This window comes from Mesorhizobium qingshengii, assembly GCF_900103325.1.
Classification (GTDB): domain Bacteria; phylum Pseudomonadota; class Alphaproteobacteria; order Rhizobiales; family Rhizobiaceae; genus Mesorhizobium; species Mesorhizobium qingshengii.
Genome location: NZ_FMXM01000019.1, coordinates 1 through 57,671 on the forward strand (window position 1 = coordinate 1; position 57,671 = coordinate 57,671).

Sequence of the window (57,671 nt, forward strand, 5' to 3'; positions counted from 1 at the left end):
TCGAGCCAGTCGTACATCACCATCCAGTTGCGCGTCGCTTCGACAACCGCATGCGAGTTCTCGCGATAGCGTTCCAGAAACCCGCCCAGCGACTGGCGGTCGTTCTTCACCCGACCGCAGCGCAACGTCTTGCCGCTACTGTCCTGCACCACCAGATGACTGTAGGAGTTGTGGTAGTCCACGCCGATATGGTAATCATAAGACGCAGTCATGCTTCCAACTCCCTTATTGAGATCTTGCGAACCCCAATAAGGTAAGCCGAAAGGCTGGAAGTGTGACTGTCCCTCGATCATCACCTGCATCTCAGTGATCCGTTCTCTCTGCGGGTGCGGCCCTCTTTCATGCCACCTCCTTTGAAATAGGTTGGTCGAGGTCCAAAGCGGTCCCTCGCTGTCGCAGAGCGCTCCAACCCTGCGTGATCAGTGGGCCCATATGATCCGAGGTTCATTTCTTGACGTCGCAGTTGGCAACGCCCCTGCCCGGCCCACAATGATGGGTGCAACCGGTTTCAGTGCGAGCGGAATCCCAAGCTCCTTCTTCACCGTCGTCTCGTTGAGCCAAGGCCGAGACAACCCGATCCAGCATGTTCCAAGACCCCTGGCATGAGCTGCCAGCATGAGATTCTGCTCGGCCAGGCAGCAATCCTCGTCGGACTGCCTTTCGTCATTCGTCGCGCAGATGATGATCAGCGCCGGCGCGCCGTGGAAGATCTCGAACGCCTTATCGGCAAGATGGCCAGCAAGCGGCGAGCCCTTGGGCAGGTTGCTGGCCGCAAAGTGCTTGGCCTCGTCCGATAACGCACGCAGGCGCGCGGAGCCGCTCACCACCACAAAGGACCATGGCTGCAGGTTCATGGCACTCGGCGCCAAGATGGCAGCATCGATCAACTCGTGGATCAGATCGTTGTCGATCTGCTCGTCGGTATAGGTACGGACCGCTCGCCGCGTCCGCAACGCTTCCATCAGTTCCATGGCGCACCTTCTGGAATGGTCGTTGGAAAAGGGGGCTTCAAGTCTCGTTGTCTTCTGGCATTCGTTCCCGTGGATCGCCTTGCCTGAATCAATTTGCCTCGGCATCGTCCAGGCTGACGCTCAATTCCGGGCACCCCGCACGGTGAACACCGTTTCACTCTTGACCGGGTTGAAGCATTTCCATCCGCCAGATACGGGACAGAACGAACGCCAGGCCCATAAGGGCGGCGCCCTCTGACACCGCCCTTCAGTCTCTCGTCAGGCCGGAACGGCCGCACGCTCAGATGCCGGCTTGCGAACGGGCTCGGAGAAATCAAGCACCATCCGTCCCTGAATCCTGCCTGCCTTGAGGTTTGCAAATATCGTGTTGATGTCCTCGAGGCGTCCCTTGGTGATTTCGGCCTTTACCTTGCCGTCAGCGGCAAAGGCGATGGCCTCGTCGAGATCGCGCCTGGTTCCGACGATCGACCCGCGCACAGTGATGCGCTTCAGCACGACGTCGAAGATCGGTGTCGGGAATTCCCCCGGCGGCAAGCCAACCAGACTGATCGTTCCCTTACGGCGAACCATATGCAGCGCCTGGCTGAAGGCCGGTGTCGAAACCGCGGTCACGAGAATGCCATGGGCACCGCCGCCGGTCCCCTTGATGACCTCGGCCACCACATCCGGCGAGCGCGCGTCGAATGCGAGATCGGCTCCGGCGGCCTTGGCCAGAGCAAGCTTTTCGGGTGCGACGTCCAGGGCTACAACCTTCAGTCCCATTGCCTTGGCGTACTGGATCGCCACGTGGCCGAGACCACCGACGCCGGATATAGCCACCCACTCGCCGGGCCGGGCCTCGGTTTCCTTCAGACCCTTGTATGTTGTCACGCCAGCGCAAAGGATCGGCGCCATCTGCGCGAAATCGACGCCGGCAGGCAGGCGCGCGGCAAAAGGTGCCGATGCGATGACATATTCAGCGAAGCCGCCGTCGCAGCTGTAACCGGTGTCATGCTGGTGCTCGCAAAGCGTCTCCCAGCCGGTTTCGCAGTATTCGCAACGCATGCAGGCATCGTGCAGCCAAGCGACGCCGACCGGATCGCCTTCCTTGAAGTCGGTCACGCCAGGGCCGAGCGCGGCGACCACGCCGGCAACCTCATGCCCGGGAATGAACGGCGGCACCGGCTTTACCGGCCAGTCTCCATCGGCGGCATGCAAATCGGTATGGCAAACGCCGCACGCAATCACCTTGACCAGGATTTCCCCCGGGCCCGGAATGGGAACCGGCACCTGTTCGATCGATAGTGGCCTGCCGAATTCATGGACCACGGCGGCCTTCATCATCTTCACCACAGCGCATTCTCCTTGTCTCTCGACTGCATTTCTGCCCTGGCGAACAATGGGCCGCGCCACGTCGTGTTTCATTGACCTAGCGCAATGAGGAAATCTTTCGCCGTTGACCGGGATCAATGTCCGGTCAGCCGAAAGGCGGGAGAGTTGCTCAAGCAGTCGAGGAAAAGAACGTTTCACGTCTCAGGATGGGATCGGTCAACCATGAACAGGCAATGGCACGCAGCGAACGCAATGCCCGCGAACGCGACCATGGACGATCGGATCGCGTGGCACCTGGAACACGCCGTCCATTGCGGATGCCGGGATATCCCCAAGGGCATCCAAAATGAGTTGGAACCGCGCGGAATATCCGTGAAGGCGCAATCTCCTCACAGCTTTGTCCAGAACGGCCGGCGTCAGGCCGAGCCGGCGGAAAGGACTGAAATCCATGCTCGCGCCAAATCCTGAAGCAACAAATCCCGAGATGGAAGAAATCCTGAAGATCGGCCCCAGTTCGGGCTGGTGGCCGCGCAAGCGTGCATCCTTGTTGTGGCTGGCACTGGTTGTCCTTGTCCTGGCAACCGGAGGCTGGTGGTGGTCCGCGCACCAGGCTGTGTCTTCGCTCCAGTACCAGACCGTGGCGGCCAAGCGCGGTGGCCTTACCGTATCGGTTTCGGCGACCGGTACAGTCGATCCGATCACGCAGGTCCAGGTTGGAAGCGAATTGTCGGGCAGGGTGAAATCGGTCCTGGTCGACTACAATGCCAAGGTGACCGCCGGACAGGTCCTCGCCGAGATCGACACCGACAAGCTGATTGCCGAAACCAATCATACGCGCGCGCAACTCGACGCAATGAAGGCCGACGTCGTGCAGAAACAGGCTGCCTTTACGCAGACCGAAAACGACCTCGCGCGCCTGCGTCCTCTCGTGCTTCACGACTTTGCGTCCAGGCAGGAGCTGGAAACGGCAGAGTCGGCACGCGACCAGGCCGAAGCTGTCCTCAACAGCGCCAGGGCGCAGGTAAAAGTCTCCGAAGCCGACCTTGCCGCCAATCAGACAGATCTCGACAAGGCAGTGATCCGCTCACCGATCGACGGCATCGTTCTCGATAGAAATGTCGATCCGGGCCAAACAGTCGCCGCCTCGCTTCAGGCTCCGGTCCTGTTCACGATCGCGGGCGATCTTAGCCAGATGCAACTGCTTGTCGACGTCGACGAAGCCGACGCCGGGAGCGTGAGGGAAGGACAGGACGCAACCTTCACCGTGGAAGCCTTTCCTGATCGCCACTTCGCCGCGAAAGTCGTCCAGCTTCGCTACGCGCCCGTGACCGTCAGTGGTGTCGTCACCTACAAATCGGTGCTGTCGGTCGACAACGCATCGCTGGCCTTGCGGCCGGGCATGACTGTCGCCGCCGAGATCATCACCCAGAGGGTCGAAGATACCTTGCTGATACCGAATGCGGCATTGCGCTACGCGCCGCCCAAGGCCGCCGACGCCACCGACAACCGCAACTGGCTCGTCAAGCTGATGCCCCGACCGCCCACGCAGGCACAGACGGAGCTGAGCGACAACCTTCCGCCAGGTCAAAAGCGCATCTGGGTTCTCAAGGACAACGCCGCCTCACCGCTCCTGATTACGCCCGGCGCCACCGACGGGAATTGGACGCAGGTGCTCGAGGGTGACCTGCAGGACGGCAACCTGGTGATAGTCGATTTAACCGGATCGGATTGAGACATGCCGTCCACCGGTCCCGTTCTGATAAAGCTGCAGGATCTCGCCCGGTCCTACGGGCAAGGCAGCGCGACGGTCAATGCGCTGCGCGGGGTCTCTCTCGATATCGCCGAGGGCGAATTTGTTGCCATCATGGGCCCTAGCGGCTCGGGCAAATCGACCTGCATGAATATCATGGGCTGCCTCGACACTCCGACAGGCGGCCATTTCTATTTCCGTGGCCTCGATGTCGGCGCGCTTTCGAACGACCAGCGTGCCTTGCTGAGACGACACTATATCGGCTTCGTGTTCCAGGGCTACAACCTGCTGCCGCGCACCTCCGCCATCGAGAATGTCGAACTGCCGCTTATCTACCGCCAGATGGGCGCCCGCGAGCGGCGCTCACTTGCGCTCAACGCCATGCGACAGGTCGGCCTTGCCGGGTGGGAGAACCATGCGCCGAACGAGCTCTCGGGCGGGCAGCAGCAACGCGTCGCCATCGCCCGCGCGATCGTGACCGCTCCCGCCCTTCTGCTCGCCGACGAGCCCACGGGCAATCTCGATACGGCGCGCAGCCTCGAGATCATGAATCTCCTGATCCGTCTCAACCGGAGCGAGGGCATAACCATAGTCATGGTGACCCATGAACCGGACATGGCCGCCTTCGCGCGGCGGATCGTTCGCTTCAAGGATGGAGAGATCGAAACCGACCAGTTGAACAGCAAGGCCGCCTGATGTTCCTTGAAACCATCCTGCTGGCCTTTCGCGCCATCCGCCGCAACACCCTGAGGTCCACGCTGACCGCGCTAGGCATCATCATCGGCGTGGCGGCCGTGACGGCGTTGGTGACCATCGGCAACGGAACCACGCAAAGCGTCGTCTCCGGCGTTTCGCGCCTGGGCAGCAACCTTCTTTCGGTCAGGCCGGGCGAACCGGGCGGCGCTCCCGGCAGCGCGCGCTCGACCGCCAGGCCGTTCAACGCCGCCGATGCCGCGGCGATCGCGGACCAGATCGGCGGGGTGAAGGCCGTTGCACCGATCGCTTCGGCGAAAGTCACGTCCGTGGTCGGAAACGAGAACTGGGAAACTTCGGTCGCCGGAACGCTGAATACCTATTTCGAAGCAGGGCAATGGACACTTGCTTCGGGCCGTCTGTTCACGGAAGGTGAATTGCACGCTGGCAATCCTGTCTGTGTCATAGGCGAAACTGTCCGCCGACATCTATTCGGCAAGTCCGATCCGATCGGCCAGGCTCTTCGCCTGCAGAGAATCCCCTGCACGGTCATCGGCCTTTTGGCTTCGAAGGGTGCTGGCGCGTTCGGCATGGACCAGGACGACATCGTCATCATTCCTCTGCGCGCCTTCCAGCGGCGGATTGCCGGCAACATCGACGTCGATTTCATCAACGTCGCGGCGCGTGCCGACACGGCGACGGCCAAGGTGAAGCGCGATATCGAGAACCTGCTGCGGGAACGGCGCAGGATCGGGACCGGCCAACGGGATGATTTTTCCGTCTTCGACATGACCGAGATCAGCAGCACGCTGTCCAACATCACGACCGTGCTGACCGGGCTATTGAGCGCCGTGGCAGCCGTAAGCCTGTTGGTCGGGGGCATCGGCATCATGAACATCATGCTGGTATCGGTGACCGAACGCACACGTGAGATCGGCATCCGGCTCGCCGTCGGAGCGCTGCGCCGCCAGGTTCTGGCGCAGTTCCTGGTCGAGGCCGTGGTGCTATCGCTTTTCGGCGGTTTGATCGGCGTGGCCATCGGCCTGAGCCTTGCGGCCGCCATGGCCGGCTGGCTGAACGTCCCTTTCGTCTTCGAACCGACGGTCGTGGTGGGATCGTTCATGTTCTCCGGCCTGGTCGGCGTGCTGTTCGGTTACTTCCCGGCGCGCCGCGCCGCCAATCTAAATCCGATCGATGCACTACGCCATGAATAGCCCCCAAGCCCGCGACGCAAGGGGCAAGGTGACGTGGCAGCAGCTCGGCAACGGTCGGCTTGAATCGTCTGCCGCTTCATCAACCTGCTACTCGAAGGAATAGGTGAAGCCCTCCTTGGAGGCGCCGACTGTCACCTTCGACATCTTTTCGCCCCCCAGCGACCGGTTCAGCACGCCGCGGCTCAATTCCGGCAGAAGCGTGTTGGTCAGGATGGCATCGATCATCCGCCCGCCGGATTCGATCTCGGTGCAGCGGGCCTTGACCAGATCCATGACACCGTCGCCGATTACCAATTCCGCATCGTTGGTTGCACGCAGCCGGCGAGCGATCTTGGCAAACTGGTGACGTGTGATCGCTTCGATCATCGAATCCGAGAGCGGGTAATAAGGGATGGTCACCACCCGACCGAGGAAGGCCGCCGGAAAGACCTTCAGCAGCGGGCTGCGCAACGCGGTGTCCAGATCGTCGAGCCCCGCCCGTAGCGTTCCATTCCTGGTCCGATCCATGATGACTTCGGAGCCGACATTCGACGTGAGAAGGATCAGCGTGTTCTTGAAGTCGATCCGCCGGCCCTCGCTGTCGTCCATCATCCCCTTGTCGAAGACCTGGAAGAAGATTTCGTGCACGTCAGGATGCGCCTTCTCGACCTCGTCGAGCAGGATCACCGAATAGGGCTTGCGGCGAACCGCCTCGGTCAGAATGCCGCCCTTGCCGTAGCCGACATATCCGGGCGGCGCACCCTTCAAGGTAGAGACCGTATGTGCCTCCTGGAACTCGGACATGTTGATCGAGATCAGGTTCTGTTCGCCGCCATAGAGCGTTTCGGCCAGCGCCAAGGCGGTTTCGGTCTTGCCGACGCCCGAGGGGCCGCAGAGCAGGAACACGCCCACCGGCTTTTCCGGCGCGCCGAGCCCGGCCCGGCTGGTCTGCACACGCTTGGCGATCATCTCCATGGCATGATCCTGGCCGACCACGCGTTCGGACAAAGTCGCGGCGAGCCGCAGCGCCTTTTCGGTCTGGCTCGACAGCATCCGTCCCGTCGGAATTCCCGTCCAGTCCTGAACGACCGCCGCCACGGCGTTGCGGTCGACCGACGGCAGGATCAGCGGCGTTTCGCCTTGCGCCTCGGCCAGTTCGGCCATCAGTTGGCGCAGCCGGGCAAGATCGGCGGCCGGATCGGGTGGAGGGGCATCGGCGGAAGCCGGTGTGTCCACTTCGGTCTTGGCAGTTTTGATTCTGGCCGTTTTGGTCTTGGGCACTTCAGTCTTAAGCGTTTCAGTCTTGGACGCCTGGGTCTCAACCGCGTCAGCGCCTGCTGTCTCGGTAGTGGTCTCCGGTGTCTCCACCGCATCGAGTGGCACACCCTCGCCGCGCAGCCTGGCGCGCAATTCGAGTATCTCGGCAACCAGCGCCTTTTCCCGATCCCAACGTTGCTGCGCGGCGGCCAGCGTGACCTCGCTTTCGGCAAGCCCGGTCTCGACACGTGCCTGCCGCTCAGCCACCTCGATGCCGATCGCGGCCTCGCGGCCGATGATGCCGCGCTCGACCTCCAGCGCCTGGCGGCGGCGCATGATATCCTCGACCTCGGCCGGCGTGGCGTGCTGCGATATGGCGACACGGGCGCAAGCGGTGTCGAGAAGGCTCACCGCCTTGTCCGGCAGTTGCCGAGCCGGGATGTAACGGTGCGACAGGCCGACCGCCGCCTCGATCGCCTCATCGAGTATCTGCACCTTGTGGTGCTGCTCGAGAACGCCGGCCACGCCGCGCAACATGAGAACGGCTACCGCCTCCGACGGCTCGTCGATCTTTACCACCTGAAAACGGCGGGTCAGCGCCGGGTCTTTCTCGATATGCTGTTTGTACTCGGCCCAGGTCGTTGCCGCGATCGTGCGAAGTTCACCGCGCGCCAGCGCCGGCTTCAGGAGATTGGCCGCGTCGCCGGTTCCAGCAGCGCCGCCCGCGCCGATCAAGGTGTGGGCTTCGTCGATGAACAGGATCACCGGCGTTTCGGAAGACTGCACCTCATCGATGACAGCCTTCAGCCGTTTTTCGAACTCGCCCTTCACGCTTGCCCCCGCCTGCATCAATCCGACGTCGAGCATGCGCACGCTGACGCCTTGCAGTGTGGGCGGCACATCGCCCTGGGCGATACGCAAGGCAAAGCCCTCGACGACCGCGGTCTTGCCGACCCCTGCCTCGCCGGTCAGGATCGGGTTGTTTTGCCGCCGCCGCATCAGGATATCGACGATCTGCCTGATCTCAGGATCGCGGCCGACGACCGGATCGATCTTGCCGTCGCGGGCACGCTGGGTCAGATCGGTCGCGTATTTCGCCAGCGCCGAATCCCCGCCGGGAGCCCGCCGCGGCGTCTCTGCGGCGGGCACGGTAGTCGAGGCGCCGGCTTCGAGTGAGCCCTCCATGACATCGGCGAACCGCGCGATGACCGCGTCGGCGTCGACCTTGTCAAACTCGCCGCTGATCTTCGACAGCAGGCCTTCCAGCACCGGCGTCTTCAGGCAAGCGAGAAGAATATGTGCGCTGCGAACTTCCTCCACGCCGAATTCCAGCGTTGCCAGGTTCCAGGCTTCCTGGATGGCATGAAAGATGTGGTCGGAGAATTCCTCGATCGACGTGGCGCCATAAGGCAGCTTGTCGACGGCGCGGGTCATATCGGCCGTGAGCCGGCTTGCATCCACCCCCGCGTCGGCGATTATCATTTGTACATCCGAGCGGTCGGAAAGCACCAGTTGCTCGATGAAGTGGACGAGTTCTACGTAGGGGTTGCCGCGCAGCTTGGCGGTGTCGGCTGCGGCCTTGAAGGCGCGCACCCCGACAGGATTGAGCTTGCCGACCAGTTCCTTGCGCTTGAAGGTCTGCGATGACCGGCGCTGTTCCATCGAACGTGCTCCTGCAATCTGCCAGTCGATAACCTGCCACATAAGCCGTCACTTGACAAAGCGCGTGATGGGCTCGGTCTCGATGCCCGGCTCGGCCGGCTGCTTCCAGTTGTGGAAAGTCCCGCACCACTGGCTGCAAATAACCACGAAATTGCACGCCTCCATGCGATGCATTTCACATACAGGGTTCGGCAATCTCGCCAAGGGTTTCGGCACCGAAGCCGCGGTCTGGTCAGCTTTCGTTAATTTTTTGAGCAGCGGTTGAATTGTGGTAAAGTGCAACGCTGTGATAACGTTGGGTCACATACGGTTTCAGGGCCGGTTGCTGGGGGGTCGGTGTGATTGATGTCGCACTATGGCTTAGTCCGCTCGACGGTGAAAATCCGTCGGGGGAGGATTTGCGCAACGACCCGGCTTTTCATGAGCTGGAGCGCCTGACGGAACCCCAGATCAAGGTCGTCCACGACGGCCGCAACAAGCCCACCTCGCAAAGCACCATTCCAGTCGACTGGCCCGCGGTTCTCGCAAAGGCGGAGGAATTGCGCGAGCATGGCCGGGACCTACGTCTGCTCGTCGTCGTCACGCGCGCGCTGGCCAATGAAGAACGACTGGCCGGGCTCGCGCGGGGTCTGACCCTCATTGCGCAGACCTTCGATCAGCATTGGGAAACCATGCATCCGGCACTGCGCCCCAACGCTTCGCCGCGCGATGCTGCCTTGCGCCGTATCAACGCGTTGCTCGACCTCCAGAACGGTCAGGACGGGCTGTTGGCGAATCTGCGGCAAATGACGTTCTTTGCACCACGCTCGATCGGGCCAGTCACTGGACGCGATCTGGAACAAGGCGCGCTCGACGACCGTGTCATGCTCCAGGAAGCAGCCTCGGGGTTGAATGCGGCGGAAAAGGCCGCACTGGTCAGCGCGCACGGACAATTGTTGAACCGGGTGCGTGCCGGATGCGCGGCACAGATAGATCAAGCCAACGCCGAGATGGCCTCGCTCGTAGCCGACGCCCGGGCAGCCATCGCGGCCCTTGATGCGGTCGAGACCGCCCTCAACGCTCGGCTCGAGGGCGGCGGCGCTCCCGTTCCGGAATTAAAACGGTTTCTGCAACGTTTGCTGACGACCCTCGAACGGAATTCGACCGCCGACGCCGTTGCGAATGGCGCGGTCAAGCCGCCCTCGCCGGCAGAACAGACGATGCCTGCTCGAAACGGTCATGGAGCCGACACTATGGCAAGTATGGCAAGCTACGCGGACTCGAGCACGGGACTTCCTGACCGGATTTCCTCGCGCGACGACGTGGTGAAATGCCTCGACCTCGTCGTCGCCTTCTATGACCGCACCGAACCGTCAAGCCCGATTCCGCACCTGGCGCGGCGCGTGCGCCGGATGGTGCATATGGATTTCGTTGAACTGATGGAAGATCTCGCCCCGTCGGGGCTGAAGGAATTCCGGCTCCTTGCCGGCGTTCCCGATGCCAAGAAGACGGCTCAGAAGGATGAAAGGTAACAGCACATGCCAGCCGAAAGCAAAGCGAAGGTCATCGAACGAAATCGCGCGCCGCGGGTGCAGATCGCCTACGACGTGGAAACCTACGGTAGCCCAACGACGATCGAACTGCCGTTTGTCATGGGCGTGATGGCCGACCTTTCCGGCGCTTCGCAAACCAAGGAAGCATCAAAGTCGGTGCTGGACCGCTCCTTTGTCGAGACCGACGCGAACCGCTTCCCCAAGTTCATGGAGGCGCTCGGGCCCCGCGTCAAAGCCCGGGTGAAGAACACGCTGCCGCAGGCCGAAGGCCAGGAGCGCGACGAGGAACTGGCGCTCGATCTCACCTTCACCAAAATGGGTGATTTCGCCCCGGACAAGATCGCCGAGCAAGTTCCGCAACTGGCCGAGATCCTCAAGATGCGTCGCCAGCTCGAGGAGTTGCTCGGCTTCATGGACGGCCGTGTCGACGCCGAAAAACGCATCGCGCAACTTCTGAACAACGAGCCGCTTCTTGGCAAGATCGCCAGCCAGGCACTGGCCGACGATGACAAGGCAGGGGAGTAAGTCATGGCCGAACAGCAAAAGACCGCCGCCGTCGCCGCCGAGGCCGAAGCCATAGACCTCGGCGAATTCAGCGGACTCCTCGAGAAGGATTTCAAGGTCAAGAAGGACGACAGCGAGAAGCTGCAGCAACTCGTGCGCAATCTCGCGCTCGCGGCACAATCCCGTTCCGATACCACGACCATCTCGTCCAATGCGATCAAGTCAATCAAGTCGCTCATCGCCGGCATCGACAAGATGCTGACGACACAGGTCAACGAGATCCTGCACGCGCCGGAAGTGCGTGAAATGGAAGGCACATGGCGCGGCCTCTGGTATCTCGTCAACAATACCGAGACGGATCAGAAGCTGAAGATCCGGGTGATGAACATTTCCAAGGAGCAGCTGGCCGACACGCTCGAAGACTATGAAGGCCAGATGTGGGATCAGAGCCCGATCTTCAAGAAGGTCTATACGGACGAGTATTCGATGCTTGGCGGCGAGCCGATCGGCTGCGTGATTGGCGCCTACGAATTCTCCAACCACCCGCGCGACGTCGGCCTGCTGCGCAATATCTCCGGCATCTGTGCTTCGGCGCACACGCCGTTCATTGCAGCCGCCTCACCGCGCCTGTTCCGCATGGACAGCTGGCAGGAATTGCCGAACCCGCAGGACCTGCAGCAGATCGTCTCCAACCCGGCCTATGCCTCGTGGCAGTCGCTGCGCGAGAGCGAGGACGCTCGCTACATCGGCCTGACCATGCCCCGCGTTCTGGCGCGACTGCCATACGGCACGGATACCGTTCCGGTGAAGGGCTTCACCTTCGAGGAAGAGGTGCAGGGCGATCACAACAAATATGTCTGGATGAACGCCGCCTTCCCGATGGGCGTGAACATAAACCGCAGCCACAAGCTCTATGGCTGGGGCACGCAGATCCGCGGCGTCGAGAATGGCGGCACGGTCCTCAACCTGCCGGTGCACAGCTTCCCGACCGATGACGGGTCGATAGCGATGAAATGTCCGACGGAAGTCGCCATCGACGACCGGCGCGAGGCGGAACTGGCCAAGCTCGGCCTGATGCCCATCCTGCATCGAAAGAACACCGATCTCGCGGCCTTCATCGGCGCACACTCACTGCAGGACGACGAGACACGGGCGGGACGGCTGGTCGACCCCGACGCGCAGTCCAATGAACGGCTGAGCGCCAACCTGCCCTATCTCTTCCCGGTCTCGCGCTTTGCGCACTATCTCAAGGCGATTGCACGCGACAAGGTCGGTTCGTTCAAGGAGCGTTCCGACATGCAGATATGGTTGACCGAATGGATCAACCGCTACGTGCTGGCCAACCCGGCCTTTGCCGACGACAAGGCGCGCGCGAAGCGCCCGCTTGCCGCCGCCGAGGTCCAGGTGGACAGCGTGGAGGGGCGGCCCGGCTACTACAATGCCCGCTTCTATCTGCGCCCGCATTACCAGCTGGAGGGCATCAATGCCTCGCTCCGACTGGTGTCGGAACTGCCTTCAGTGAAGACTTGATCGACAGCAACAACATCTTGGTTTTTGAAAGCGGTGGAGAAAGAAAATGCCCACAACCATGAAGATTGATGGCTTTCTGAAAGTTCCGGATATCAAGGGCCCAAGCGTTCGAGACGGCCACGAGGATGAAATCGAAATCCATGGGGTCGATTACAAGATCGTCGCGCCATACGATCCAAATTCGCTCTCGCGTCGTGGCCGCGTTTCCTTGGGAATGATCAAGTTCACCAAGCACTATGACAAGTCCTCGCCCTATCTGAAAAAAGCACTGTTCGAGAACAAGGCGCTGGACGAAGTGGTGTTCTCGGCACGCCGCACCATTGATGGCGAGACCAAGGATTACCTGGTCGTCACCCTCACCGACGCCTCGATCATGGAATATGACATGTCGCAGGCCGAGGATGAGGAAGACCTGATCGAGGAAGAGGTCAGCTTCGCCTACAAGAAGATCAAGTTCGTCTACGACGACAATGACGAAATCGAAATGGATGTCTATGTCGGCAAGTGAGGGTCGGCGGCCCGGCGCGGACAAGCAGCAGGTTACCGGCAGTTCGCGAGCAAAACGCGAAGCGGTCCAGCCCTCTCTCTGGGACCGCCTCGTAAACGACCTGCCGGGCATGACCTCCGAGATAGACGGGCTGCGCCAGGCCTTGCAGGACGAGCTCGGGGTGGACCGGCTGGAGACCCTGGTCACGGGCAGCGCTCGGCTCATCGATGCCGATGCGGAGCTGACGGCCGATCAGAAGCGGCGTCTGCACCGCCTGGCCTTTCAGACCCAGCATCGGGTCGAGATGGAAACCCGTGGCGTGGTCGTGTCGGCCCGTGTGCTCAGGGAGGCCGTGCGGCGCGATATCGAGGCTCTGTTCAACACCGAGCGTTTCGAGGCTGTTCCGCTTCTTTCCGATCTTGAAAGCGAGCAGGCGGCGGACAACCCGCCGTCGCTCGCCGATTTTCCGGAGGTGCGCCGAAGTGTGGTCAACTATGGCGTACCCTCCTTTTCCGGTCGTTCGTCCCGCGACTTTGATCGCGAAGCCCTGGCGCGCGAGATCCGCTCGGTGCTTGCCACGTTCGAGCCCCGTCTGAAGGAAAGCGCGACGAAGGTTGCGGTGACGCTTGGCGACAAGAGCGTGGGCTTGAAGATCGAGATAGACGCGGTGCTGATCATGACGCCGACGCCGGAACGCATGCGGCTGCGCACCACGATCAATCTCGATAACGGCTTGGCGCGGACCGAATTTAGGGAAGCCTGAGATGGATCGGGTCTTCGTAGAATATTACGAGGAGGAACTGACCCATATCCGTGCACTCGCGGCGGAATTTGCCGACATGCACCCGGCGGTGGCTCGCAACCTGTCACTCGACACGGTCCCATGTCCGGATCCGTATGTCGAGCGGTTGCTTGACGGCGTCGCCTTCCTCGCCGCACGCACACGGCTGAAGGTCGATGCGGAACGCTCGCGGTTTTCACGCAGCGTGCTGGACGTCCTCTATCCCGACCTGGTCACGCCGGCGCCGGCAACGGCGATGGTGGTGCTGAAACCCGGCCAGCAGGTCCAGACAATGGTCGCCGGCCATGTCGTCAAGCGCAACACCCGGCTGGTCTCCAGCCTGCAGCCCGGCCTTTCGACGCGCTGCACGTTCACCACGGCCCAGGACATCACGCTGTGGCCGATAGCAGTCACTTCGGTAGGCTATTTTCAAGATCGCAGCGCGCTGGCGGCGGGCGGCATAGCGCCGATCGGCGGTGTGGGCGGCGAGGCGGCGCTCCGCATTGTGCTGGCTCGGACCGGAAAAGGCAGGCTCGACGAACTGTCGCTCGACCAGCTTGACCTCTACTTTGCCGGGCGCACCAAAGCACCACTGCTTTTCGACGCGATCTTCGGCGCTTGCTCGTCCGTTGGCGCACGCGCGGAAGGCAAGACCAATCCCTTATCGCCCTTGCCGGAACCCGAAATGATCGGCATCAGCGACGACGAGGCCCTGATGCCTCGTACCCGTCCGACATTCGAGGGGTACCGTCTGCTGCGCGAATATTTCATGATGCCCGAGCGCTTCCACTACGTGCGGATATCGGGGCTGCAGCCTGTCGTGCGCAAATGCGCGGCCGGGCTCGAGATCATCTTCATGTTCAGGCGTCCAGTGCCTGAGCTTGCCGACCTGACACCGGCCGATTTCGAACTTTTTGCAACGCCGATAATCAATCTCTTCGAGCGTGAGTGCAACGTCATCGAGATTGACCCGCGCAAGACGCGCCAGGTGCTGCATGCCGACCGCACGCGGGCGCGCGACTTCGAAATCTATCGGATCCTCCGCGTCGAGGACGCCGACACGGAAGGCAACGACGCCGAAATTCCCGAGCTCTTCAGCCTGGGGCAAAACCGCGGCAGTGGCTGGGTCTATTCCACCGAGCGGCGCCCACGGCGCGCGACAGAAGAGGAGCGGCGCGACGGACTGACCCGCACCTCCTACACAGGGGACGACGTTTTCCTGGCGATTTCACGCCCGGTGGAAAGCCAGACGAACCGGCCGCTGAAGCGTGTCGACATCGTGGCGCTTTGTACCAACCGCGATCTGCCGATCCTCGACGACAATCCCACCTTGACGCTGGAGGCCGGCGACCCGGTCGAAACGGTCCGGCTTCTCGGCGCGTTGCGTCCCCCTCGCCCGGCTATCCCCGCGGCGCTGCCGGCCGGCGCAGCGGGCGAATCCCGTGCCGACAATCTCGCCTGGCGGCTCGTGGCGCAGCTGGCGCTCAACTTTCTCAGCCTTGCCAAGGAAGGTCGCGGCGTCGATCCACTGCATGCGCTGCTCGATCTTTATGCCGACCGGGGCGATCCGAGCCTTGCCCGCAACGTGCATTCGATCGTCCGCATCGACTCGCGGTCGGTCATCGAACGGCTGCAGATCGACGGGCCAATGTGCTTCGGGCGCGGCACGGAAGTGACATTGCATGTGGACCAGTCGGTCTTGGCAGGGCAGAGCACATTGCTGCTTTCGGCCTTGCTTGCACGGCTGTTTGCCCGTCATGCCGGTATTAACGGCTTTGTGCGAACCCGTACGCGGCTGTTACAGAAGCAGGAGGATGTGCCATGGCCGATGACGCCCGGCAATCGCTACCTGATCTAGACACAGTCGACCCGACCCGGGCCGAGGAACTGTCCGAGACGTTCGACTTCTTCGAGCTGTTGCGCCGGCTCGAACGGCGGGGCGGACTGTTCGGCCATTCCGGCTCGCCGGAGCGCGAGCCGGCAAGGCTCGGACAGCATGTGCGTCTCAGCTTTTCGGCCAGGGACGTGGTTGAATTCCGCGAAGCGAAGGACAAGGCCCCGGCCAGGGTTACGGTCACAAATCTCGGCCTGATGGGGCCTGAAGGTCCGCTGCCGCTTCATTTGACGCGCTGGGTGCTCGATCGCCTGTCGCAGCGCTGGTTCACCGGCGCCGATGCGCAGCAGACCAGCGACACGACATTCCTGGACTTCGTCAACATTCTGCAGCACCGCTTGATCGCCCTGTATTATCGGGCGTGGGCGGATGCCCATCCGGCCGTACAGGTCGAACGTGCGGTCGGTGGGCGTGTTCGCGCCATGCTTGAAGCCATGGCTGGGATCGGACTTCCCGGCACCCAGAACGCCGATCTCGATACGGTGAAGCTTCGCCAGGCAGCATCGCTCGCCAACCAGGTCGACGGCCCGGAACGGCTGACGCTGTTCCTGGCCGAAGCGTTCAAGGTGCCGGTTCAGATCAAGGAGTTCATCGCCGCCTGGATGACCATACCAACCGGGCTCCAGACCCGCCTTGCAAAAGCCTATGCGGGGCTCGGCCGGGGGGCGACGATCGGTCCGCGCGTTTTCAACCGCCAAAGCAGGATCGAACTGCGTGTCGGACCGCTGGGCTATGAGGACTTCAAGGCGTTCCTGCCGGGAGGCCCACGGCTCAAACTGTTCAAGCAGGCCGTTCGCGACATGGTCGGGGAATCACTCGATGTCGACCTGCGCATCGTGCTGGCGCGTGAAGCAGTACCGCCGCCGCGTATCGGAGCGGTTCAGCTCGGCCGGACCGCCTGGCTTGCGCGGCCCGCTGAAAGGGGCGATGCTGACGACATGCGGCTGCGGACAATCGTCGGATGGCGGCCGGAAATGGCGGAGGTCGCGGCATGAGTCTGCTGCTGACGCTGGAGCAAGGGCCACGCACCCAGGCGGTACGGCAGACCCGGCTGGACGAGGGCGAACTGGTGATCGGCCGCAGCGCGGACGCGGGCTGGCAGATCGACGATCCCGACATGTTCGTTTCGCGGGCTCACTGCAGGATCTCGGGCGGGCGGGATGGATATTTCGTCACCGACACGTCGAGCAGCGGATTGTTCATAAACGACTCTGACAGCCCACTCGGTTCCGGCAAGTCGACGCGCCTTCAAAGCGGCATGCGGCTGAGACTGGGCGACTACATCGTATATGTCGACCTGCAGACGCCAACCGCCCAAGCGCCCGCGGCCGGCCAGGCGGTTCCGGAACGCCTGCCGCCGGCATCGCGGGCGCCGGTGAGCATCGGCCGCGACGACTTCTTTTCCGCTACGGTCGAAGAAGAGCCGCGACGGCCACGTCCGGCCGATCTGCCAAACCCGTTCGAGCAGCCGGTTCCGGGCGCCTTCGAGCGGGCCAGCTCCAGCCAGCGCAACTCGCCTGCTTTCGATGATCCGTTCAGCCTTGATCCGGTTTCGACGCCTGTGTCGAAAGACGCCGCCTTTCTCGAACCGGGCGGCGCGGCGGACCCGGCGGACCCATTCAGCCTCGACCCGGTGCCATCGCCCGGCCGCGCGGGCGAGCCCGCTCATGGAAAGCTGTCGGATTTCAATGATGATTTTGGCTTCGGACCCGCCGCGGCGCCCAGTTCGGCGAACGGCGCCGGCTCGACCGGACAGCGCGAGCACATCGCCCAAAGACCAAAATCCGCCAATCCCTGGGATTTGCCCATGCAAGCGGCGGATGTCCCGCCTCCGGCACGGACAGGCGCCGCTCCCAAATCCACCCGCCCGTCGGCAACACCGCCGCATGCGGAGATGGCGCTTCGCACGGCATTCCTGCACGGCATGGGCGTCGAGGAAGCCGATTTCCCGGGGCGCGACAGCATCGCGGAAATGGAGAAGTTCGGTCGCGAATACCGGCTGATGATGGAAGGCCTGATGCAGCTTCTGCGCAAACGGGCCGAGGAGAAGGGAAACGCTCGCGTCGCCCAGACCATGGTCGGCGCCTCCGAAGTCAATCCACTCAAGTTTCTGCCGACGGTCGACGACGCCATCGTGACGCTTATCGCCGAGCGCAGCCCCGGATTTCTCGCCGGCGAAACGGCAATCGCCGACGCGGTTCGCGATCTCGCGCAACATCACGTGCGCGCCTGGCGCGGCGTACAGGGCGCCTTGCGGCGAATGATCGACCGTTTCGACCCGGCGGTGATCGAGGAAGAGCTGAAATCGAATTCCGCGATCGGCACCCTGCTTTCGGGCGGGCGTGGCGCCAAGCTGTGGGAGCTTTACCAGAAACGCCATCGTGAGATCGCCGAGAGCGCGGAAAAGAGCTTTCTTGGCGAAATCGGCGCTGATTTTCGAGATGCATATGAGGAGGAGTGAGACATGATCGATCGACGCGAATTTGTCGTTGCCCTGGGCGCGACGGGACTGCTTGCGGCTTGCCAGAGCGGTCCACCAAAACCATCGGTGATCACCGTCAACGTGACCGGTGGCACCGGCATGAACCCGGGACCAGGTGGCGGCGACCGGCCCGTGACTGTCCTCGTCATGCGGCTGCGCGGCACCGGCAAGTTCAATTCAGCCGACTACTTTGCCCTGCAGGGGGATCCCGGCTCCGCGTTGGCAGGTGATCTCATCGGATCCGATCAGATCGCCGTCGGGCCAGGGAAATCCGCGTCCAAAACCATCACTGTCGAGCCGGACGCGACGGCGCTGGGCTTCGTCGCGCTGATCCGAGAACCTGGTGGCAGGAACTGGCGGACGACCAAGTCCGTGTCGCCGGGATCAAAATTCACGATCAACGTCACGCTTGGCAGCGGCGGGATTTCCGCCTAGCGGCCAGGACAAGGGGAGCTCAATGCAGAGAGTAGCGGCATGAGCGATGCAAACAGGGTGCTATGGTCCGAAGGCCTTTTCCTGCGGACCCAGCATTTCCAGCAGCAGGATCGTTTCTTCGAGGCGACGGTGCGCGGCGCGTTGCAGGCCGGGCAACTGCATACGTTCGGCTTTCAACAGCTGACGCTGGATCAGGCATTGCTCGAGGCCGGACAGATCTCGATCCTGTCCGCGCGGGGCATCTTCCCGGACGGCACGCCGTTCTCCATCCCGGACATGATGGACGCGCCGCGACCGCTGCCGGTCACCCCGGACACGGGCGCCGGACCGGTACTGGTCGCCTTGCCGCTGGAGCCTCCCGGCGGTGTCGGCTTCGATCCGGCACACGCGGCGCCTTCCGGAGCACGATATCATGGGCGGATCGTCTCGGTGCGTGACGCGGTCCAGGGCGGTTCGGACCCCGAAGAAATCGAGATCGCCCGTCCGCAGGCTCTGCTGCTGGCGCCCGGCAAGTCGGTCGGTGGCTACACAGCCTTGCCGATAGCCGACCTCAAGGGGGTTCGAGCCGACGGCGGCGTCTCTTTGGACGAGACCTTCCTGCCGCCGACACTGGTTACCGGCGCGGTGGCCTGGTATCGGCAGTTGCTCCTGGAAGTTGTCACGGGACTCGACCAGATCGCCGAGGCGCATGGCAAGATGGTCATGGGCGGACCGGGGCGCAGCGTCGAAGATCTGCTGATGCTCAATCTCGCCAATGCGGCGCGTCCGCGGCTGGCCCACATGCTGGCGCAGGATGTCTTCCATCCCGCCGAGCTTTACCTGGAACTTGCCGGGCTCGCCGGTTCGATGGCGACCTACGGCTCGAGCGCGCGGCGGCTGGGCGAGTTGCCCGCCTACGATCACATGGCGCCTGGCCCCGCCTATTCGGCGCTGGCGGATGCGCTGCGCTCGCTGATCCTCAGCCTGCGTTACATCGAGCCGAAATCGCGTGCGCTGCCTGTCATGCGGCACTCGACCAATGTCTGGAAAATCCGCATCGACAATCCGAAGCTGCTGGTGGCCAGCCGGATCGTCATCCGGGTCGGATCGGAGCTGTCGGAGGACGCGCTGCGCAAGATATTCGTCAACCAGGCGACCGTCGGATCGGCCGACCAGTTCGAGGGCCTGTGGAAATCGCGTCTGCCCGGCATTCCGCTGAAACCGCTTCATTCCCAGCCGCGCGAGATCCCTTACGATGGCGATCGGCTTTGCCTCGAGCTGGACCAGAAGAGCGAGCACTGGGCGTCGCTGCTCGATGCCCCCGGCTTCGTCATCGGCGTTTCGGGCGTCTTGCCGAGCGAGCCGCAGGTGGACTGCTATTCGGTGAACAGGTGAGATCATGAGCCGCGATGATCCTTTCGGACTGTCGGAGGATCGCGAACGCACCCGCATACGGTTGACCGGCGCGCCGATGCCGCGACCGATGGCGCCGCTCTTGCCGGGCGCCGCGGTAAAGCGGTCTCGTACTCATCCGAATGCGCTTATCAACGCATTCGCGCCCTTGCTCGAATTCGCGCCCGAGCTAGAAAGCGCGCTGCCGCCGGAGAATCCGGAAGCGTTGCGTACCCGACTGCTCGAAGAGCTGGTCCGGGCACGCGACACGGCAATGTCGGCGGGGTCTTCGATGGAGCGGGCCGACCAGGCAGCCTGGGCAGTGGCGGCGTTGCTCGACGATCTGGCTTTGAACACGCCATGGGGCGGGGCCGGCGCCTGGCCGCGGCAGCCGCTTGTCGTCATGCTGCGGGGCGATGTCGATGCCGGCACGCAGTTCTTCACGCGCCTCGACGAACTGGAGCGCCATCCCAACCGCGACCGCGAATTGCTGGAACTGCAGTATGCTTGCCTGGCACTCGGCTTCCGCGGCAAATATCGCGTGCCCGGCCGTTCGGGCGACCGCTCGCTCAATGCCGTCCGCGTGGCGGCGGCGCGCTTCCTGCGCGATGCCGACGCCGAAGGGGCGCCGCTGTCGCCAAACTGGAAGGGCGTGATCGCATCCGACGAGCCGCAGCGCTTCATCGTTCCGATCTGGGTCATGGCGCTCGGTGCGGCGGTTGTCGCCACCGCAATCCATATCGGTCTCTCGATGGGACTGAGCAGCCAGGCGGTCGAGCTTTCCGCGCTTGTTCGCGCCTTGCCGCCGCCCGAACGCGGCGACATCAGTCGTGCGTCGCCCAAGGTCGATGCCCCGCCACCGGAGAAAGTGGATTTTGCGCTGTTGCCGGAATTTCAGGCCGGGGCGCCGGCCGACCTCAAATCCGCCCTCAGCGGCACCGAGAGCGTTTCGCTGGCCAAGCTGATCATCCAGGCCTCCAACCCCGAACTGTTCCAGTCCTCGCGGCCACAACTGACCGAAGGCTTCGAACCCCTGATCGGTTCGATCGCCAAGGTGATCATCGCCAATCAGGAGCTGATCGGAAACATCACGGTGATCGGTCATACGGACAGCGTTCCTCTGCAAAAGACCAATCCGCTGTCGACCAACCAGCGGCTGTCCGAGGCTCGCGCCCAGACGATTGCCGACATGCTGGTCCAGAACGGGGTGCCGCAGGACCGCGTCCATTCCGAGGGCCGCGCGGCCACCGATCCAGTGGCCAACGACAGCACGCGCGAGGGCCGGGCCTTGAACCGCCGCGTCGAGGTGCTCGTCGAAAAGAGGCTTTGACATGTTCATCCTGCGCTTCCTCTGGGCGGTTCTGACATCGCGCTGGCTCTGGACACTGATCGGCATCACGCTGCTTTCCCTGGTCATCTGGGTGTTCGGTCCGATCGTCAGGGTCGGTCCCTACGAACCGTTCGCCTCTGAAAATGTGCGCATCGTCATCATCGCGCTGCTGGTCATCTTCTGGCTGATATGGCTGATCGTCGCCCAGCGCCGGGCGATCCGCGCCAACCGCATGTTCGTCGCCGAGATTGCAGCACCTGTGGCGGAAAAGCCGCTCAGCCCCGGCGAAGAGAACGTCGCCGCCGTGGGTGCCAAGTTCGCCGAGGTGATGGCCGAACTGAAACGCCGCAAGCTGGGCGGACGCAAGTTCCTGCGCGAGATGCCATGGTATGTGATCGTCGGGCCACCGGCCACCGGCAAGACCACGGCGTTGCGGCAGTCCGGGCTGAATTTTCCGATCGACCTCACCGACGACCTGCAGGGGGTCGGCGGCACGCGCAACTGCGACTGGTTCTTTTCCGAAAACGCGGTTCTGATCGACACCGCCGGCCGCTATGTCCAGCAGGAGAGCCAGCCCGATGTAGACGCCGCGGAATGGCTGGGCTTCCTTGACCTTTTGAAGAAGCACCGGGGCCGCCGCGCCCTCAACGGCGTGATCGTCGCGCTTTCGATCGACGTGCTTTCGGAGGGTGACGAAGCCATCAAGGCGCACGGCCGCAAGATCCGCCGCCGGTTGGCCGAGCTCAACGACCGGCTCGAAATCCGCCTTCCAGTCTATCTGATGCTGACCAAGGCCGACCTGATCAAGGGTTTCGAGGCTTTCTTCGGCGGCCTGTCCACCGCCTCGCGCGAGCAGGTATGGGGAACGACCTTCCCGCTGGATACGCGCGTGGATGCCAAGACCATCGAACGCGAGATTTCAACGCTGGCGACGGAACTCGAGCGGCGCCTGGTGCCGCGCCTGGAGGACGAGGACAAGCTCGCCGCCCGCGCCGAGATCTTCAGATTTCCCGCCCAACTGTCCAGCCTGTCCGAACCGATCCAGGTGCTGGTCGAGGCGATGTTCGGCGAAAGCCGGTATGAAGAGGCAGCCTGGCTGCGTGGCCTCTATCTGACATCGGCGACGCAGGAAGGGGCTCCCATCGACCGGCTGACCGCAGCGCTGTCGTCGTCCTTCGGCCTTCCGCCACGGCGGGCCCTGCCCGCGCCAAGGGTCGAGAAACGCAGCTTCTTCCTGAAGAACCTGCTCACCGAGGTCATCTTCAGGGAAGCCGGGCTCGGCACGTTCGACCCGCTGGCGCAACGCCGCCGCGCCTGGATCTGGCGCGGCGCCGCCGCCGCATGCGCGGCGGCGGCCTTGCTGGCCGGCGGGCTGTTCACCTGGTCCTATTTCGACAACCGCAACGCGATCACGGCCCAGGCAAGCCAGTTCGAAGCGCTGCAAACGCCGCTGACATCCGTGGCCGCAATCCCGGCATCGGTGGAGCAGCCCGCCATCGACAGCGCCCTCGAAGCCATGGACGCGGTGGCAAATGCCCGGACAGCACCGCCGGGCAGCGCCCAGGATCTGCTGGGACCATCGGCCTCGGCGGAACTGGTGCGGGCGCAGACCGACACCTACGACCACGCCCTGCGCAACGTGCTCGAGCCACGCATGGTCGCACTGCTCGAGGCGACCATGTGGCGGCAGATCCGCGATCCGGATTTCATGCTCGGGGCACTGAAGACCTATCGCATGATGACGGGTCTGTCGCAGATGGATGCCGATTTCGCGCAGAACTGGTGGGTGAACAGCCTGCCCGAATTCGCGGCCGCGGCACCATTTCCGACCGCCGATGCCGAGGAACACCAGCTTGCCGCCATCCGCCGGATGGCGGTCGACGAAAGCTATGTCGCGCCCGACCAGGCTCTGGTCGCCGAAGCGCTGAAAACGGTGTGCACGATCTCGTTGCCCGCGCGGGCCTATAAGCAGTTGCTGGCCGATCCGGCGGTGGCCGGGCTCAAGGAGTGGATCCCGGCCAATTTCGCCGGCCCCAATGGCGGCAAGGTGTTTGCGCGGCGTTCCGACAAGACACTTCGCGTCGGCATTGCCGGAGCATTCACCTATTCCGGCTTCCACGACGCCATTCTCGACCGCATCGACGATGTCGCCGCCCAGGCGGCGCTCGATCGCGCGGTTTTCGCCGGCGGCTGCTCGGAAAACTCCGAGACCTCGGTCTCGGCGCTGTCCGAGGATATTCTGAAGCTCTACTATGACGACTACATCGCGCAATGGGACAGCTTCCTGCGTGATATGCGGCTCGCGCCATTGACCGATCTCAATGTCGCCAGCGAAAATCTGAAGGATCTCTCGAGTGCCGATTCAGCGCTGAAGCGGCTGCTTACGGCGGTCGTCCAGGAGACCGAACTGACGCGTTCCGACGAGGCGCCCGCCGACGACAAGGCGGCAGCCAAGGGCGCTTCCAAACTGCTCGGCAAGCTGGGCAAGCTCGGCAAGCTGGCGACAAGCGGTGCGAAGCTGCTTCCCCGCGCCGGGTCAGCAACCGAGGTGGACCTGACCGGCAATCTGGTGGCCGAACACTTCAAACCGCTCAAGAGCACCATTGCCGAGGTCGACGGCCAGCCGCCGGCACTGGATGCCGCCGTTGTCGCGTTGACCGCGCTTTCGAACGTGCTGCAGACGGTTACCGCCAACCCCAATCCGCAGGATGCCATCAAGAAGCAGGGCGGCCTTGCCGAACTGACGGGCGCGGTCGCCAGGCAAGCACAAATCCTGCCCGACCCCATCAACAACTGGCTGGGTGGGATTGCCGGCGACACCAGCAATTTGACCCAGAAGGCGGTCACCTCGGAGCTCAACGCCATCTGGCGGGCCGACATACTGCCTTTCTGCCAGGCAGCGCTGAACGACCGCTATCCATTCAGCGCCGACAGCGCGGTGGACGTCAATGTGCGTGATTTCGCCCGCTTGTTCGGACCGGCCGGAATGATCGACGGTTTCATCAATGACCACCTGATCAACTATGTCGACACGACCAGCCAGCCATGGAAATGGCGCGCCGATTTCGGCCTCGATCCTTCGGCGCTGGCGGCGTTCGAGCAGGCCAGGCATATCCGCGACGATCTCTTTCCCGGCGGTACAGGGCCGGTGATGAGCTTCACGCTCGAACCGAAGGACCTGTCTCCGAACGTCACGCGGGTGACGCTCAACCTCGATGGCCAGACCCTCGTCTACTACAACAACGCGACGCGGCCACAGCCGATGACCTGGCCCGGCAAGGATGGCACCGGGGTCATCTCGCTCGCCTTCCAGCCGATCGATGGATCGCCCGAAATCATGCTCAACGAGACCGGAAGCTGGGCATGGCTGAGGATGCTGCGCAGCGGCCGCTTCGCCGGAACGTCGCTGTCCGACGTCTACAGCCTGCGCCTGGGGACGAAAGGCATGTACGCCGATTTCGAACTCAAGGCCGCCAGCGTGGAGAACCCCTACAATTTGCAGATGTTCAAGAAATTCTCATGTCCGCCGCAGATATGACCTCGCCCGGCTTTTACGGCAAAATGCCCGCCACCGGCGATTTCGTGACGCGACGGCTGTCGGGCGACTTTGTTCGCGGCTGGGACCGCTGGCTGGCGCAGAATCTCGTCCCACTGTTTGGCTCGGAATTTTGGCCAAGCACAACCGCGCTGCGCTTTCTGGCTGGCCCGGCTTCCTTCGGCGCATCCGCCGGCATCATTGTGCAGAGCGCCGACAGGGTTGGCAGGAAATTCCCCTTGAGCGTCGTTGCGCAGCTTTCCGAAGCCTCCATTCTGCTGGCCGACGCCGAGACGTGGTTCTCTGGGATCGAAGAAGCGGCCATCGCGGCCCAGAACGGCGAACTGACGCCCGACGAGCTGGATGCCGCGCTGGCCGGACTGCCGGTGCCTCCTGTCGAGCCGGGCGAAGAGGTCATCAGCGACATGGTGATGTGGACAGCCCGTTCGGACATTTTCGACATCGATCCGCATTCTCCGCAAGCGACGCTGGAACAGATCCTCGCCGCCAACTGGGAGACCGGCTGATGCAGATCTGGAACCAGATGGGCTATCCGCACCAATTCACCATGGGCATGGACAAGGCCGGCCATGAGTGGATTGTCGTGGTCGTCAAGGGCACGTTCGATTTCCCCGCCAAGCCCGGCGGAGCGGTGCAAAAATCGGTCGAACAGGTGCCGCTGGTGATGGCCGACACACAAACCGGTGTGCCTGGCTACTCGGCCACGCTATGGGAGACCGACTTCGCCTTCCGCAAACCGCGCTGCGATATCATCGCCAATGGCTGCGCCTACGCCCCAAACGGCAGACCAGCCGAGCGCGTGCCGGTCGGCATAAAGTTGGGCAATTGGTCAAAACTGTTCGAGGTCGTCGGCCACCGCGAATGGCGCTCCATCGGCCCGGTTTTTACCGCCACGTCGCCGCAACCCTTCCTCAAACTGCCCATCTCCTATGACGTCGCCTGGGGTGGTGTCGACAGGCTGGATCCTGAGGACAAGCTCCCCGCCAGCTACAAATACAACCCAGTTGGAACCGGTTGGTCTCGCACTAAGAACCAGCGCCTCATCCCCGGCCTGCGGCTGCCGAACACCCAGGCGGTCGGCGAAGAGATCCGCTCGCCATTCGGCGATTACAAGCCGATGAGTTTCGGGCCGATGGGTCGCGGCTGGCCGGGCCGGATCGAATATGGCGGCACCTACGACGACAATTGGATCAAGAACATCTTTCCGTTCCTGCCGCCGGACTTCGACGAGCGCTATTTCCAGATGGCGCCCCCTGACCAGCAGATCGACCTGCCAAGAGGTGGCGAGGAGGTGCAACTCGTCAATCTGACGCAGCAAGGCCGCGAGAATTTCCCGTTGCCGAAAACCGCGCTGCCTATCACCCTGTTCAAAGGGCAAGTAAAAGCCCTGGAGACCGAACTTCTCCCAGACACGGTCTTATTCGACCCGGAGAATCGCCGCTTCTCGCTGGTCTGGCGCGTCTCGCAGCGGATTCACCGCACTATCCTCGACTTCACCGAGTGCTGGGTGGGCCCGCCAACGGCATCGATGCTGCGCGCCCGCGCTGCCGGTCGGGATTATATACGCGCCGATGGAACCGCGCCCACAGAAGAAGTCGACGACGCATGAACGCGGCCATCGACATCGCCTCGATAGGCATGGTCACCGCAGTCGGTCTGGACGCACCGTCCGCCTGTGCGGCGATGCGTGCAAGGCTTGACGGCTTCCAGGAGACCCGCTTCGTCGGATCCGGCACCGATATGCTGGTCGGCGCGCCGGTGCCGTTGCCACGCAACTGGATCGGTGAGAAGCGCATGGCCCACCTCGCCGCCGGCGCAATCTGCGAGGCTTTCGAGAGCGTTCCGCAGGCTCGCGGCCAGACCGCGCTCATCCTCTGCCTAGCGGAAAAGGACCGTCCCGGAATTGCCGTCACGGACAGCGCGCGCCTACTTCGCAATATAGCCGAGATCGTCGAAATCGAGCCTCGAATGCGCTCTCGCGTTGTCGCGCATGGCCGTCCTTCCGGACATGTTGCACTCGACCAAGCACGCAGAATGATCGTCTCGGGCGAAGCACCCTATGTCATGATCGCAGGCGTCGACAGCTACCTGACGGCCCCCGCGATCGCCTACTATCTTGGCGAAAATCGCCTGCTTACGCCAGACAATCCAAACGGCTTCATTCCAGGCGAGGCCGCTTCTGCCATTCTGTGCACACAGTCGCAGCGCGGCGGCTTTCGGCTCTTCGGGCTTGGCTTGTCGTCCGAGCCGGCATCGATCTACAATACCAAGGATCTGCCCCTGCGTGGCGACGGAATGACCTCCGCCTACAGCATGGCCTTAGAAGAAACCGGCATAGAGATGAACCGGCTCGGCTATCGCATCGCCGACCTCATCGGCGAGCAATACTGGTTCAAGCAGACTGCGCTCGCGAGTTTGCGCCTGCTGCGGGGCAGGCATGACTTCCAGGATCTCTGGTCGCCAAGTGAATCTCTTGGCAACATCGGTGCCGCCGTCGTTCCGCTGATGATTGGCGTGGCCTTCACCGCAGCGCGCAAAGGTTACGCTGCGGGAACGCCGGTGCTGATCGAAGCATCCAACGATGCGGGCGCATGCGGCGCGGCTGTTCTCGCTGCGAGGGCCGCCTGATGACGGTCTACGCGAACAGCCTCGAAGTTGCCTGCAAGGCGCAATCCAATAAGGTGATTGCCGCTTTTCCGGACGTCTGCTTCACACCGCCGGAAAACCCGGCAACACCGCCTGGCGTACCCATCCCCTATCCGTCCTTCGGTCTCGATTCCGACACCGACAACGGCACGGGCACCGTCAAGATCGGCGGCGAGAACATCACGCAGAAAAACAAATCCTACTACACCAAGACCAGCGGCACCGAGGCCGGCTGCGCGGCAAAAAAAGGCGTCATAACGTCAGTCAATACAGGAAAGGAATATGCAGTCGCCTGGTCAAGCGACGTTAAGGCCGATGGCGAACCTGTCAGCCGCATGACCGATGTATCCACCAACAATCATGCCTCACCAACCGGTAACGCACCGCCTTGGCCGAAGATTGGAAAACTGAAGGTCGGAAGGGCCTCCTGCGCATCCATCCTGGCAAAGCTCGGCATGAAAGTGCACCGTTATGGCGATGCCAGCAAGGAATGTGCATCGAACCAACAGTCAGACCATATCCTGCAAAACGCCTGTTTTCAGAATTCGCGCGGCGGTCAGGCGATAAGCACAACGCCGAGCTACACTATGAACGACGCGCCCTGTGTTTGTCTTGAGGACGCCACCGATCCCAACACGGAACATGGCCGCAAAACGGCGGCGCAAGGTGAATGGGCGAAGGCGCAGCGTGCAAAGGGGACGAACCCGACCTACGAGGAAGTGCGCGAAGCCAACATGGAGGCGATGAAAAAGGCCAAGAATATCCCCGATGGCCCGAGAGGCAAGGAGCACCCTGCCATCGAATGCCTGAGGATGATATGTGACATCCATTTCCAGGCGATGATGAGCGGGCCGGAAAACAAGAAACCCAGCACTCAAGCGCGTGCGCCCGCTACCGGCAAGTTCAAGCCGACGGTCACCAGTACCGTCCGCAGGCGCTAAAGGAGAGTAACGTGGCTGACTACAGCGTGACGGTGAACGGCGTGGTCGCCGCCGATAACGGAACCATTTTTTCCGCGGTCGCATATTACGACGGTGAGAGCTTCTACTCCTTCGTCATCTCGGAATCGGATGTATCCAGCGACGACAATGAGTCGGAGCGAATTTACGAAAAGCCTTGCTGGTTCACGGACATATGGCGCTCTAAGTCCGGCCGCATCCTTGTCTGCGACGACAACGGCGCCGTCCATGCGGGCTCGGGTACCGATTGGGCGGAAAGCCAGATTTCAACTCGTCCTTTGAACACCGTCTGGGGATTTGACGACAACATTATCTACTGCGGCGGGGCCGAAGGCGTCGTCTACCAGTGGGACGGCGCGCGGTGGTCCGCCTTCAGCCCGGCTCTAGGAAACACAATCCTGTGCATCGCCGGGACGGCGCCGAACGACCTCTACGTGTCGGGCGAGGGATCATTGTTTTGGCATTATGACGGTCGGGAGTGGTCGCAAATTCAGCTGCCCACCAATGCCATTCTAGTTGGCCTGTTGGCGCTGTCTTCCACCGACGTCTTGGTTTCAGGCAGTGCCGGGACCCTGTTTCGCGGTTCCGGTCTTGCCTGGACGGATGTTTCGCAGAGTGGCCGAGATTTCTACAAAATGGCGTTCTACCGGAAAGCCATATACATCGCCGGCGGCGGACAAGGCGTATTCACATTCGACGGCACGGCGGTATCGAAACTGAAGGATGGTTTTCCCGTCTATCGGCTGTCCTCCAACGGATCGTACCTGACCTTGGCAGGCGGAAACTCCGCAATCAGATATGACGGCTCGGAATGGCTTGGCCCCGACTATACTTAACAGTTCGCTGCGCACTTTTGGGGGGCATGTGTCAACCTCGCTTCGCGGCAAGATAGGATCTCACTTTTTCAAGGTCCAGGTCCACGATACGCGGCGTCTCGGTGACCGACAGCATGCGTACGACGAACAATTCACCCTGTTCGGGGTATTCGGCATAGCGTTCCCGCGCAATCTCACGCCCGACATCGCCTGCCACCCGTAACCCGTCGAGATGCGCCTCCAGACGCTCGATGAGCCGGGCAAGGCGCTCCTCGTCCATGTCCGGATTCCTGCCCGGATTGAGCAGGTTGTAGTCGTAGATTGCCCACAGGAACGCTGCCATCTCTGCGTGCTGACGAACGATTTCGCGAAGAACGGGCGCGGACATCAGTTCAAATTGACCGATCCGCCGCGAATGCGGTTCGCCGCGCTGGCGTGGCTTGTCACATACGTACCGCGAATCGTGATGCGACCATCCTTCTCCATGATGATGGTCGCCTTGCCGCAGCGAAGCTCGATCCGTTCGTCACCGATGATCCGCACCTGCTCCCCGTCGCGGACGACCTGCGGCGCCGAAGTCCGACGTGCGGGTTCGACAATGCGGCCGACAATGAGCGGCCGCCCGGGATCGCCATCCTGAAACAGCAACGCCACCTCGGCACCGATCATGTCTGAAGTGAGTTCGGCAAGACTGCGCGCGGGAATCGCGGTCTCCTTCGGGTTTCCGGGAAAGACGACAAGCGGAGCGTCTTCGCCAAAGCCCAGGAATATGCCGATCACGACGCCTTCGATCCGCTCTTTGACCCCTGCCATCGCCAACCTCAGTTCTGCTTTATCTCCGAGCCCTTCATAATAATGTCGCTCGAAGCCTTCACATTGATCTTGCCTGAACCGTTCACAGAAATATCCTTTCCGGTGATGGAGATCGTACCATCCTTCTTCATCGCGATCGCCGCGGAACCGCATGTGATGGTGATAGCGTCGCCCGCCTCGATGACCAAAGTCTTGCCAACCTTGATCGCTCCATCTTCGCCGATCTCAACAAGGCTGCCCTTTGCGATCTTGAGTGCACGCGACCCACCGACGTCGGTTGCATCATCCTCAGCGATCTTGGCATCTCGCCCCTTGCCTATCTGCGACGCATGGGCGCCGCCTATCTTGAAACTCTGATCGGCGCCGACATTGACGGTTTGCGCCGCCGCGATGTTCCAGCTGTCCGCTGCCCCAATGTCGTGGCTTTGAGCTGAACCCACGGTCACCGACCGTGTCGCACCGATCGTATTGGCTTGCGGGCCTCCCACGGTTCGGGTTTCGGATGCTCCGACCGAATCGACGCGGGCCGCGCCGACGCTCACCGTCTGGACGATCGCGACGGTCTGGGTGTGATTGGCGCCAATCGTTTCTGTGGAGTTCGAGCCAATACTGATCGTCTCGTTCGATCCGACCGTGAGCGAACGGTTGGCGCCCACCGTCTCGGTGTCGTTCGACCCGATATTGGTCGTCTGGTCGACGCCGACCTTGACCGTCTTGTTGTTGCCGACGTCCTCGTCGAGGTTGTGGCCGACGGAGTGCTTGGCGTCGTGGTCGATGCGGTCGGACTGGTCATGTTGAACCGTCTTGTTGCGGTCGTGTTTGATCAGCAGATGGTGATCCTTCTGCGCCTGGAAATTGACCAGTTCGGAGCCGGCCTTGTCCTCGAACATCAGCTCGTTGTAACCACCGCCGCCCTTGGACGAGTTGGATTTCCAGCCCGATTGCGTTGCGTTGCCCGGCAAGCCGTACGGCGGCATCTGCGAGGCGTTGTAGACCCTGCCGGTGATGATCGGCAGGTCGGGGTCGCCTTCGAGGAAGTCGACGATCACCTCCTGGCCGATGCGCGGTATCTGGATGAAGCCCCAGCCGCTGCCGGCCCAGGTCTGCGAGACACGCACGAAGCAAGAACTGTTTTCATTCTTCTTGCCCAGGCGGTCCCAGTGGAACTGCACCTTCACCCGGGCATATTTGTCGGTGAAAATCTCCTCGCCTGAAGGGCCGACCACCGTCGCCGTCTGCGGTCCGCGCATGATCGGCCGCGTCGTGATCCGCGGAGGGCGATAGGGCAAGGTGGTCGGTGCGACACCCAGCACGACCTTGAAATTCTCGCTGTGGGCTTCGTTCTGGGTCCTGTAGCCCGGATCGAACAACCTGTATTCGGCGCTGATCACCAGATACTCCTGGTTCTGGTCATCGCGCGGAAAGCTTTCCAGCTTGAAGGTACAGCCGGAATGGAGACCGCGCACGGTTCCGACGGCCGTGATGCGCTGGTGCACGGCCTGGAGTTCCTCGCGCCGGATACCGGCAAGGGTGTCGCCGCGCCCCACATCAAGATGCGCCCCGGGCTGGCGATAATTCTCGCCGGAGGCTTCCTTGTGGCTGAACGGCTGGGCCGACTTCGCCATCAGATCGGCGCCCGGCTTCTGGAAATCATAGTCGGTGTGGGCATAAGCGCCGGGCCGCACCGAACTGCCTGGGATCCATTCGGTGATGTATTCGACGTCGCGCCGCGAGCCGTGTCCCTCGAAATTATAAGGCACCTTCTCGTAGCCCGGCGCCGGCTTCAGCTTGCTCATCGCGTCGCAGAGCACGAGCGTGTGCTTGCCCTCGTCGTGCTCGAAGAAATAGAAGATGCCTTCGTGCTCGAGCAGGCGCTGCACAAAATCGAGATCGCTCTCGTCGTACTGCACGCAGTATTCGCGCGAGGGGTACGATCCTTGCAGCCGCTTCTCGAATTTCGCCGTACCGTATTTCGAGAAGATCTTTTCGACGATCTCGACAGCGGTCATGTTTTGAAAGATCCGGCAATCGGTGGCATTGCCGAGGAACCAGAGCCACGGCCTGACGACCGCTTCGTAGTAGGCCAGCCGGTCTTCGATGCGGGTCAGGCGAAACTCGGACACCAGGCCGCTGAACCACCGTTTCGGATCGGATTCACCTTCGACCGAAACCATACCCCCTAGCATCTTCAGCGGATCGATGTCGGAGTTGGGGCTGACGAACCCGACCGTATAGGCAAAGCAACGGCTGATCTCGTCGCGCCCGACAAGATGCGTGAAGGTCAACAGCTCGCCGCCAACCGGTGTCTGCACAACCGTGGCACGTTCGTTCGGCATGGGTCGTGCCCCTCCTGGACGCGGCCGCCAACGTGGTGGATTTGAAGTTCCCGCTATATTAACAAGATCACGCTCAGGAACTTTTCGATCCGCCACACCAGGCCATGTTGAGCCTACCACATGTTTTCCTGCCAACCAAAGAGGACGGGCCGCGACAGCAGAGCCTTGCCTCGTCGATGGGTCGGCTTGAAACGCTTCTGTCCTGTTGCACGCGCAAGCTGCTAGAATGACGCAGTATCAACCGGCGTTCGACGGCGATCTTGGATGTACCTCAGTCTGCAAATCAACAATATCGACTCCGTGCCCGCAGGCTTCCCGACTGGCTACGCGGCGCGTGATCGCGGCTTCGAAATCGGTCGCGAGGCTTGTGACTGGACCTTGCCGGACCCGGACAAGTTCATCTCCGGCCGGCACTGCGAGGTTCGATACGAGGCAGGCGCGTTTTGGCTGCACGATGTCTCGCGCAACGGAACCTACGTCAACGGATCGAGCCAGCGCATGACCGGCCCACATCGGTTGGGTCACGGCGACCGGGTGCTGATCGGCCGCTATGTCATCTTCGTATCGATTGACGACGAGCGCGCCGCGACAGGTCACCCAAGCCACGGTTCGACACAAAGAGAAATGCCGGCCACGACAGGCCGGCCGCCCGAATTCGCCGACGAGCCGTTCTTCGCTCCGGCAGAGCGACGATCCGGGCAGCGCGTTCCAGCGTCGACCTTCCCGTCGCAACCCGCGCCCCTCCCCTCGACCAGAGACGAAGTACTGCGGGAGATCGCGATCGGAGCTGGCATTTCGCCGGAATTGCTTCAATCGCGCGACCCGCATGAAGCCGCTGCCGAAATCGGCGCGGTCCTGCGGACAGTGGTCGAGGAACTGGCCTTGCTGCTGAAAGCACGCGCGGCCGCGAAGATGTTGGCCAAGAGCACACAACGAACGATGATCAGCTCCGCGGACAACAATCCCCTGAAGTTCGTTCCAGGAACGGACGACATCCTCGAAATCATGTTCGCCCGTCGCAGGACCGGCTATCTTGATGCCAGGCGCAGTATCGAAGATGCATTCCGCGATCTCAAGACGCACGAGTTCGCCACCTATGCCGCCATGCAAGCTGCGCTATCGCGGCTGCTTGACGACCTGTCGCCCGAGGCGATCGGAAGGAAACTCCCGCCTACGTCGTTTACGTCGAAGAAGAGCCAGGCCTGGGACGCCTATGTCGCGACATGGCGGACCATGGAGGAGGCGCACGAAAACGGCATGCTGGATATATTCCTGGCCTATTTCAGCGAGGCGTACGCCAAAGCCGACAAGCAAAAATAGGCGATCCAAGATGGCACGGCAGTCGACGAAGAAAAGTCTGCCCGACGCCCGGCATCCGGTTCCAATCGACAAGTTCTGAGATTACGATCACATACGACAGTTCGCCAAGCGGGTAAGGCTCATTGACCTGGGGGTCTGCGGCAAATGTCATGTTACGGCGGGAAAGCGTTTTCTGGCCAACCTTCCTCCGGAAACTGCCAGGGTCGGCGGGGCCTGCAGTTCCTTCACCTGACCACAAACGGTTTTGCGCTCGTCTCGCCCGACCGCGGGCACACCGCCCGCACGGATGATCGGCGATGAGCTCGAAGGACGATCCCTTCGGTCCGGCGGGCAAGACCGTCATTCGCGCAAATCCACGGCGCGAACGAAAATCGCCGCCAGTTCCTCAGCTGCCTGTCGCGGACCGGGGCCAATCCTCTCAGGTTAAGGATTCAACGGTGTTCGATCCTGGCGTCGGGCGGCATACACCGCCGGGCTGGACATCCGGAACCGTGATCTATCAAGGAGCACCTTCCGCCGCGGCTGGAGCGGGCGCCGCTTCCGTGGCGGCGCCTACCGCAGCCCTGCGGCAGGAGACCCTGCTCAGCGCGGCGGAGAGCGTCAGATACTCCGCGGCAAATCCGATCCTTGCCGCGGCTGCACCGTTGCTGATGCTGTTGGGCCAGCTCAGGCTTATCTCGGTCGAGAGACAAGCGGAGCCATTGGCGGAACATGTCGCCGAAGCCATAGACAAGTTCGACCGAACGATGGAGAAAACCGGCGTCGCAGAAGAGGATGCGCGGATTGCAAAATTTGCCCTCTGCGAAACCGCCGATGATCTCATCGGCAACCTGCCTTGGCCACAAAAAGACGACTGGGCGCGGCACAGCATGCTGTCGCAGTTCTTTCACATCGAGCCTACCGGCACAGGCTTCTTCGAAGCGCTGAACAAGGTTCTGGCCAGCCCGGAGGCGCACTACGATCTGCTCGAACTGATGCATGCCTGTCTGTCGCTGGGTTTCGAAGGCCAGTACCGGGGCGTGATGCGCGAAGACACCAATCTCGAACGCGTTCGACGCGACGTCTACGAGACGCTTCGCTACTTCAGGGCGCGTGCCGGCGAGGACATCTCGCCGCACTGGCAGGGCCTGGCGGCGACGATGGCGCAGTCGTCGGCTCGCCTGCCACTCTGGGTCGTTGCAGCGGCGGCGTCGGCGCTGCTGACAGCGGCGTTCTTCGCATTGCGGGTCTTCATCACCAATGAAGGCGACGCCGCCGCCGGTGAATTGCTGGCACTCAACCCATCGACACCAGTCGCCATCGAGCGCGCCAGCGTGGCGCCGTTGGCCGAGCCGGTGAAAGCCCCCCCACCTGCCGCCACTACCACGCAGATCGATCGCATCCGCTCGGCACTGGCCAAGGACGTCCAAGGCGGTGGGCTGACCATCGGCACGAAGGGCGACTTCATCGTGGTGGAAATCAACAATCTCCTGCTGTTCCAGTCCGGCAAGGCCGAGGCGAAGCCGGAATTCCAGCCCATTGCCGCTGATATCGCCGCGGCCCTGGAACCCGAGCGCGGACCAATCAGGATCGTCGGCCATACGGACAATGTGAAACCGCGAAAGTCGAGCCCGTTCAAGTCCAACTTCGATCTTTCCGTTGCCAGGGCGAAGGCTGTCGAAGCGTTGATGGCACCGAAATTCGGCGATCCTTCGCGACTGACGGTCGATGGCAAGGGCGAGGACGAACCGATCGCCGACAATGCGACGCCAGAGGGCCGCGCCAAGAACCGCCGTGTCGATGTGATGATCGCCAGGGAGGAAACATTGTGAGCATGGCCTGTTGGAAGCGCCCATGACGCGTTGGCCGCTGCGGATATTCAGCGTGACCGCGCTGGCCGGTTTCGCGTCGGCAGTGTGGTTTGCGGGACCGTTGGTTCGCTTCGCCGACACCCGTCCTCTCGGACCTGTCTGGCTGCGCGCGACAATCATTGGCGTGATGGTGGCGATGCTGGCGCTCTTCTACGGGCTGCGTTTCTGGCAAGCGAGAAAGGCACAAAAAGAGCTCGAAACTGTCGTTGCACACAACGACGATCGGGATGATGACTCGCGGGTGCTCGAAGCCCGCATGAACGAGGCCGTGGCGGCGCTCAAGCGGTCGAGCGGCAAGCGCAATTTCCTCTATGAGATCCCCTGGTACATCGTTATCGGCCCGCCGGGCGCAGGCAAGACAACGGCACTCGTCAATTCGGGTTTGAATTTTCCGCTGGCCGGTTCGGGGGACGCCCAACCTGTGGCAGGCGTCGGCGGAACACGCTCCTGCGATTGGTGGTTCACCGACGAGGCCGTGCTGATCGACACCGCTGGACGCTACACGACGCAGGACTCCAATGCTGAGAGCGACAAGAAGAGCTGGCTCGCCTTCCTGTCGCTGCTCAAGAGATACCGCATCCGCCAACCGATAAACGGCGTCATCCTGGCCATCAGCCTTGCCGATCTCATCAGCCTCGACGATCAGCAGCTTGACGCTCACGTCGTCGAGATACGCAGTCGCCTGCGGGAAATCCACGAGACGCTAAAAATCCGGTTTCCGGTATATCTGCTGTTCACCAAGGCTGATCTTGTTTCCGGGTTCATGGATTACTTCGGCGATTTCGACGAGCCACGCCGGCGCAAGGTCTGGGGCGCGACATTCCAGACCACGGACCGCAACAAGAACATGGCCGCCGAGGCCCCCGCCGAATTCGATGCGCTGGCAAGACGCTTGGCAGAAGAGATGCCTGACCGCCTTCAGGAAGAGGCTGATCCGGTCGCGCGCATATCCGTCTTTGGCTTTCCGGCGCAGTTTGGCGCGCTGAAGGGCCGAATTACGAATTTTATCGCCAGCCTGTTCGATCCGACCCGCAGCCAGGTGAATGTCAGCCTGCGTGGACTCTATTTCTCGTCAGGGACGCAAGAGGGAACGCCAATCGATCAGGTGTTGGGCGCGATCGGCCGCAGCTTCGGCAGCAATTCCCGCGCCCACCTTTCAGGAACCGGCAAGAGCTTCTTTTTGCATGATCTGTTGACCGGCGTCATCTTTGCTGAATCCGGATGGGTTTCGTACGACAAATCAGCCGCAAGGCGTGCGGCGATCGCCAGATTTGGGGGGCTTTGCGCCATCGCGTTGATCGCCGCGGCGGCGCTGGGCACCCTGGCGCTGAGCTTCACGGCCAACAGGTCGTTGATCGCCTCCACCACGCAGGCCATGAGCCAGTATCGCGAGACGGCGGACGCGCTGCTCAAAAGCACAGAGGTCACCGATGTCGACCTCGAAAACGTCATTGGCCCGCTCGACCAGTTGCGCGATCTGCCGACCGGGTTCGAGACCAGCGACATGCCGACACCGATCGAGGAGACGTTCGGCCTCAGTCAACGGGAGAGACTTCTTTCGGCATCCAAGACGGCCTATCGGCAAGCGCTGGAACGAATGTTCCGATCGCGCCTGCTGATCCAGGCCGAGCGGACGATCCAGGCCAGGATGGCTGATCCCGTCGCGCTCTACGAACCATTGAAAATCTATCTGATGCTTGGTGGCAAGGCGCCGAAAGTCGACGACGCATTGATCGTTTCCTGGATGAAGCAGGACTGGGAGCAGAACCGATATCCAGGCGAGAACAACCGTGAAGGACGCGAGCAACTCGAAAAGCACCTGCGCGCCATGCTTGCCTTGGACGACGCCTATGATCCGGTTTTCGAACTCAACCAGCCGCTTGTCGAAGCCGCTCAGCGTTCGCTCGGGCGCATGAGCCTTGCCGACCGTGCCTCCGCATTGATCAAGTCCGCCGTATACGCGGCAGCGCTGGACGATTTTTCCGTTTCGCTGAAAGGTGGCCCGGAAGCGCAGCTGCTGTTCGAGCGTGTCGATGGCGGCGATCTGTCAGGCCTTCGTGTTCCCGGCATCTACACCTATGCCGGCTTCAACCACTTCTATCTCGGGCAACTTTCGCGCATTGCGCAGACGCTCGTCGACGACCAGTGGGTCCTCGGCGGCGGCGGCGAGCAAGGCGGCATCGATCAGGCGTTGCTCAAGCTCGGCCCCGAACTTCTCGATCGCTATGGGAAGGAGTTCGCAACGGCGTGGAACAGCGTTCTCGACCAGCTGAAATTCAAGGCGATGCTGACGGACAAGCCGCATTACATCGCGCTTTCCGCCTCCGCCTCGCCAACCTCGCCGATCGAACAGCTGTTCACGGCGATCGCCAACGAGACAGCTTTGACGCGAGACCCTGCTTCCGGCACCGGGGCGGAAGCGGGCGCGGGTCAAAGCCAATCACGGGACGCCGCGGACGTGGCCAGGGGTCTGGCTCGCATCGGCATTCAAATTGCCACTGGAAAATCGCAGAGCCGAGCCGGCACAGGGTCCGCAAGCTCGCAAAACCAGAATCCCGGGGCCAACATCGAAGCGCAGTTCAGGTCGTTCCAGGCTCTGGTGAGCGGTCCTGCCGGGCACCGTCCGATCGATGCCTTGACCCAGAATTTCCGCGACATCTATCAGAGCCTGCAGCTGGCGACCGACGTGCCTTCGCAGACCGAACGCGTCAACGCAAATCTGCAACTCCAGATAGCCACCCTTCGCGCCAACGTCTCGCGCCTGCCCAAGCAACTGGCCAGAATGGTCAATGCGACGGCGGACGAGTTTGAAGGCAACGTCGCCGAGACCTCGGTGGCGAACTTGAACCAGATGCTTGATCAGGCGGTCACGGCTCCTTGCGAGGCGGCGGTCAACGGCCGTTATCCTTTCGCCGGCAATGGCACCGAGGACATCGCGATGGCGGATTTCGGGAAATTGTTCGCTCCGGGCGGACTGATGGACCGGTTCTTCGCACAAAATCTCGCATCGCTGATCGACATGACCGGCCAGGACTGGAGCTGGAAACAGGATGCGCGCTTCGGGCGCGACTTGTCGAAATCGACCTTGAAAGACTTCCAACTGGCCGCGGAAATCCGCAACGCCTTCTTTCCATCGGGCGGTTCGGTGCCCTCGGTCAACGTCACCTTCACACCGTTCTCACTGCATGGCGATGCCGATGCGGCGGTGCTCGATGTCGATGGTCAGACCGTCCAGAGCAACCAGGCGGGCAACGCGCCAAGCACCGTGACCTGGCCGAGCGGTACGTCCTCGGGGTCCGCCAGTCTGAGCTTGACGCCGGAGATGCCAGGCCGCGAATCCACCCTCAAGTTCGAAGGGCCATGGGCGCTGAAGCGGCTGCTCGACAAGGCAACCATCACCGGCGGCGACAGCACGGTCACGGCGCGCTTCCTGATCGGCGGACGCGACGTTACCTATACGATCCAGACCGGTTCCGGCCCCAGCCCCTTCTTCCTCCCGGCGCTTTCCGACTTCAGCTGTCCGAAGGCTTTTTGAGATGACTTTCCAGCCCTTCCGTTTGGTGTGGCGATCCGCGGGGCCCGGGCGCCCAGACCCTGATTTCGATACTCTAATGTTCGAGCCTGTGGCAAAGTGGCTCGAGCAGGCACGCGGCGGTGCGCCGCAGAGGGCGCTTGAGAAGCGCTTGGTGGCAAATTGAACGACGTCGCCCTTCCCTTTGAGAGCTTCGGCGTGAGCCACAAAGGCTGTGTCCGTGAGCACAATGAAGACAACTATCTGGTCGAGCCACGAACCGGTCTTTGGGTGGTGGCCGACGGAATGGGCGGGCATGAGGCCGGAGAGGTCGCCTCGGCCAGCATTGTCGACCATCTGGCGACGATCGGCATCGCAAGCTCCGCTCCGGATCTGCGGGCGCGCTTCGAGGACAGGCTGAGCCGGGCCAATGCCGATATCCGCAGGATATCCGAGGCACGCGGCATAACCATCGGCTCCACCGTCGCCGCCCTGTTGGCGATGGACGGACGATTTGCCTGCCTGTGGGCGGGCGACAGTCGGGTATATCTGATCCGCAACGCCTCGATCTCGCAGATTTCAAAGGACCACACCGAAGTGCAGGAGCTCCTTGATCGAGGCATGATCAGCGCGGCCGAAGCGCTCACCTGGCCACGCCGCAACGTCATCACGCACGCGGTCGGCGTCAGCGACGAATTCGTCATCGATTTCCAGCAAGGCGAACTCATGCCGGGGGACATTTTTGTGTTGAGTACCGATGGGCTCACGGCGCATGTCACCGATGCGGAGATCGAGGCGGCGGTGGTGTCGGCAACGCCTCAGGCCGCGTGCGAAAATCTCTTGGAAACGGTGCTGGCGCGGGGCGGAACAGACAATGTCACCATTGTGCTGGTGAAGATCGGAAACGGGCGCAATGGGCGATCGCTCCACCCTGATCTGTCCAGAGCGGAGGGCTGAGGCTGATGAGCGCCGACGACAAGACGCGAATATCGCCGCAGGTGGCCAACACCGCCGTAGGCACGCAGCTCAGCGGCATCTACGAACTTGACGAGCGGATCGCATTCGGCGGCATGGGCGAGGTCTACCGTGGCCACAACATCCAGACCGGCGACCACGTCGCGATCAAGATCGTGTTGCCCGAGTTTGCCCGTGACCAGACGATCTTGTCCTTGTTCCGCAAGGAGGCCTCGATCCTCAACCACCTGTCGCACGACGCGGTCGTGCGATACCACGTCTTCACGATCGATCCCGGGATCGGCCGTCCCTACCTTGCCATGGAATTCGTCGACGGCGAGTCGCTGTTCGACATCATGCGACGTGGCCCGATGCCGACGGACGAGGTGCGCAAGCTCTGCCATCGCCTCGCGTCCGGCCTGAGCGCCGTGCATCAGGCGGGAGCAATTCATCGCGACCTCTCGCCGGACAACATCATCCTGCCAGGGGGCCGGGTCGACCGCGCAAAGATCATCGATTTCGGTATCGCGCGATCGGCGACCGTGGGCGGGGAGACCCTGATCGGCGGCAAATTCGCGGGAAAGTACAACTACGTTTCACCCGAACAGCTCGGGCTGTACAGCGGCGACGTCAGTGAACAGTCCGACATCTACAGCCTTGGGCTGGTGCTGGCTGCCGCTCTGCGCGGGAAACCGATCGACATGAGCGGGTCACAGTTCGAGATCATCGAAAAGCGCCGGACCGTGCCTGATCTGTCCGGCATCGACGACGATTTTCGTGGCATTGTTGAAGCCATGCTGCAACCGGATCCGCAAGACCGGCCGGTCAGCATGGCGGAAATCGCCAGGATGACGCGTGACGAAGACGAAGCAACAACGCCGCCGACATCCAGGACACCCCGCGAACGGCCGGCTTTGCCGCGAACCGGGGAAACCTTTGCACCTGATTCCGGGGTCAAGACCCAGCCATCCAGTGTCGAAGGGCACGATGCCGCAACAGCAACGGGTTCAGGTGGGCAACGCTTCGTCCAGCATGTGCGGCCCGTGCATTTGTCCGAACCGCGGCCTTCGCCGGTCGCCGGCCCTCCACGCGCGGTCACGGCGGATGCACCTGGAAAACCCACAAGGACCCGAACCATCGCGATCGCTGCCCTGGCGACGCTGGCTGTCGCCTCAGGTGCCGGCCTTTATCTCAGCGGCTTCATGACACCTGCGACGCCGACCGCCGGCAAGACATCGCTTTCCGCGCCGGAACCGTCAAAGGCTGCACCGGAAACGTCAAAGCCGGCTCCCACGGGCGATGTCGCGAACGCCCCTCAGCCGGCAAAGGCAGTACCACCCGCGCAGCCGAAAACGGAGGCCGTCGCGCCGCCAGTTGAAAATCAGCCAGATGCCATGGCGGCTCAAAAGCAACAGCCGGCCAAGCCGGCCCAGGAGCCCTCGCAGGCGGAGGAACCTCCGAAGCCGCCGGCAACGAAAGCGCAACCGCAAACAGAGGCGAGCGCGCCCCCGGCTGCAAGCCAGGCAGAAGCCAAGGCCGTGCAAACGCCGGAGCCGGCGAAGCCCACTGTCCCTCCGCAAACCAAGGAACCTCCGAAGCCCTCCGCAACCGACGCGCAGCCGCCGCCCGAAAAGGCATCGCCGGCAATCCAGCCGGATAAGATGTCCAGCGACAGTCAAATGTCGGCTCCGCAGCCTGAGACGGCCGCTCCAGCCCCGCCAGCGGCCGAGAAGGCCTCAACGCCGCCGCCGGCCCAGCCAGAGGTCGTGGAGAGCCAAAAGCCCGAACCACAACCAAAGATCAGCCAGCCGGCCATCCCCAAGGCGGCCGCGCCGGCGCCCAAACCCACCGCAAGCCAGACGGATGTCGCGAACACCGAGAGCCAAAAGGCCGCGTCACCGACAACCAAACAGCCGGACCAACCTGTCGTCGCGTTGAACGTGCCCAAACCGGCTATTCCCCCGGTCGTCGACGACATCGCGCAACAGGTCTCCTGGGTTCGCGACTTCGGCGGCGGCGACTGTTTCTATGCGACCATGACGTCGGCAACCGACAACGCCGCCGCGATCGAAGGATTTGGCACGGCGGTCCAGCCATTCGAGCGGATGCTGGGCGATTTCCAGGCAAAATTCCATGTCGAACCCGACATCAGCGTCCGCCTCATTGAACCAAGCCAATGCGAGGTCACCAACTTCCTGCGCTTTCTGGGGCAGACCGCGGCCGACAAGCCGCAGCTTGTCCTCGATCGTACATCGGTGCCGGACGGTTCGCCGATCGGCGGCACGCTGGTGACGCGCGGCGGACTCATTTCCAGCGTGCTGCTGATCGATCATAAAGGCATGGTGTTCAATCTCGACGACCGCATCGTCGCACAATCGGATAAGGCCACCTTCAGCATCCCGATTGGTCTTGGCGCCGCCGACAAGGCCGCCGGAAAGGCAGTGCCGCAGATCATAATGGTGATCACGGGCCCCCAGGATATTCAGGCGGCTGCGTTCTCCACGCCCACGCCAGCCTCGGTGCTGCTGCCCAAGATACTCGAGGAAATCGAGACCGACGGATCCCAGTTCTCGGCCACAGCCAAGTATTTCCGGCTCGGCGGATAGCATGGGCGCCCGATGGAACTCCGCCGCGCGTGTTTGCCTCACTCGTCCGCCGGCCTGCCCACAAGGCAGCGTGATCCGGTTCGAGCCCTGCCTGCCCTGACGGGCCGCATGAAGCTCGCGGTCATGGCGGGCGCGGCCCTGCTGGCCGTGCTGACATCCGGCGAAGCGCGCGCCGAATTCACGGTCTGCAACCAGACACTCGACGTCGTCAATCTCGCCGTCGGCCAAAGGGTCGACAATGCGGACCAGACCGACGGCTGGTGGACCATCGGCGCCAATCAATGCGTGAACGTCATCCGCGAGGAACTGACGAACCGCTACATCTACATCTATGCAACGGACGTTTTCGGCCACGCGATCCTCACCGGATCCACCGAAATGTGCATCGAGCGGCGACGTTTCTCGATCCGCGGCATCGACGAATGCTGGCAGCGCGGCCATATCGCGGCGCAATTTCTCGAAGTCGATACGCTTGAACAGGTGCGGTGGACCTTCTTCCTGACCGGAAGCAATCCGTGACGCACAGTATCGACACGAGCTTCAAGCAGAAAAAGCAGGCGCGCGCTGCGCTGCGCAAGCGCACGCTTTGGCGCAGGCTCCTCGCCAGTCTCGCTGTGATTGCCCTGCTTTCCATCGCCGCCGGTTTCTACCTCACCGCGGACTATTGGTCGTTCGGTGATGAAGACGAGGAGTTGCACGCGGTCGAAGGAGTGGACGATGTGCCGGCCGATGCATCCGTCTATGTGCCCGCCATCATCGACCTGGCCGGGGACCCGATGTGGATCACGCTTGCACCCGATGCTGGCGCCACAACGAAAGGCCGCGAGATCCCGCGCCCGGCAGAACTCGACCAGGCCGGGGTTTCGCCGCAGATCGAAATCCTGTCCGACGTCATGCTTAGCGCCAGCGAAAAATTCATGACGACGATACCGTCGACGCAGGAGGATTTCGCATTCTTCCAGGCGCAACGAAAGACCGCTGCCGCGCCGTCCGGCGATCTGCAGAACGATCTTCAGCCACCGCCAGCCGCAGGGGAACCCGCAGCGGCTTCGGGGCCGCAGGCGGACGCCGACAATCCCGAAGCCGGTTGGGGTGAGACAATCGATGCAGGCGACGCGGCCCTTCCCGCATTTCAGAAGACCCAGATCGAAAACAACACGAGTGTCGCGGTCGTCACGAATGAGTATCAGCGGTTCGAGGCGACCGAAGACACGTTCGTGAAGATCCTCAACGACCGCAGTCTGGACAGCGTTGCACTCGATGCGCATTTCTCCGCCGACGATGCCAAGCTGGCGGGCGAGGCCCTGAAGGTGCTTTTCAACCGGGACGGTCTGGAGGCGGGTTATGTCGTTGCGATGCGCGGATTCCGGCCGAACCGCGAGACGACCACGATGTCCCTCATGCAGGTTTCGATCTACGCCAAGAACGTGTTTGTCGGCACGCTGACGCGCAACGCGTCGGGCGCGTTCGTGTCGGGCGTCGATCCCTGGGTCCGCGAAGATCTGTTCAACTATTCGGGCGCACAGGAGGGAGGCACGCACAAAAGGCAATATCGTCTGCTCGACGCGATCTATTCGACGGCGGCCCGCAACAATGTTCCTACCGGTGTGATCGGCGAAGCGATCATGTATCTCTCGAGAGGACAGGATCTGGACGCCTTTGCAAGCGAGGACCAGCGTCTTGTGCTGATTTATTCACAGACGCCGCGCGGCAAGGACGAAGGTGCCGGGCGGGTGCTGTATGTGGGTGTCCAGGGCACCGAAAAAAGCCTCGAGTGTTTCGTCTTCCAGCAGAGCGACGGCCAGTTTGCGTGCGTTACGGGTGACGATCAGGTCCGCTCGCTGACAGTCACCAACGGCATGGTCACGCCGGTCAACGGGGTCATGACCTCCACCTTCGGGCCACGCAAGCATCCGATCCTCGGGACCGTTCGCATCCACAAGGGCGTCGACTGGGCGGCTCCCGTGGGCACGCCGATCACAGCGGCTTTCGATGGCGAGATCACCTTCCAGGGCGATGGCGGGAGCTATGGCAATCTGGTGAAGATTTCGCACGGAAACGGGCGCGAGACGCGCTATGCGCATATGCAGAAATTTGCAATCGCGGCCGGTGTTGGCACCAAGGTGAAAGCCGGCGACATCATTGGCTACATCGGCACCAGCGGCCTTTCGACCGGGCCGCACCTACATTTCGAACTTTATCAGAATGGCGAGGCGATCGATCCGCTGGGCACGGTTACCGCGGTCGCCTCGAGCGATTCCGCTGTCGAGACGCTCACCGAGCGCATCGTTCATGTCGAGAGTGGTGGCAGCGCTCGCGCCAAGAACCCGAATTCTTCAGCCACCGGCGCCGGCCAGTTCATAACGAAGACCTGGATCAGGATGATGAATACGTATCGCCCGGAACTCGCGCGCACGCTGTCGACCGCCGACCTGCTCGCTCTGCGCTACGACGCCACGATCTCGCGTGAGATGGTGCGCAATCTGGCGCGCGAAGGCGAGGCCTATCTTCGGGCGCGCGGTCACCAGATCACGGCCGGCCGGCTCTATCTCTGTCATTTCCTGGGAATGGAAGGCGCGCACCAGGTGCTGTCGGCGCCAGGTTCGTCGCAACTGAGCGCCGTGCTGGGGTCGGCCGTCATCCAGGCCAACCCGTTTCTCACCGGCAAGACAGCCAGCTATGTGGTGGACTGGGCAGAAAGGAAGATGGGGCAAAAGCTGACCGGTGTGGCCACCGACGTCAGCCCGCAGGCAACGACCACGGAGATCCGGCAGACATCGCCGGAGTTCGAAAAATACAAGCAGGCCGTCACGGCCCTCATAGGCTCGATTCAGAATACGATTTGAACCTGCCCGTCGCTGCATCAATCCCTCGGACCATTGGTGCTCCTGCTGCCAAGTGTTACCATAGGCAACTTTTTTCGGGTCCTTTGTGAACCAAGACTGTGGTCAAGATCACATACGCCCAGGAGCCATTTTTGGCACAAGCGACTTTGTCGCTGACGAAATTTAGCATGCGCAGACATCAATAGTGCGCCCTGGTGGGCGGAGGGCTGGTCCATGAAAGCGTTTGCCGTCTTTCTGAGCGGGATTATCCTGTTCTTCCTTGCCGCGCTCGGCGCCGAGGCTGCCGGGTCTGACACCAAGCGCGTCGCGCTGGTCATCGGCAACAGCAAATATGTCCATGCGGTCACTTTGCCCAACCCCGCCAACGATGCCCACCTCATCGCATCGACGCTGCGCAATGCCGGGTTCGAGGTGATCGAGGGGGTCGATCAGGACAATGCAGGCATGCACAGCCTCATCAGCCGGTTCACCGAGCAATCCTACGACGCGGACCTCGCGGTCATTTTCTATGCCGGTCACGGCATGCAGGTCGACGGCAAGAACTACCTGATACCGGTCGACGCCGAATTGACGTCGCCGGCCTATCTCAAGACCCGCACCATCCAGATCGATGACTTCATGGCTGCGTTACCGCCCGACCCGGCGGTTGGGGTCATCATCCTCGATGCCTGCCGCGACAATCCGCTGGCAAGAACGCTGGCCGCCTCCCTGCCGAAGAGCCGCTCCACCTCGTTGGGCACCGGTCTCGCGCCGGTCGAAGCAAGATCGGACGGCGTCGGAACTGGCGGCCTCCTGATAGCTTATGCAACGGATCCGGGCGCCATAGCTTTCGACGGCAACGGGGTCGACAGTCCTTACTCAACGGCGCTCGCCAGGCACCTGACCGAACCTGGCGTCGAAATTCAGAGCGCGCTGACGCGCGTGCGCGGCGAAGTGACCGAAACCACGCAAGGTCGCCAGAGGCCCTGGCACAACGCATCGCTGGGACGTGAGGTCTTCCTGGGAAAACCCGCGGCGGCGGCCCCTGTTGCAAAACCGGTGGCCGATGCATCGAACGCCGCGCCGACATCCGCTCCTGCGCCGGTTGCCAGTGATCCTCCTTCCTGGGAAGTGGAGCAACGCCTTTGGGATGAGGCTTCGAAGCGCAATTCAATTCCGTTCTACGAGGCCTATCTCGACCAGTTTCCGAACGGTCGCTTCGCCACCGTGGCGCGACTGAACATCGACGAATTGAACGACCCGAAAGCCCAAAACCGGCAGGTCGCGGCACTCGATGCGGATCAGGCGAACGCCAGTTCCGGCTCCGCCGTGCGCACCTCGGTCGGTGTTCCGGACGAGGTGAAGCAAACGCCAGGCACCGAGTTGACGGAAAGTGCAATCGGCCTCGATCGTCAGGGTCGCATCGACCTGCAACTGCGCATCGAAGCGTTGGGCAACGAGCTTGGGCGCATCGACGGGAACATAGGCCCGCAGACCCGGCAGGCGATCGGCATCTGGCAAGGGAAGAACGGCCTGCCGCAGACCACCTATCTGACGCGCGAACAACTGGCATTCCTCGTGATCCAGACAGATCCGATGATGGAGGCCGTGCGCGCCAGATACGCTGCCGATCAAGCCCGCGCGGCGCAGCCGAAAAAACAGGTGGCGCAGACAGTCCGCACGCAGAGGCCGGCGGCGCAGAGACCCCGCAAACAACAGCAGGTCGTTCAGAAGCGGCGTAACCGCGAAACCGTGGTGCGGCAGGATGATCCGCCGCCCCAGGACAACAACGACTTCCTCACCAAGGCGCTGATCTTCGGCACCGGTGTGGCTGTGGGCGGAGTGCTCAAGAACTGACAGGTCCGCGTTTGCAGGCCTGTTCGACCTGAACCCAACCTGGAAACGCAGTCGTTGCGACGCTCGTGGCAGCGACCGCGTGCGGCGCCCTGGGAAACTTTGTCCTTATGCAAGCTATTGCGTCTTTATCCGCATTTCCACGCGGCGGTTCAAAGGGTCGTACGGGTTGGGGCTGCGCGGATTCTTTTCGCCCATGCCGATCGCGTTGATGCGAGCGGCGTCGATACCGCTGGCCGTCAGGAAGGCTGCCACCGATCGCGCGCGCCGTTGCGACAGGCCTTCGTTGTAGTGCACCGTGCCGGTGGCGTCGGTGTAGCCTTCGACGACGAAGTTGAACGTGCTCAGCCGGCTGTCCTTCAGCGCCTTGGCGAACTCGTCGAGTTCCGCCCGCGCAGTGTTGTCGAGTTCGGCCGAATCCAGCCCGAAATTGATCAGCATGTCGAGGCTGGATTTTTCTGCCGGCGCGTCCTTTGCCTTGGTCTTGCTTTTGCACTCCTCCTCGGTGCCGACACAAATTCCTCGCGTCTTGCCGAGATCGGCCGCGCCGGTAAAAAACTTCACGATGTCTTCTGATTTCTGAACAGGGTCGGCGGAAGCGTGGGTCGAGAAAAACACGACCGCCAACACAAAGGCTGAACTGCCCCACTGCATAGCGGCTCCTCCTGTTTGAGCATCTGGTTTTAATGTTACCAAATTCCGAGGCAATTGTCTGTCGATAAACGCTGGGGGATACAGCGATGCCGGCAGTTGTTGCCGTGTGACCGGTTGAGACTTGACCCGCGCCGCGCCTAAGGCTTGAGTGGCCAAGGCTCCTCGATGAAAGCGTGGCGATCATGGCCAATGGGCTCCGATTCAAAACGGCACGGGATCTTTTCATGGCTTGTCCCGCTGTTGCCCGGGACATGAGTACCCTTCCAACCGACCAGCACTCGATCGCGTTTTGCCGCGACCTCCTCGCCGGGCGCGTTCCCGAGGAGGCGATCACGTTCTGTGCCTACCTGCTTCCCGATCGGGCCGCGGTCTGGTGGGCGCATGAATGTCTGAGCCATCTGAGCGAGCTGCTCGATGGGACCGATCACGAGTTGCTCGCGCTTGTTCGCGACTGGGTGGGTGAACCGGACAGCCCACGCCATCGGGCCGCGGTCAGCACGGCCGCGGCGACGCCGCCGACAACGCCGGTCGGCTGGATAACGCTGGCTGCGGGGTGGCGTGACAATGGTTCGGCCATGGCCGCGACGACGGTATCGGCCTTGGACCCATTTCCTGCCGCCCATGCGGTCAATGCCGGTGTTCTGGCCGGGCTGGCGCGTGTCGCGCTCGCGGACCGCTTTGCCGTTCTTTCCGCATTTGTCGAGATGGGCATCCAGATGGCCGAGATCGAGGCACGCCAATCAGCGGATGCGTATTAAAGCCTCCATCCCGACGGAAACCGGGATGGATGCCCCCACCTTCCTGCCCTACTTGCAGCCGCCTTGAGCCCATTTGGCGAGTGCTACCTTGAAACGTGTTCCAAGCGGATGTTGCAAGCGCAGGACAGAGACATCGTTGGCGGCGAAATTCTTCGCCTGATCGCACAGCCGGGCCTCGTTCCATTCGTGGCAGCCGTCGCAGTGCTTGCCCTCCCACACCGACTTGTCCAATCCCTCCACCGGGCTGAAGAGGGGCTTGCCCTTGATCAGCTGGGCGATGCTCTTGCCGTCGATTGCCGGATCGCCGAAATCGATCGGATGGTCGAAAAGGATCGGGGCGTCCGACGCCAGCTTGGGGATCTTCTGGCGCAGCACATCGAGCGCAAGCTGGTCGTCGCCTTGGCCTGATGCACCTGCCGCGCCGGTGTTGCGCGCGTCGGAGGCGCCTTCGGCCGGAAGTGGGCTCGCCTCGCCGACGATCAATGGCGCGTTGAGATCGATCCTGTGCAGAACGACCTCAGTGGTCAGCGAGACATTGATCCAGGGACGCTGCTTGCCGTCGGTTGCCTTGAAGACGTCGCTGGTCACCCTGTTCATCGCTTCGGTGATGGAGACGTTGGATTCGCCGATGCGCTGGAGCAGTGCCGCGGTGAAAGGCGAATGTTCGCCCGAGCCGTCATAGGCGAGTTGATTGGGGCTGGCGGCGAAGGCGACGAGCGTTCCGGCGCCACCATTCTCTATCGGGATCTCGGCAAGGCCGCTGCTTGCACCGTTGACGCCCGCGGTCTTGGCCAGCACCTCGGCAAGGGGATTGTCGCGGCAAGCGTCGAGAAACACCAGCCTTATGCTGGTCTCCCGCGACATCTGGCGCAAAACAAAATCAACCGACACGGCCTCGAAGTCGAGGGAGGTCTCATCCTCCAGCGCGGCGTCGACCGGAAGCAGATAGTTCTTGCCCGAAACCTGCAAGCCGTGGCCGGCGTAGAAGAACAGCGCGATATCGGCACCGCGCACCTGCTTTGCGAACTGGGCAATCGTTGCCTGCGTCTGCGATTTGGTCTGGTCGAAGCCGGAAACGACCTCGAAGTCGAGCTTTTTCAAGCGTTCAGCCATGGCCTGGGCGTCGCGCACCGGATTGGTGAGCGGCACCGCGTGCTGGTACTGCGAGTTGCCGAGGACAAGCGCGACGCGGCGCTCCGCATTGGCGATCGTCAAAGTCAGAAGCAAGGCGAGCGCCGCAAGGCCGGCAGCGCGAAAGAGGCCACAGCAACGGACGATCAGATGGGACCTCACCGGAACCTCAGTTCACGAGCTTGCTGGCGGAAAACTCGATCCGCCGGTTGAGCGCCTTGTTCTTGGGCGTGTCGTTGGCGGCAACGGGCCGCTCCTCGCCGTAGCCGGTCGCCGTGATCTGCGTGCGAGGAATGCCCGCGGCAACAATGGCGTCGGCAACCGCCTGGGCCCTGCGCTCCGACAAACGCTTGTTCTCGACAGGCGACCCATCGGAATCAGTGTGTCCGGAGACCTCGACCTTCAGGCCAGGACACTTGCTGACGACACCAACCACCTCCGCAAGCAGCGGGCGGCTTTGGGTATCGAGCCGCGCGCTTGCCGGCCGGAAATAAATGGCGCCGGTGCGCGAGAGCACGGCGAACCTGTTCAGGCACTCCTCGTCGCTGAAATTCGCCTTCGCGGCATCGGTGGCAACCGGGCCCACCTCGGCCGAACTCGCCGCGGCGGCCTGGGTGGCGGCCGGCTTGCTGCCGTCGGCGGTGAAGACGAAGTCGAACGACACCGACGCGGTGGGCACGATGTTGGTGACATTGGCCGCCTGCTGCAGCTTGTCGACGTTCGGCAGCAGGCCGAAATCCTCGACATGGACAGCCACCGGGGCCTCCGAGGCGACCGACACCATGTTATCGCTGATCATGGTGACGACGATGCTGGCCTCGAGGTCCTTGTCGACGCCGTGCAGATTGAGACGGAAAGGCAAGGTTGCCTTCACCCTGCGCTTTGTCGCGAGATCGGCGAATGCGGCGGGATCCACCTTCGCCGTCAGCTCGGCCGTCGGGAACTTGAATGTCTCGAAGAACAGGAAGCGCATGCGGACATTGCGCAGATCGACGCCCGTATCGACCGAATTGAGATCGAACGTGACCTTGGCATCACCCGCCGAACTGAGGGTGCCGGCGATGTTCCTGATCTTGTTGGTTTCGACGATCGTGTTCTTCTTGACCGACTGGTAGGTGAGCACCGAAGCGGTGGGATCGAGCGTCCAGTTCGGCGCGGCGCTGGCGGCTTGCGATCCGAGCAACAGCAGCAACGCGACGATCAGGCCAGGAGCCCTTGTGGTGAGGCCTCCAGACCGTGTTTTCCACCAGAATGCGACGACTTCGAACATGAAACGCCCCTGCCCAGGACACGACATCGGGCGGGAGCATAGAGCACTTACGACTGCTTGGCGAGCAGGCGCGGAAATCTTGAGAATGCAGGAGAATCGACGCAAATACGTGTCGTCATTCGGAGGTCAGCCTAGTGCCTCTGTCGTTGGTCGCTTCCGGCCACATCCCAAGCTCTAGCTCGGCAAGCTCATCACCAACTGCTGCCTCCGGCCGAGCCCCCGCCACCACTGCCGCCACCAAGAGCGGGAATGACAGGAGGCTTTTCAGGGGCTTCCTCGACTGGCTTTGTCAGTTTCTTGACGACAACCTTCTTGCGCTTGACCACCTTTGTCGCAGGCGTCGTACGAATGACCTTCCGCTGCTTCGTCGGCTGTGGCGTAGGCTCGACTTTGGGTACGAAAGAGGTGCAGCCCATGAGCCCCGCCAGAACGCCGGACAGAACTGTTCCGATGAATGCTTGCTTCAATGCCCTGCCCACCATTGCCTCCTCGTTGCTTAAAACAAGTCCCGACGTGGATTGGCTTCTTCCCAGACCCCCCTGGCCGCCTCGACCAGTTGAGTGTCCAGCGAACCGGATGCAGGGATCTTCGCCTTGAGTTCCTGGCGCAGCTGTTTCAATGCCGCCGTTTTCGGCTTCGCCCCGAATTTTGCCAGGCTCGTCGAGGCGCCCGGGAGTTCCTTGCGGAGATCGAGGGCGACGGCGAATGCAAGGAAGCGCACGGCAGTGGCTTGATCGGCCTTGTCCCCCTTTGCCATTTCGAGGGCCGCGCGATCATAGGCACCGGAATGATCGCCTCGCGAGGTTGCAAGTTCAAACAGCCTTTGTGCTTCGGCGAGGTTCTGCTCCACGCCTACCCCGTCCCGATACATGCGCCCCAGGCTGGCCGGAGCATACGGCTGACCAAGATCGATGGCCTTCTGGAAAAGGGCCAGAGCCGTCTTCGGGTCCTTCTCGACGCCCTGGCCGCTGAGATAATTACGGCCGAGCAGGTTCATCGAATACATGTCCTGCCGCTGGACACCGGCCTGCAGGAAGGCAACGGCGCGGGCCGGATCGGCGGTCACGCCATTGCGACCCTCGGTGAAGATGGCGGCAAGCTCGTTCATGGCATAGGTGTGCCCCATTGCCGCCGCCTTGAGTAGCAGGTCGAGACCACCGTCGGTATCGCGCTTAACGTCGTAGCCGTTGAACAAGGCGCGACCCCACGCCATCATGCCGTAGGGATCGCCCTTGGCGGCTGCGGCCTTGTAAAGCGCGTTGGCCTGCGTGCGGTCTATGGGCATACCGGTTCCGGTCGCATACATGTAGCCGAGTTCGAACACGGCGCGCACGTGCCCTTTTTTGGCGGCGTCCTCTATGGCTGTCCTGGCTTCCGCGACCTTGCCGGACGCAAGCAGCGCGCGTCCGAGTTCGTAACGGAAGCGCGGCACATCCGGATAAGCCTTCACCGCCGCCTGGCAGACATCCACGGCGCTGGCGCCGATTTCATTCGGCAGCAGGCCGGGAACGACGCCTTGCAGGTCGAGAGGTTCGCCGGCAGCCTGGTCGCACGGATCGACGCTTGGCGACAGCTTCATGGTGGCGGGCTTGGACGAGCTGCTGTCGGCCCGGATCTCGAAGCCGACCTCGACCGGCTTGGCGGCACCGATCTGGGGTTCGTAGCGCAAATTGTCGACCTCATCCGCCATCAGGCTCGACTCCGGCGACAAGGCACGATCCGGCAGGGACAGCGTTCCCGTTGCCGGATAGCTCGCGAGTTTCAGGCTGACGGAGGGATCCTTTGTGGGGAAATCCAGCTTCAGCGGAACCGGGCCTACTCCGACCGGGACGCTGATCTCGCGGTTTTCGATCGCCTCGGCGGCGCCGGTGATATGGATGCCGCGCTCCAGGACCTGTTGCTTCTGCTCGGCCTCGAGCGAGGCCACAATCTGTTCACCCTGAGCGCCTTCGCCGCTCTTGACGCGGAACACCAGGATGCCTTGGGTTTGGCCGCCCCAATTGTCATGCGTGGCATAGGCCAGCATATCCACCTCGTCCTGCGCGGCGCCCCCCTTGGGCACATCCATCTGCAGACGCGGCAGGTCCTTGCCCTGGATCTGCTCGCCAACCTCGACAGGCTTGCCGTCCAGCATCAGGCGTCCGAGCGCCGGCGGCCTTTCGATGCTGACGGTTATGCCTCCGCCGTCGACGTCGACCGGTTCCGGCAGATCCAGGGCGACCGGGCCGACGCCGGACGGCACGACCTTCTCCAGGACCGGCGGCAGCGAGGGCCGGCTGGCGCGGCGCATGAGGACGACTTCGTCGATGAGCGAGGAGTTTTCCCACGGAACCTGCTTGCCGTCGGTGGCGTCGACCACATCGCGGCGCACCGCGGCCATGACCGTGCGTATCTCCTGGTTCGGAGCCAGGGCGCGGCGGGAGAAGGCGGATGAGAAGGGGCTGAGATCACCCGCTCCGTCATAGGCAACCGCGCCCGGCTCGGTGGCGAAGGCAATCAGCGTGTTCAGCGAGCTTTTGACCTGCGCAAGGCCGGTGTTGCCCGCGGCGATCAACTGGTCCCTCAGCCAATAGTCCTTGCGCGGAAACGGATTGTTGCGGCAGGCATCGAGGATGATCACCTGGATCTTCGATTTCGAGCGCAACTGCTCGAGCACATCGTCCAGCTTGACCGCCTGGACCTCTATGTCTGCCGCATTCTTCAGCGAGGCATCCACGGGGATCAGGAAATTTTCGCCACCGATCTGAAAGCCATGACCTGAATAGTAGACGACGGCTAGATCGGCACCGTCCGCCGCCGCGAGGTAGTTGCGGAACTGCTCCTCGAACTGCAGTTTCGTGAGATCCTTGGCGACGAACACTTCGAAACCGGCCAGCCGAAACGTCCTGGATACGTCCTCGGCATCCTTGTCCGGATTCTTGAGGGCAGGGATTTCCCGGTACTCGGAATTGCCGATCACCAGGGCGACCCTTCGATCGGCCGACGCATCAAACGTCGTAAAGGCCACGACGAGAACGACCGCAATGAATCCGCAAAGTCGGAGCATGGCAACTGCCTTAACCGTCGCTACCTGACGACCACAAGCTCTCAGGTTGCGGCATCAAGGTCTGTTAAAGAGCTCACAATCCGCCGAGACACGAACAGAGTGAAGAGGCCGTCGCTACAGCGGGCACATTCATCGTCTGAGTGAAGTCTAAAATACCTCAGAGCCGGATCATCCGCAATGAGTGTCAAATGCGCCGGCGCAGCTGTCCGTACCGACGCACCCGCCAAGCTTCAAATCCAGCGACGGGGGCACCGAAGTTGCCGGTCCTGGTCATGGAATGACCCGTCGGCCGGGCGAGCGGTTCTATGCCGAACTGCCGCCTGCACCAAGATCGTCGAAGAAGCTTCCGGGCCGTGCGGAGCAGGCGCTCCTGGAGGAGCGCGCGATACAGGATCCAAATGCCCATCCATCGCCGCTGGTTCACCGGATCGTCGCAGAAAATACCGTTATCGTCGGTGGTTGTAATTCCAAAGCGTCCACCCAGACCAAAGAAGATGACGAAACCGCAAGGGACGTCAGCTTGCTCGAGATCAACTGGCAACTTCCACTTCCAGAACGTCCCCTTGCCTTCGGCTCCCGTTAGAGCGGCGAGCCGCTCGGTAACGGCCAGGCGATAGGCCGTGATGTCGATGGAACAGCTTCGAAAATGCGGCCGCGGTCTCGTAGCCGACCCGGGTCGCAATCCGTGCAATCCCGTCGTCGCTTGTTTCCAGCAGAAACGCGGCCTCCGACATCCGGCGTGCGATCAGATAACGGTACATGGACTCGCCAACGAGCTTGGTGAAGCGAGCCGAAAACGCCGACCGACCAAGCCCCACGTTTTGCCCGAGCTCGCCAAGCGTCCAGGACCGATCCGGTCGTTCGTGGATCAACTGAAGTGCCGGTCCTATGTGCGGGTCCGCCATCGCCCCCAACCACCCGCCTTCTCCGGGGCCGAGCGACTTGATCCAGCTTCGCAACACCTCGACGAAGAGCACTTCAGTCAGACGTGAGAGCGCGACGCCTTGTCCGGGACGCTCGAACGCCGCCTCGCTCACCATTCGTTGCAAGATCGCCTCGAGCCATCCTCCGTCTTCCGTCGGCTTCAGGAGAAGCAGGGGGGGAAGCAATTCCAAAACGCTACCGCGCGACGGCCGTGCCACAGTGAAATTACCACAGATCATCGTCGCGAGCGGCTGCTCGCCGCCTCCATGACGAACCAGGCCAAGACGCCCGCCTAATCGATCGATGTCGACAATCTGTACCGGCTCCGTCTGGCTATCCGAGTAAATCACATGGGGCTCGCCACGCGTGACGACAACAAAGTCGCCCTCGGTCATGTGGAGCTCTCGTCCTTGTTCAAGCGCGAGGGTAGCCGAACCACGGCTGAGATAGTGGAACAGGGCATAGGGGCGCTTTGGCAACGCGAGATTCCAGGGATGGCCGAGTTCGAAGTGGAACAGCAAGGTTCCGCCAAAACGAACGCTATCGAGCACTTCAGCGAGGATGTCCATCTTTCCGATGTTAATACGACGGACGGTCAGACACAATATTCGGACGATTGAGGCCTAACGTCCAAATGCTCCACGTACTAGTTGATCGCAAGTCAGCCAACCGGTCGCGCGGCAACCATCACCCGAACGGCAGATGGGAGAACTGCGACTGTTGCCGACACGCCTGCCCTTCCCCGGACCCGCGTCGTCCGTTATCTCAACAGGAGCAACCAATGCGAAATCTTCTACTCTCCGTCGCCACCGTTCTCATGGCCGGAGCAACAGTTGCCGCCCCCGCCCTATCAGCTCAACTGCCTAAAGGGGCGGCGCACAATATCGTGCTCGTCCACGGCGCTTTTGTCGACCAGACGAGTTGGAAGCCGGTTGCCGATATACTCACGAAGAAGGGCTACAACGTAACGCTCGTCGAAAATCCGCTCACGTCGCTCGCCGCGGATGTCGATGCCACCAAACAGGCGCTGGCGAAGCAGGACGGCAAGACCGTTCTGGTCGGCCATTCCTGGGGCGGCGTGGTCATCACGCAGGCCGGTGACGATCCCAAGGTCTCGGCGCTGGTCTACGTCTCCGCATTCGCGCCCGACGTGGGTCAATCTCTGGCGACCCTCGCCAAGAGCGGTCCGGCAACCGAAGGCACCGCGGCGATTCATCCTGATGACAAGGGCAACCTCTACATCGATCCCAAGGTGTTTCCTTCGGCCGTCGCGGCCGACCTTCCCCCGAAAATCGCCGAGTCCTTGGCAAACCATCAGCTCCCGCTGAACCATACGGCGTTCGAGGCCCCGGTCGATACCGCTGCCTGGCGCGACAAGCCGACGTTCTATGTGATCAGCACGAAGGACAAGGTAATCGCTCCCGAGGCCCAGAAGTTTTTCGCAGCCGGGATGAAAGCGCGGACGACGGAGGTCGCTGGCAGCCATGCCTCACTCGTCGTCCATGCGAAGGAAGTCGCCGCTGTGATTGAAAAGGCCGCGCTCGTGAAGTGACGCTGCCGCTCCCGGCGCTTTCGTGCCGGGAGCGCCCACGCGTGGTCAGCGGTTATGGAACACCTCGCGCCGGCGAGGACTACACGGCGCTGGCCAAGACCTATGCGACGGCCGGCATCGTCTTTGACGGCGACGAAGGACGCCTTTCCGAGGAAGCATTCCTGCGCGATTTCGCCGGCGACCTGCCGGAAGAGAAGGCGAAAATTCTCTATGCAGTCCAGGGGTCGCTCCACAAGGCTCAACTGACGGGCAAGACGACGCACGCGGCCTGGCGGTCGAAGCCGAGTTTCTATGCCGTATCCACGGAGGACCGGACAATCGATCCGGATCTCGAGCGGTTCATGGCCAAACGCATGGGAGCGACGACAATCGAGGTGAAGGCGAGCCATTTGTCGCTCATCTCGCATCCGCAAGAGATCACCGACCTGATCCTGGCCGCCGCGGGCCACGGCAAATAGCGTGGAACGACGACCTGGTCCCCGTCACCAGCCCGTTCCTTCACCCGGAACGTTGAAACCCGCCCGCGTCAAAAAAAGCATAGCGCGCAAAGGATCGGTCGATATTTCTCCGCAGCCTGCGCATATCCACTTTCGCGACCGGTCCAAAGTACCGTCATCTTTTCTTCCGCTCTCGCGCGGACTACGCGTCCCGAGCCCCAACAAGGGCCAGAATTTTGGAGCCATTGCGCGCTTAGTTTTTGCTTGTGAACACACTGGCGGATTGTAGCTTGGCCATGAGCCCGTCCGACCAAGGTAGTTCGCGAGATGACCTACATCCAGATTCCCACGCCGTGGCCCTGAAAGCCGCAGCTCACATCGAGGCCATGTCTGCCTTCGCGCTCGCGAATTTCGGCGGCCACGACCGGCCAACCCTTGCTCAGAATGAAAGCGCCTTTCCGCCCAGCCCCAAGGCGATCGCCGCTGGCCAGGACGCGATTGCCCGTAGCCATCTCTATCCCGACCCGGACTGGACGGCACTGCGCGAGGCGATCGCGCAAGCCCATGGGGTCGAGCGCAACCTGATCTTGTGCGGCGCCGGTTCAATGGAGCTGATCAGCTGCACCATCGCGGCGTTCGCGGGGCCAGGCGAGGAGGTGCTGGGCACCTCC

The 57,671-nt window shown here is 62.4% G+C and carries 44 protein-coding genes and 2 pseudogenes (1 of these 46 running past the window's edge); 32 read left to right on the forward strand and 14 right to left on the reverse strand.

The genetic code is table 11. The features are described 5' to 3' along the window. The 3 genes and pseudogenes from BLS48_RS25040 to adhP form a co-directional block, all read right to left on the reverse strand. Positions 1-212, reverse strand: a pseudogene (locus BLS48_RS25040) (IS110 family RNA-guided transposase); the annotation flags it as partial. Positions 213-419: 207 nt separating this feature from the next. Continuing rightward, positions 420-971 carry a nitroreductase family protein gene (locus tag BLS48_RS25045; protein WP_167365240.1) on the reverse strand — a complete coding sequence of 184 codons (552 nt, stop codon included), beginning with the start codon at positions 969-971 and terminating at the stop codon, positions 420-422. Between the two features lie 258 nt (positions 972-1,229). Continuing rightward, the gene (gene adhP, locus BLS48_RS25050; RefSeq protein ID WP_342028540.1) at positions 1,230-2,294 is read right to left on the reverse strand and encodes an alcohol dehydrogenase AdhP; all 1,065 of its coding nucleotides are present in this window, start codon (positions 2,292-2,294) and stop codon (positions 1,230-1,232) included. Positions 2,295-2,730: 436 nt separating this feature from the next. Here adhP and BLS48_RS25060 point away from each other — a divergent pair, with 436 nt between their 5' ends. From BLS48_RS25060 to BLS48_RS25070, 3 genes are read left to right on the forward strand one after another with little or no spacing between them, the layout of a single operon-like run. Beyond that, positions 2,731-4,014 carry an efflux RND transporter periplasmic adaptor subunit gene (locus tag BLS48_RS25060; protein ID WP_091583615.1) on the forward strand — a complete coding sequence of 428 codons (1,284 nt, stop codon included), beginning with the start codon at positions 2,731-2,733 and terminating at the stop codon, positions 4,012-4,014. A 3-nt stretch (positions 4,015-4,017) separates the two neighbouring features. Next, on the forward strand, positions 4,018-4,728 hold the full coding sequence (locus tag BLS48_RS25065) for an ABC transporter ATP-binding protein (protein ID WP_091583617.1): 711 nt from the start codon (positions 4,018-4,020) through the stop codon (positions 4,726-4,728). Beyond that, positions 4,728-5,939, forward strand: coding sequence for an ABC transporter permease (locus BLS48_RS25070; RefSeq protein WP_091583620.1), 1,212 nt, complete (start codon positions 4,728-4,730; stop codon positions 5,937-5,939). Before BLS48_RS25065 ends, BLS48_RS25070 begins: the two co-directional genes overlap by 1 nt. 87 nt (positions 5,940-6,026) lie before the next feature. Here BLS48_RS25070 and tssH read toward each other — a convergent pair whose 3' ends face one another. Then, the gene (tssH, locus tag BLS48_RS25075) at positions 6,027-8,837 is read right to left on the reverse strand and encodes a type VI secretion system ATPase TssH (protein WP_091583918.1); all 2,811 of its coding nucleotides are present in this window, start codon (positions 8,835-8,837) and stop codon (positions 6,027-6,029) included. A 338-nt stretch (positions 8,838-9,175) separates the two neighbouring features. Here tssH and tssA point away from each other — a divergent pair, with 338 nt between their 5' ends. Genes tssA through BLS48_RS25160 form a run of 17 tightly spaced genes read left to right on the forward strand, consistent with a single transcriptional unit; the run spans position 9,176 to position 29,180 of the window. Beyond that, positions 9,176-10,348 carry a type VI secretion system protein TssA gene (tssA, locus tag BLS48_RS25080; RefSeq protein WP_091583623.1) on the forward strand — a complete coding sequence of 391 codons (1,173 nt, stop codon included), beginning with the start codon at positions 9,176-9,178 and terminating at the stop codon, positions 10,346-10,348. A gap of 6 nt (positions 10,349-10,354) precedes the next feature. Then, positions 10,355-10,894 (forward strand): type VI secretion system contractile sheath small subunit, encoded by a 540-nt coding sequence (gene tssB / locus BLS48_RS25085; protein ID WP_091583626.1) that lies wholly within the window; start codon positions 10,355-10,357, stop codon positions 10,892-10,894. 3 nt (positions 10,895-10,897) lie between these two features. Then, positions 10,898-12,403: a type VI secretion system contractile sheath large subunit gene (gene tssC, locus BLS48_RS25090; protein WP_091583629.1), complete on the forward strand. Its 1,506-nt coding sequence runs from the start codon at positions 10,898-10,900 to the stop codon at positions 12,401-12,403. A 46-nt stretch (positions 12,404-12,449) separates the two neighbouring features. Then, positions 12,450-12,911, forward strand: coding sequence for an Hcp family type VI secretion system effector (locus BLS48_RS25095; RefSeq protein WP_091583632.1), 462 nt, complete (start codon positions 12,450-12,452; stop codon positions 12,909-12,911). Next, positions 12,898-13,653: a type VI secretion system baseplate subunit TssE gene (gene tssE / locus BLS48_RS25100; protein WP_091583635.1), complete on the forward strand. Its 756-nt coding sequence runs from the start codon at positions 12,898-12,900 to the stop codon at positions 13,651-13,653. Before BLS48_RS25095 ends, tssE begins: the two co-directional genes overlap by 14 nt. A 1-nt stretch (position 13,654) precedes the next feature. Beyond that, the gene (tssF, locus tag BLS48_RS25105; protein ID WP_091583637.1) at positions 13,655-15,529 is read left to right on the forward strand and encodes a type VI secretion system baseplate subunit TssF; all 1,875 of its coding nucleotides are present in this window, start codon (positions 13,655-13,657) and stop codon (positions 15,527-15,529) included. Next, on the forward strand, positions 15,493-16,560 hold the full coding sequence (tssG, locus tag BLS48_RS25110) for a type VI secretion system baseplate subunit TssG (protein WP_091583920.1): 1,068 nt from the start codon (positions 15,493-15,495) through the stop codon (positions 16,558-16,560). The genes tssF and tssG overlap by 37 nt, the downstream gene beginning before the upstream one ends. After that, positions 16,557-18,026: a type VI secretion system-associated FHA domain protein TagH gene (gene tagH, locus BLS48_RS25115; RefSeq protein WP_091583925.1), complete on the forward strand. Its 1,470-nt coding sequence runs from the start codon at positions 16,557-16,559 to the stop codon at positions 18,024-18,026. The genes tssG and tagH (BLS48_RS25115) overlap by 4 nt, the downstream gene beginning before the upstream one ends. Before the next feature lie 3 nt (positions 18,027-18,029). After that, a complete protein-coding gene (gene tssJ, locus BLS48_RS25120; RefSeq protein ID WP_091583640.1) occupies positions 18,030-18,482 on the forward strand; it encodes a type VI secretion system lipoprotein TssJ in 453 nt (150 codons plus the stop codon). Between the two features lie 39 nt (positions 18,483-18,521). Beyond that, a complete protein-coding gene (tssK, locus tag BLS48_RS25125; protein ID WP_091583643.1) occupies positions 18,522-19,856 on the forward strand; it encodes a type VI secretion system baseplate subunit TssK in 1,335 nt (444 codons plus the stop codon). A gap of 4 nt (positions 19,857-19,860) precedes the next feature. Then, on the forward strand, positions 19,861-21,183 hold the full coding sequence (gene icmH / locus BLS48_RS25130; RefSeq protein WP_091583645.1) for a type IVB secretion system protein IcmH/DotU: 1,323 nt from the start codon (positions 19,861-19,863) through the stop codon (positions 21,181-21,183). A 1-nt stretch (position 21,184) separates the two neighbouring features. Next, the gene (gene tssM / locus BLS48_RS25135; protein WP_091583648.1) at positions 21,185-24,721 is read left to right on the forward strand and encodes a type VI secretion system membrane subunit TssM; all 3,537 of its coding nucleotides are present in this window, start codon (positions 21,185-21,187) and stop codon (positions 24,719-24,721) included. After that, a complete protein-coding gene (gene tagF, locus BLS48_RS25140) occupies positions 24,703-25,245 on the forward strand; it encodes a type VI secretion system-associated protein TagF (protein WP_244529858.1) in 543 nt (180 codons plus the stop codon). The genes tssM (BLS48_RS25135) and tagF overlap by 19 nt, the downstream gene beginning before the upstream one ends. Then, complete coding sequence (locus tag BLS48_RS25145) at positions 25,245-26,348, forward strand: DUF2169 family type VI secretion system accessory protein (protein ID WP_091583654.1); 1,104 nt, start codon at positions 25,245-25,247, stop codon at positions 26,346-26,348. The genes tagF and BLS48_RS25145 overlap by 1 nt, the downstream gene beginning before the upstream one ends. Further along, positions 26,345-27,367 carry a 3-oxoacyl-ACP synthase gene (locus tag BLS48_RS25150; protein ID WP_091583657.1) on the forward strand — a complete coding sequence of 341 codons (1,023 nt, stop codon included), beginning with the start codon at positions 26,345-26,347 and terminating at the stop codon, positions 27,365-27,367. Before BLS48_RS25145 ends, BLS48_RS25150 begins: the two co-directional genes overlap by 4 nt. Further along, positions 27,367-28,326, forward strand: a complete 960-nt coding sequence (locus BLS48_RS36345; protein ID WP_244529860.1) for a DUF4150 domain-containing protein — start codon at positions 27,367-27,369, stop codon at positions 28,324-28,326. The genes BLS48_RS25150 and BLS48_RS36345 overlap by 1 nt, the downstream gene beginning before the upstream one ends. Before the next feature lie 11 nt (positions 28,327-28,337). Then, the gene (locus tag BLS48_RS25160; protein ID WP_143019504.1) at positions 28,338-29,180 is read left to right on the forward strand and encodes a WD40/YVTN/BNR-like repeat-containing protein; all 843 of its coding nucleotides are present in this window, start codon (positions 28,338-28,340) and stop codon (positions 29,178-29,180) included. Positions 29,181-29,211: 31 nt separating this feature from the next. On the opposite strand, the gene BLS48_RS25165 is transcribed toward BLS48_RS25160, so the two are convergent. The 3 genes from BLS48_RS25165 to BLS48_RS25175 are packed head-to-tail and all read right to left on the reverse strand — an operon-like array spanning position 29,212 to position 32,308. Beyond that, a complete protein-coding gene (locus BLS48_RS25165; RefSeq protein WP_091583662.1) occupies positions 29,212-29,550 on the reverse strand; it encodes a hypothetical protein in 339 nt (112 codons plus the stop codon). Beyond that, positions 29,547-29,972 (reverse strand): DUF6484 domain-containing protein, encoded by a 426-nt coding sequence (locus BLS48_RS25170; protein WP_091583665.1) that lies wholly within the window; start codon positions 29,970-29,972, stop codon positions 29,547-29,549. The genes BLS48_RS25165 and BLS48_RS25170 overlap by 4 nt, the downstream gene beginning before the upstream one ends. 8 nt (positions 29,973-29,980) lie before the next feature. Beyond that, entirely contained in the window at positions 29,981-32,308 is a 2,328-nt protein-coding gene (locus tag BLS48_RS25175) for a type VI secretion system Vgr family protein (protein ID WP_091583668.1), read from the reverse strand. A 264-nt stretch (positions 32,309-32,572) separates the two neighbouring features. Here BLS48_RS25175 and tagH (BLS48_RS25180) point away from each other — a divergent pair, with 264 nt between their 5' ends. The 8 genes from tagH (BLS48_RS25180) to BLS48_RS25215 all read left to right on the forward strand — a co-directional run bounded on the left by tagH (BLS48_RS25180) (position 32,573) and on the right by BLS48_RS25215 (position 47,231). Further along, complete coding sequence (gene tagH / locus BLS48_RS25180) at positions 32,573-33,628, forward strand: type VI secretion system-associated FHA domain protein TagH (RefSeq protein ID WP_091583671.1); 1,056 nt, start codon at positions 32,573-32,575, stop codon at positions 33,626-33,628. Positions 33,629-33,924: 296 nt separating this feature from the next. Next, the gene (tssL, locus tag BLS48_RS25185; RefSeq protein WP_091583673.1) at positions 33,925-35,439 is read left to right on the forward strand and encodes a type VI secretion system protein TssL, long form; all 1,515 of its coding nucleotides are present in this window, start codon (positions 33,925-33,927) and stop codon (positions 35,437-35,439) included. 22 nt (positions 35,440-35,461) lie between these two features. Next, the gene (gene tssM, locus BLS48_RS25190; RefSeq protein ID WP_091583676.1) at positions 35,462-39,013 is read left to right on the forward strand and encodes a type VI secretion system membrane subunit TssM; all 3,552 of its coding nucleotides are present in this window, start codon (positions 35,462-35,464) and stop codon (positions 39,011-39,013) included. 159 nt (positions 39,014-39,172) lie between these two features. After that, a complete protein-coding gene (locus BLS48_RS25195; protein WP_091583678.1) occupies positions 39,173-39,946 on the forward strand; it encodes a PP2C family protein-serine/threonine phosphatase in 774 nt (257 codons plus the stop codon). A gap of 5 nt (positions 39,947-39,951) precedes the next feature. Further along, the gene (locus tag BLS48_RS25200; protein WP_091583681.1) at positions 39,952-42,549 is read left to right on the forward strand and encodes a serine/threonine-protein kinase; all 2,598 of its coding nucleotides are present in this window, start codon (positions 39,952-39,954) and stop codon (positions 42,547-42,549) included. A 108-nt stretch (positions 42,550-42,657) separates the two neighbouring features. Further along, the gene (locus BLS48_RS25205; protein ID WP_167365241.1) at positions 42,658-43,068 is read left to right on the forward strand and encodes a DUF1036 domain-containing protein; all 411 of its coding nucleotides are present in this window, start codon (positions 42,658-42,660) and stop codon (positions 43,066-43,068) included. Then, on the forward strand, positions 43,065-45,395 hold the full coding sequence (locus tag BLS48_RS25210; protein WP_091583683.1) for a M23 family metallopeptidase: 2,331 nt from the start codon (positions 43,065-43,067) through the stop codon (positions 45,393-45,395). The genes BLS48_RS25205 and BLS48_RS25210 overlap by 4 nt, the downstream gene beginning before the upstream one ends. 213 nt (positions 45,396-45,608) lie before the next feature. Further along, positions 45,609-47,231: a caspase family protein gene (locus BLS48_RS25215; RefSeq protein WP_091583685.1), complete on the forward strand. Its 1,623-nt coding sequence runs from the start codon at positions 45,609-45,611 to the stop codon at positions 47,229-47,231. A gap of 114 nt (positions 47,232-47,345) precedes the next feature. Here BLS48_RS25215 and BLS48_RS25220 read toward each other — a convergent pair whose 3' ends face one another. After that, the gene (locus BLS48_RS25220; RefSeq protein ID WP_091583688.1) at positions 47,346-47,882 is read right to left on the reverse strand and encodes an OmpA family protein; all 537 of its coding nucleotides are present in this window, start codon (positions 47,880-47,882) and stop codon (positions 47,346-47,348) included. A 182-nt stretch (positions 47,883-48,064) separates the two neighbouring features. Here BLS48_RS25220 and BLS48_RS25225 point away from each other — a divergent pair, with 182 nt between their 5' ends. Then, entirely contained in the window at positions 48,065-48,640 is a 576-nt protein-coding gene (locus BLS48_RS25225; protein WP_208604674.1) for a DUF6931 family protein, read from the forward strand. Between the two features lie 48 nt (positions 48,641-48,688). Here the strand turns inward: BLS48_RS25225 and BLS48_RS25230 are convergent, their stop codons facing one another. From BLS48_RS25230 to BLS48_RS25250, 6 genes are all read right to left on the reverse strand, one after another. Then, positions 48,689-49,933: a caspase family protein gene (locus BLS48_RS25230; RefSeq protein ID WP_091583694.1), complete on the reverse strand. Its 1,245-nt coding sequence runs from the start codon at positions 49,931-49,933 to the stop codon at positions 48,689-48,691. Positions 49,934-49,940: 7 nt separating this feature from the next. Beyond that, complete coding sequence (locus tag BLS48_RS25235) at positions 49,941-51,041, reverse strand: OmpA family protein (protein ID WP_091583697.1); 1,101 nt, start codon at positions 51,039-51,041, stop codon at positions 49,941-49,943. Positions 51,042-51,232: 191 nt separating this feature from the next. Next, the gene (locus BLS48_RS25240) at positions 51,233-51,523 is read right to left on the reverse strand and encodes a hypothetical protein (RefSeq protein ID WP_091583699.1); all 291 of its coding nucleotides are present in this window, start codon (positions 51,521-51,523) and stop codon (positions 51,233-51,235) included. A gap of 14 nt (positions 51,524-51,537) precedes the next feature. After that, positions 51,538-54,087, reverse strand: coding sequence for a caspase family protein (locus BLS48_RS25245; RefSeq protein WP_091583702.1), 2,550 nt, complete (start codon positions 54,085-54,087; stop codon positions 51,538-51,540). Between the two features lie 184 nt (positions 54,088-54,271). After that, entirely contained in the window at positions 54,272-54,628 is a 357-nt protein-coding gene (locus BLS48_RS35985; protein WP_143019505.1) for a hypothetical protein, read from the reverse strand. Then, positions 54,618-55,580 (reverse strand): AraC family transcriptional regulator, encoded by a 963-nt coding sequence (locus BLS48_RS25250; RefSeq protein ID WP_167365243.1) that lies wholly within the window; start codon positions 55,578-55,580, stop codon positions 54,618-54,620. Before BLS48_RS25250 ends, BLS48_RS35985 begins: the two co-directional genes overlap by 11 nt. 212 nt (positions 55,581-55,792) lie before the next feature. Here BLS48_RS25250 and BLS48_RS25255 point away from each other — a divergent pair, with 212 nt between their 5' ends. From BLS48_RS25255 to BLS48_RS25265, 3 genes and pseudogenes are all read left to right on the forward strand, one after another. After that, positions 55,793-56,563: an alpha/beta hydrolase gene (locus BLS48_RS25255; protein WP_091583708.1), complete on the forward strand. Its 771-nt coding sequence runs from the start codon at positions 55,793-55,795 to the stop codon at positions 56,561-56,563. A gap of 62 nt (positions 56,564-56,625) precedes the next feature. After that, a pseudogene (locus BLS48_RS25260) lies at positions 56,626-57,021 on the forward strand (alpha/beta hydrolase); the annotation flags it as partial. 332 nt (positions 57,022-57,353) lie between these two features. After that, positions 57,354-57,671, forward strand: partial view of a pyridoxal phosphate-dependent aminotransferase gene (locus BLS48_RS25265; RefSeq protein ID WP_244529865.1) — the 5' portion only. It continues 750 nt past the right edge of the window; the window shows 318 of its 1,068 coding nt (coding positions 1-318); the start codon lies at positions 57,354-57,356; the stop codon falls past the right edge of the window.

Excerpts from the sequence above, each read along its gene's own strand:
- BLS48_RS25045 (WP_167365240.1), bottom strand. The coding sequence starts at position 971 with ATGGAACTGATGGAAGCGTTGCGGACGCGGCGAGCGGTCCGTACCTAT.
- adhP (WP_342028540.1), bottom strand. The coding sequence starts at position 2,294 with ATGATGAAGGCCGCCGTGGTCCATGAATTCGGCAGGCCACTATCGATC.
- BLS48_RS25060 (WP_091583615.1), top strand. The coding sequence starts at position 2,731 with ATGCTCGCGCCAAATCCTGAAGCAACAAATCCCGAGATGGAAGAAATC.
- BLS48_RS25065 (WP_091583617.1), top strand. The coding sequence starts at position 4,018 with ATGCCGTCCACCGGTCCCGTTCTGATAAAGCTGCAGGATCTCGCCCGG.
- BLS48_RS25070 (WP_091583620.1), top strand. The coding sequence starts at position 4,728 with ATGTTCCTTGAAACCATCCTGCTGGCCTTTCGCGCCATCCGCCGCAAC.
- tssH (WP_091583918.1), bottom strand. The coding sequence starts at position 8,837 with ATGGAACAGCGCCGGTCATCGCAGACCTTCAAGCGCAAGGAACTGGTC.
- tssB (WP_091583626.1), top strand. The coding sequence starts at position 10,355 with ATGCCAGCCGAAAGCAAAGCGAAGGTCATCGAACGAAATCGCGCGCCG.
- tssC (WP_091583629.1), top strand. The coding sequence starts at position 10,898 with ATGGCCGAACAGCAAAAGACCGCCGCCGTCGCCGCCGAGGCCGAAGCC.
- BLS48_RS25095 (WP_091583632.1), top strand. The coding sequence starts at position 12,450 with ATGCCCACAACCATGAAGATTGATGGCTTTCTGAAAGTTCCGGATATC.
- tssE (WP_091583635.1), top strand. The coding sequence starts at position 12,898 with ATGTCGGCAAGTGAGGGTCGGCGGCCCGGCGCGGACAAGCAGCAGGTT.
- tssF (WP_091583637.1), top strand. The coding sequence starts at position 13,655 with ATGGATCGGGTCTTCGTAGAATATTACGAGGAGGAACTGACCCATATC.
- tssG (WP_091583920.1), top strand. The coding sequence starts at position 15,493 with ATGGCCGATGACGCCCGGCAATCGCTACCTGATCTAGACACAGTCGAC.
- tagH (WP_091583925.1), top strand. The coding sequence starts at position 16,557 with ATGAGTCTGCTGCTGACGCTGGAGCAAGGGCCACGCACCCAGGCGGTA.
- tssJ (WP_091583640.1), top strand. The coding sequence starts at position 18,030 with ATGATCGATCGACGCGAATTTGTCGTTGCCCTGGGCGCGACGGGACTG.
- tssK (WP_091583643.1), top strand. The coding sequence starts at position 18,522 with ATGAGCGATGCAAACAGGGTGCTATGGTCCGAAGGCCTTTTCCTGCGG.
- icmH (WP_091583645.1), top strand. The coding sequence starts at position 19,861 with ATGAGCCGCGATGATCCTTTCGGACTGTCGGAGGATCGCGAACGCACC.
- tssM (WP_091583648.1), top strand. The coding sequence starts at position 21,185 with ATGTTCATCCTGCGCTTCCTCTGGGCGGTTCTGACATCGCGCTGGCTC.
- tagF (WP_244529858.1), top strand. The coding sequence starts at position 24,703 with ATGTCCGCCGCAGATATGACCTCGCCCGGCTTTTACGGCAAAATGCCC.
- BLS48_RS25145 (WP_091583654.1), top strand. The coding sequence starts at position 25,245 with ATGCAGATCTGGAACCAGATGGGCTATCCGCACCAATTCACCATGGGC.
- BLS48_RS25150 (WP_091583657.1), top strand. The coding sequence starts at position 26,345 with ATGAACGCGGCCATCGACATCGCCTCGATAGGCATGGTCACCGCAGTC.
- BLS48_RS36345 (WP_244529860.1), top strand. The coding sequence starts at position 27,367 with ATGACGGTCTACGCGAACAGCCTCGAAGTTGCCTGCAAGGCGCAATCC.
- BLS48_RS25170 (WP_091583665.1), bottom strand. The coding sequence starts at position 29,972 with ATGGCAGGGGTCAAAGAGCGGATCGAAGGCGTCGTGATCGGCATATTC.
- BLS48_RS25175 (WP_091583668.1), bottom strand. The coding sequence starts at position 32,308 with ATGCCGAACGAACGTGCCACGGTTGTGCAGACACCGGTTGGCGGCGAG.
- tagH (WP_091583671.1), top strand. The coding sequence starts at position 32,573 with ATGTACCTCAGTCTGCAAATCAACAATATCGACTCCGTGCCCGCAGGC.
- tssL (WP_091583673.1), top strand. The coding sequence starts at position 33,925 with ATGAGCTCGAAGGACGATCCCTTCGGTCCGGCGGGCAAGACCGTCATT.
- tssM (WP_091583676.1), top strand. The coding sequence starts at position 35,462 with ATGACGCGTTGGCCGCTGCGGATATTCAGCGTGACCGCGCTGGCCGGT.
- BLS48_RS25200 (WP_091583681.1), top strand. The coding sequence starts at position 39,952 with ATGAGCGCCGACGACAAGACGCGAATATCGCCGCAGGTGGCCAACACC.
- BLS48_RS25205 (WP_167365241.1), top strand. The coding sequence starts at position 42,658 with ATGAAGCTCGCGGTCATGGCGGGCGCGGCCCTGCTGGCCGTGCTGACA.
- BLS48_RS25215 (WP_091583685.1), top strand. The coding sequence starts at position 45,609 with ATGAAAGCGTTTGCCGTCTTTCTGAGCGGGATTATCCTGTTCTTCCTT.
- BLS48_RS25220 (WP_091583688.1), bottom strand. The coding sequence starts at position 47,882 with ATGCAGTGGGGCAGTTCAGCCTTTGTGTTGGCGGTCGTGTTTTTCTCG.
- BLS48_RS25225 (WP_208604674.1), top strand. The coding sequence starts at position 48,065 with ATGGCCAATGGGCTCCGATTCAAAACGGCACGGGATCTTTTCATGGCT.
- BLS48_RS25235 (WP_091583697.1), bottom strand. The coding sequence starts at position 51,041 with ATGTTCGAAGTCGTCGCATTCTGGTGGAAAACACGGTCTGGAGGCCTC.
- BLS48_RS25240 (WP_091583699.1), bottom strand. The coding sequence starts at position 51,523 with ATGGTGGGCAGGGCATTGAAGCAAGCATTCATCGGAACAGTTCTGTCC.
- BLS48_RS25245 (WP_091583702.1), bottom strand. The coding sequence starts at position 54,087 with ATGCTCCGACTTTGCGGATTCATTGCGGTCGTTCTCGTCGTGGCCTTT.
- BLS48_RS25250 (WP_167365243.1), bottom strand. The coding sequence starts at position 55,580 with ATGGACATCCTCGCTGAAGTGCTCGATAGCGTTCGTTTTGGCGGAACC.
- BLS48_RS25255 (WP_091583708.1), top strand. The coding sequence starts at position 55,793 with ATGCGAAATCTTCTACTCTCCGTCGCCACCGTTCTCATGGCCGGAGCA.